This window comes from Empedobacter sp. UBA6305, from assembly GCF_002440405.1.
GTDB lineage: Bacteria > Bacteroidota > Bacteroidia > Flavobacteriales > Weeksellaceae > Empedobacter > Empedobacter falsenii_B.
The window spans coordinates 1-57,439 of the sequence record NZ_DJTP01000025.1; the positions used below are offsets into that span (position 1 = coordinate 1).

Annotated in this window: 49 protein-coding genes, 6 tRNA genes and 2 riboswitches; of the genes, 39 read left to right on the forward strand and 16 right to left on the reverse strand. The window is 31.6% G+C overall.

The window, feature by feature from the left end:
* Positions 1–86 precede the first annotated feature (86 nt).
* Positions 87–1,241, reverse strand: coding sequence for an SPOR domain-containing protein (locus B3M86_RS06460; RefSeq protein WP_114998158.1), 1,155 nt, complete (start codon positions 1,239–1,241; stop codon positions 87–89).
* Between the two features lie 88 nt (positions 1,242–1,329).
* Between B3M86_RS06460 and dprA the strand changes: the two genes are divergently transcribed.
* From dprA to B3M86_RS06480, 4 genes are all read left to right on the forward strand, one after another.
* Positions 1,330–2,427, forward strand: coding sequence for a DNA-processing protein DprA (dprA, locus tag B3M86_RS06465; protein WP_219034050.1), 1,098 nt, complete (start codon positions 1,330–1,332; stop codon positions 2,425–2,427).
* A gap of 58 nt (positions 2,428–2,485) precedes the next feature.
* Positions 2,486–4,789 (forward strand): two-component regulator propeller domain-containing protein, encoded by a 2,304-nt coding sequence (locus B3M86_RS06470; RefSeq protein WP_291075939.1) that lies wholly within the window; start codon positions 2,486–2,488, stop codon positions 4,787–4,789.
* Positions 4,789–5,508 carry a DNA repair protein RecO gene (gene recO, locus B3M86_RS06475; protein WP_291075937.1) on the forward strand — a complete coding sequence of 240 codons (720 nt, stop codon included), beginning with the start codon at positions 4,789–4,791 and terminating at the stop codon, positions 5,506–5,508. The genes B3M86_RS06470 and recO overlap by 1 nt, the downstream gene beginning before the upstream one ends.
* A gap of 83 nt (positions 5,509–5,591) precedes the next feature.
* Entirely contained in the window at positions 5,592–6,743 is a 1,152-nt protein-coding gene (locus tag B3M86_RS06480) for a cystathionine gamma-synthase (protein ID WP_125349970.1), read from the forward strand.
* A 48-nt stretch (positions 6,744–6,791) separates the two neighbouring features.
* On the opposite strand, the gene B3M86_RS06485 is transcribed toward B3M86_RS06480, so the two are convergent.
* Complete coding sequence (locus B3M86_RS06485; protein ID WP_221855494.1) at positions 6,792–7,850, reverse strand: hypothetical protein; 1,059 nt, start codon at positions 7,848–7,850, stop codon at positions 6,792–6,794.
* Positions 7,851–7,974: 124 nt separating this feature from the next.
* Between B3M86_RS06485 and B3M86_RS06490 the strand changes: the two genes are divergently transcribed.
* Complete coding sequence (locus B3M86_RS06490) at positions 7,975–8,568, forward strand: hypothetical protein (RefSeq protein ID WP_219034054.1); 594 nt, start codon at positions 7,975–7,977, stop codon at positions 8,566–8,568.
* A gap of 2 nt (positions 8,569–8,570) precedes the next feature.
* Here B3M86_RS06490 and B3M86_RS06495 read toward each other — a convergent pair whose 3' ends face one another.
* Both B3M86_RS06495 and B3M86_RS06500 read right to left on the reverse strand, forming a co-directional pair.
* On the reverse strand, positions 8,571–9,155 hold the full coding sequence (locus B3M86_RS06495) for a hypothetical protein (protein WP_114998137.1): 585 nt from the start codon (positions 9,153–9,155) through the stop codon (positions 8,571–8,573).
* A gap of 27 nt (positions 9,156–9,182) precedes the next feature.
* Positions 9,183–9,662: a hypothetical protein gene (locus B3M86_RS06500; RefSeq protein WP_114998135.1), complete on the reverse strand. Its 480-nt coding sequence runs from the start codon at positions 9,660–9,662 to the stop codon at positions 9,183–9,185.
* Positions 9,663–9,707: 45 nt separating this feature from the next.
* On the opposite strand from B3M86_RS06500, the gene B3M86_RS06505 reads away from it, so the two are divergent.
* Complete coding sequence (locus B3M86_RS06505; protein WP_291075934.1) at positions 9,708–10,454, forward strand: alpha/beta fold hydrolase; 747 nt, start codon at positions 9,708–9,710, stop codon at positions 10,452–10,454.
* Here B3M86_RS06505 and B3M86_RS06510 read toward each other — a convergent pair.
* Complete coding sequence (locus B3M86_RS06510; protein WP_280049931.1) at positions 10,451–10,891, reverse strand: nucleoside deaminase; 441 nt, start codon at positions 10,889–10,891, stop codon at positions 10,451–10,453. The genes B3M86_RS06505 and B3M86_RS06510 overlap by 4 nt on opposite strands.
* Before the next feature lie 77 nt (positions 10,892–10,968).
* On the opposite strand from B3M86_RS06510, the gene B3M86_RS06515 reads away from it, so the two are divergent.
* Entirely contained in the window at positions 10,969–11,874 is a 906-nt protein-coding gene (locus B3M86_RS06515) for an EamA family transporter (protein ID WP_291075932.1), read from the forward strand.
* Between the two features lie 37 nt (positions 11,875–11,911).
* On the opposite strand, the gene B3M86_RS06520 is transcribed toward B3M86_RS06515, so the two are convergent.
* Together B3M86_RS06520 and B3M86_RS06525 are read right to left on the reverse strand one after the other, a co-directional pair.
* Entirely contained in the window at positions 11,912–12,988 is a 1,077-nt protein-coding gene (locus B3M86_RS06520; RefSeq protein ID WP_291069082.1) for a DUF5074 domain-containing protein, read from the reverse strand.
* A 6-nt stretch (positions 12,989–12,994) separates the two neighbouring features.
* Positions 12,995–14,803 (reverse strand): TonB-dependent receptor plug domain-containing protein, encoded by a 1,809-nt coding sequence (locus tag B3M86_RS06525; RefSeq protein ID WP_291069084.1) that lies wholly within the window; start codon positions 14,801–14,803, stop codon positions 12,995–12,997.
* Between the two features lie 34 nt (positions 14,804–14,837).
* Positions 14,838–14,980: riboswitch (cobalamin riboswitch) on the reverse strand.
* Between the two features lie 174 nt (positions 14,981–15,154).
* Between B3M86_RS06525 and B3M86_RS06530 the strand changes: the two genes are divergently transcribed.
* From B3M86_RS06530 to B3M86_RS06550, 5 genes are all read left to right on the forward strand, one after another.
* Positions 15,155–15,397: a TM2 domain-containing protein gene (locus B3M86_RS06530; protein ID WP_291047924.1), complete on the forward strand. Its 243-nt coding sequence runs from the start codon at positions 15,155–15,157 to the stop codon at positions 15,395–15,397.
* 158 nt (positions 15,398–15,555) lie between these two features.
* Positions 15,556–16,533 carry a pyruvate dehydrogenase complex E1 component subunit beta gene (locus tag B3M86_RS06535; protein WP_114998120.1) on the forward strand — a complete coding sequence of 326 codons (978 nt, stop codon included), beginning with the start codon at positions 15,556–15,558 and terminating at the stop codon, positions 16,531–16,533.
* A 76-nt stretch (positions 16,534–16,609) separates the two neighbouring features.
* Positions 16,610–19,147: a DUF5686 family protein gene (locus tag B3M86_RS06540; RefSeq protein WP_291067882.1), complete on the forward strand. Its 2,538-nt coding sequence runs from the start codon at positions 16,610–16,612 to the stop codon at positions 19,145–19,147.
* Positions 19,148–19,177: 30 nt separating this feature from the next.
* Positions 19,178–19,660, forward strand: coding sequence for an inorganic diphosphatase (locus B3M86_RS06545; RefSeq protein ID WP_038336778.1), 483 nt, complete (start codon positions 19,178–19,180; stop codon positions 19,658–19,660).
* Between the two features lie 125 nt (positions 19,661–19,785).
* Positions 19,786–21,219, forward strand: coding sequence for a M28 family peptidase (locus tag B3M86_RS06550; protein ID WP_260392384.1), 1,434 nt, complete (start codon positions 19,786–19,788; stop codon positions 21,217–21,219).
* Positions 21,220–21,259: 40 nt separating this feature from the next.
* Here the strand turns inward: B3M86_RS06550 and B3M86_RS06555 are convergent, their stop codons facing one another.
* Both B3M86_RS06555 and B3M86_RS06560 read right to left on the reverse strand, forming a co-directional pair.
* On the reverse strand, positions 21,260–22,636 hold the full coding sequence (locus tag B3M86_RS06555) for a tryptophanase (protein ID WP_291067883.1): 1,377 nt from the start codon (positions 22,634–22,636) through the stop codon (positions 21,260–21,262).
* Between the two features lie 119 nt (positions 22,637–22,755).
* Positions 22,756–23,169 (reverse strand): acyl-CoA thioesterase, encoded by a 414-nt coding sequence (locus B3M86_RS06560; RefSeq protein ID WP_114998110.1) that lies wholly within the window; start codon positions 23,167–23,169, stop codon positions 22,756–22,758.
* Between the two features lie 129 nt (positions 23,170–23,298).
* Positions 23,299–23,386: riboswitch (adenosylcobalamin-variant (AdoCbl-variant) riboswitch) on the reverse strand.
* A 126-nt stretch (positions 23,387–23,512) separates the two neighbouring features.
* Between B3M86_RS06560 and B3M86_RS06565 the strand changes: the two genes are divergently transcribed.
* The 5 genes from B3M86_RS06565 to trxA all read left to right on the forward strand — a co-directional run bounded on the left by B3M86_RS06565 (position 23,513) and on the right by trxA (position 26,275).
* Positions 23,513–24,664 carry an LOG family protein gene (locus tag B3M86_RS06565; protein WP_291065162.1) on the forward strand — a complete coding sequence of 384 codons (1,152 nt, stop codon included), beginning with the start codon at positions 23,513–23,515 and terminating at the stop codon, positions 24,662–24,664.
* A gap of 149 nt (positions 24,665–24,813) precedes the next feature.
* Positions 24,814–24,886, forward strand: a tRNA-Met gene (locus B3M86_RS06570).
* Between the two features lie 6 nt (positions 24,887–24,892).
* A tRNA-Met gene (locus B3M86_RS06575) sits at positions 24,893–24,965 on the forward strand.
* A gap of 83 nt (positions 24,966–25,048) precedes the next feature.
* A complete protein-coding gene (locus B3M86_RS06580; protein WP_221855476.1) occupies positions 25,049–25,684 on the forward strand; it encodes a suppressor of fused domain protein in 636 nt (211 codons plus the stop codon).
* 234 nt (positions 25,685–25,918) lie between these two features.
* On the forward strand, positions 25,919–26,275 hold the full coding sequence (gene trxA / locus B3M86_RS06585) for a thioredoxin (RefSeq protein WP_280050632.1): 357 nt from the start codon (positions 25,919–25,921) through the stop codon (positions 26,273–26,275).
* 72 nt (positions 26,276–26,347) lie between these two features.
* On the opposite strand, the gene B3M86_RS06590 is transcribed toward trxA, so the two are convergent.
* On the reverse strand, positions 26,348–27,124 hold the full coding sequence (locus tag B3M86_RS06590; protein WP_291075931.1) for an enoyl-CoA hydratase/isomerase family protein: 777 nt from the start codon (positions 27,122–27,124) through the stop codon (positions 26,348–26,350).
* A gap of 253 nt (positions 27,125–27,377) precedes the next feature.
* On the opposite strand from B3M86_RS06590, the gene B3M86_RS06595 reads away from it, so the two are divergent.
* The 11 genes from B3M86_RS06595 (at position 27,378) to B3M86_RS06645 (ending at position 34,450) form a co-directional block, all read left to right on the forward strand.
* Entirely contained in the window at positions 27,378–28,772 is a 1,395-nt protein-coding gene (locus B3M86_RS06595) for an anthranilate synthase component I family protein (protein ID WP_125349949.1), read from the forward strand.
* 3 nt (positions 28,773–28,775) lie between these two features.
* Entirely contained in the window at positions 28,776–29,339 is a 564-nt protein-coding gene (locus tag B3M86_RS06600) for an anthranilate synthase component II (protein ID WP_125349948.1), read from the forward strand.
* Positions 29,340–29,343: 4 nt separating this feature from the next.
* Positions 29,344–30,330, forward strand: coding sequence for an anthranilate phosphoribosyltransferase (gene trpD / locus B3M86_RS06605; protein WP_125349947.1), 987 nt, complete (start codon positions 29,344–29,346; stop codon positions 30,328–30,330).
* On the forward strand, positions 30,327–31,112 hold the full coding sequence (trpC, locus tag B3M86_RS06610) for an indole-3-glycerol phosphate synthase TrpC (RefSeq protein WP_125349946.1): 786 nt from the start codon (positions 30,327–30,329) through the stop codon (positions 31,110–31,112). Before trpD ends, trpC begins: the two co-directional genes overlap by 4 nt.
* Complete coding sequence (locus B3M86_RS06615; RefSeq protein WP_125349945.1) at positions 31,109–31,780, forward strand: phosphoribosylanthranilate isomerase; 672 nt, start codon at positions 31,109–31,111, stop codon at positions 31,778–31,780. The genes trpC and B3M86_RS06615 overlap by 4 nt, the downstream gene beginning before the upstream one ends.
* A gap of 12 nt (positions 31,781–31,792) precedes the next feature.
* Positions 31,793–32,977 carry a tryptophan synthase subunit beta gene (gene trpB, locus B3M86_RS06620; protein ID WP_125349944.1) on the forward strand — a complete coding sequence of 395 codons (1,185 nt, stop codon included), beginning with the start codon at positions 31,793–31,795 and terminating at the stop codon, positions 32,975–32,977.
* 60 nt (positions 32,978–33,037) lie between these two features.
* A tRNA-Pro gene (locus B3M86_RS06625) sits at positions 33,038–33,112 on the forward strand.
* A gap of 102 nt (positions 33,113–33,214) precedes the next feature.
* Positions 33,215–33,288 (forward strand) — tRNA-Arg (locus tag B3M86_RS06630).
* A gap of 19 nt (positions 33,289–33,307) precedes the next feature.
* Positions 33,308–33,391, forward strand: a tRNA-Ser gene (locus tag B3M86_RS06635).
* Between the two features lie 22 nt (positions 33,392–33,413).
* Positions 33,414–33,488 (forward strand) — tRNA-Pro (locus tag B3M86_RS06640).
* A gap of 47 nt (positions 33,489–33,535) precedes the next feature.
* Positions 33,536–34,450: a hypothetical protein gene (locus B3M86_RS06645; protein ID WP_125349989.1), complete on the forward strand. Its 915-nt coding sequence runs from the start codon at positions 33,536–33,538 to the stop codon at positions 34,448–34,450.
* Between the two features lie 36 nt (positions 34,451–34,486).
* Here B3M86_RS06645 and B3M86_RS06650 read toward each other — a convergent pair whose 3' ends face one another.
* From B3M86_RS06650 to B3M86_RS06660, 3 genes are all read right to left on the reverse strand, one after another.
* On the reverse strand, positions 34,487–35,389 hold the full coding sequence (locus B3M86_RS06650; protein ID WP_125349990.1) for a ketopantoate reductase family protein: 903 nt from the start codon (positions 35,387–35,389) through the stop codon (positions 34,487–34,489).
* A gap of 89 nt (positions 35,390–35,478) precedes the next feature.
* Positions 35,479–35,967 (reverse strand): hypothetical protein, encoded by a 489-nt coding sequence (locus B3M86_RS06655; protein WP_221855472.1) that lies wholly within the window; start codon positions 35,965–35,967, stop codon positions 35,479–35,481.
* On the reverse strand, positions 35,964–36,632 hold the full coding sequence (locus B3M86_RS06660; RefSeq protein ID WP_221855474.1) for a hypothetical protein: 669 nt from the start codon (positions 36,630–36,632) through the stop codon (positions 35,964–35,966). Before B3M86_RS06660 ends, B3M86_RS06655 begins: the two co-directional genes overlap by 4 nt.
* A gap of 181 nt (positions 36,633–36,813) precedes the next feature.
* On the opposite strand from B3M86_RS06660, the gene B3M86_RS06665 reads away from it, so the two are divergent.
* From B3M86_RS06665 to B3M86_RS06700, 8 genes are all read left to right on the forward strand, one after another.
* The gene (locus B3M86_RS06665) at positions 36,814–38,250 is read left to right on the forward strand and encodes an amino acid permease (RefSeq protein WP_371875724.1); all 1,437 of its coding nucleotides are present in this window, start codon (positions 36,814–36,816) and stop codon (positions 38,248–38,250) included.
* 67 nt (positions 38,251–38,317) lie between these two features.
* Complete coding sequence (locus B3M86_RS06670; RefSeq protein WP_125349992.1) at positions 38,318–39,094, forward strand: hypothetical protein; 777 nt, start codon at positions 38,318–38,320, stop codon at positions 39,092–39,094.
* A gap of 13 nt (positions 39,095–39,107) precedes the next feature.
* Positions 39,108–39,812, forward strand: coding sequence for an SDR family oxidoreductase (locus B3M86_RS06675; RefSeq protein ID WP_038330800.1), 705 nt, complete (start codon positions 39,108–39,110; stop codon positions 39,810–39,812).
* 123 nt (positions 39,813–39,935) lie between these two features.
* Entirely contained in the window at positions 39,936–41,030 is a 1,095-nt protein-coding gene (locus B3M86_RS06680) for a glycosyltransferase family 9 protein (RefSeq protein ID WP_291075929.1), read from the forward strand.
* A gap of 81 nt (positions 41,031–41,111) precedes the next feature.
* Positions 41,112–41,825, forward strand: a complete 714-nt coding sequence (locus B3M86_RS06685; RefSeq protein ID WP_291069094.1) for a glycosyltransferase family 2 protein — start codon at positions 41,112–41,114, stop codon at positions 41,823–41,825.
* Positions 41,825–42,460, forward strand: a complete 636-nt coding sequence (locus B3M86_RS06690; protein ID WP_291069096.1) for a lipid-A-disaccharide synthase N-terminal domain-containing protein — start codon at positions 41,825–41,827, stop codon at positions 42,458–42,460. Before B3M86_RS06685 ends, B3M86_RS06690 begins: the two co-directional genes overlap by 1 nt.
* Positions 42,444–44,075: an ArnT family glycosyltransferase gene (locus tag B3M86_RS06695; protein ID WP_291075927.1), complete on the forward strand. Its 1,632-nt coding sequence runs from the start codon at positions 42,444–42,446 to the stop codon at positions 44,073–44,075. Before B3M86_RS06690 ends, B3M86_RS06695 begins: the two co-directional genes overlap by 17 nt.
* 93 nt (positions 44,076–44,168) lie before the next feature.
* Positions 44,169–47,552: a hypothetical protein gene (locus B3M86_RS06700; protein ID WP_291069100.1), complete on the forward strand. Its 3,384-nt coding sequence runs from the start codon at positions 44,169–44,171 to the stop codon at positions 47,550–47,552.
* Between the two features lie 43 nt (positions 47,553–47,595).
* Here the strand turns inward: B3M86_RS06700 and B3M86_RS06705 are convergent, their stop codons facing one another.
* The 3 genes from B3M86_RS06705 to B3M86_RS06715 all read right to left on the reverse strand — a co-directional run bounded on the left by B3M86_RS06705 (position 47,596) and on the right by B3M86_RS06715 (position 54,852).
* A complete protein-coding gene (locus B3M86_RS06705; RefSeq protein WP_291047871.1) occupies positions 47,596–49,959 on the reverse strand; it encodes a TonB-dependent receptor domain-containing protein in 2,364 nt (787 codons plus the stop codon).
* Between the two features lie 129 nt (positions 49,960–50,088).
* Positions 50,089–52,413 carry a hypothetical protein gene (locus B3M86_RS06710; RefSeq protein WP_291075925.1) on the reverse strand — a complete coding sequence of 775 codons (2,325 nt, stop codon included), beginning with the start codon at positions 52,411–52,413 and terminating at the stop codon, positions 50,089–50,091.
* Positions 52,414–52,641: 228 nt separating this feature from the next.
* Positions 52,642–54,852 carry an NADP-dependent isocitrate dehydrogenase gene (locus B3M86_RS06715; protein WP_291069104.1) on the reverse strand — a complete coding sequence of 737 codons (2,211 nt, stop codon included), beginning with the start codon at positions 54,850–54,852 and terminating at the stop codon, positions 52,642–52,644.
* A 309-nt stretch (positions 54,853–55,161) separates the two neighbouring features.
* Between B3M86_RS06715 and B3M86_RS06720 the strand changes: the two genes are divergently transcribed.
* Genes B3M86_RS06720 through deoC form a run of 3 tightly spaced genes read left to right on the forward strand, consistent with a single transcriptional unit; the run spans position 55,162 to position 57,405 of the window.
* Positions 55,162–56,151 carry an endonuclease gene (locus B3M86_RS06720; RefSeq protein WP_291078994.1) on the forward strand — a complete coding sequence of 330 codons (990 nt, stop codon included), beginning with the start codon at positions 55,162–55,164 and terminating at the stop codon, positions 56,149–56,151.
* A 27-nt stretch (positions 56,152–56,178) separates the two neighbouring features.
* Positions 56,179–56,652, forward strand: a complete 474-nt coding sequence (locus tag B3M86_RS06725) for an Lrp/AsnC ligand binding domain-containing protein (protein WP_171623291.1) — start codon at positions 56,179–56,181, stop codon at positions 56,650–56,652.
* Between the two features lie 9 nt (positions 56,653–56,661).
* Positions 56,662–57,405: a deoxyribose-phosphate aldolase gene (deoC, locus tag B3M86_RS06730; RefSeq protein ID WP_180905763.1), complete on the forward strand. Its 744-nt coding sequence runs from the start codon at positions 56,662–56,664 to the stop codon at positions 57,403–57,405.
* The last annotated feature ends 34 nt before the right edge of the window (positions 57,406–57,439 follow it).

The following is a 57,439-nucleotide window of genomic DNA, read 5'->3' on the forward strand; positions in this document are numbered from 1 at the left end:
CAGTTTTTGGTACAGTGTCATTCTAACAAAGAAATAAGCTGCCCAAAAGGCAGCTTATTTCGATTTATTTTGTATTAAAAAATGATTTAATTTTCAGTTCTAACCCAAGTTCCAGGAGACTTTTTATTCACATCATTCATATATTTTTGCGCTTCTTCTATATTATTGAAGCTGCTATATGTAACATAATAATAGCGACCTTTTACATAAGAAATTCCAGCATCTTTGTAACCTTGTTTTTTCAATTCTTCAACCAAACGATCAGCATCTTCTTGACGTTTTAATGAAGCCGCAATTACTTGATATTTTTTATTGCTAGATTTTGCAGTTGTTTTAGTTGCAATTTCTTTTTTGTCCTCAACTTTCTTTTCAGCTGTTTTAGGAGTTTCAACTTTCGTTAATTTTTTCGTTTCTGTTTTTACAACTTCTTTTGTCGAAGGTTTTTCCTTTACAATTGCAGTAATTTCCTTTTCAGTCTCATTCAGTTTCGTTTCTTTTACAACTGTAATTTCAACTTTTTTAGGCGTTTCAATTGTATCTGTTTTCGTTACGGTTTCAGCAATTTGATATTCAACCAAAGAAGGTTCAGCAATGGTTTGTGGCATATTATACACATCGTATTGCACTGTAGGTTTTTCAGTTTTGGTTGCGTCATCTTTACCAATCATTGGTAAAACCAAACCGCTCCATTGCTCCGTTACGAATTCTTGCACGGGTTGCGGTGTATTAAAATATAGGAAGCCACCAACAATAATGGGAATTAATGAGGCTGCGGCTAAAAATTTTGACATGTGTTTGTTAGAGGTTTTAGTTTTAGACGAATCTAAAATGTAATTGGCTTGTAAATTTGAAAGACCGTAAGCGGCGATGAAATAATTTTGAGCATTTTCTGGTTTGAAGTCAATTTTTCCAGCGTCATTAAATTGTAATGATCCGATATTTTGTAAGGTTAAAACTTTTCCATTTTTCAAATGTTCTTGCCAAAAATAAACTTGTTCATTCAAAAATGTTTGCGCATTTTCAAAAGACATTGGCTCATCTTCTACAATTTTATTAACCAAAACACCATCACTTTTTGTTAAAGTTGTATTGAAAGAAAGCTCTTTTCTTGGTGGAATAAATGTGTTTGTTTGCTCGTCAAACGCCACATTAGCAGTGTTTGAGATAAACGCACCAAAGTTTGGAACGATTACACAATCGTGCTGAAATAATAATTGACTAATATGCTCTTCTAACCTCATACTACGAAATTAACATTTTTTTTAGATTTAGCAAAAAATAAATACTTAAAATTATTCTTAGTTGGTTTAATATTAATAATTTAACAAAATGCAAACCGATTTACCATATATTTTAGCACTTTCTTTCCAGAAAGGAATTGGCGATATCACGGCTCGAAAAATTATTCAATTTTTTGGTTCGGCAGCGGCTGCTTGGAATTGTAAACCAAAAGATTTGATGCAAATTTCGGGAATTGGACAGCAAATAAGCAAAGATTTTGGGAATAAAAAATGGTTAGATTTAGCTTTTAACGAAATAGAATATTGTAAAAATAATCAAATCAATATTTTAACTTTTTATGATGAAGCTTATCCACAATTCTTAAAAGAATGTATTGATGCACCTTTAGTGATTTTTTGCAAAGGAAATTTAGAATTTAATCATCTCAGTAATAAAAAGATTTCGATTGTTGGAACACGAAAAATGACCAATTATGGACGAAATTTTATTACTGAATTAATTGAAGGTTTAGCTGATTTTGATGTTACAATTGTGAGTGGATTGGCGTATGGTTGCGATATTGAAGCACATTCAAATGCGCTTAAAAATAATGTTGTAACATGGTCGGTAATGGGAACAAATTTTGAACGAATTTATCCTGTTGCTCACAAAAAAATTGCGATTGAAATTTTACAAAAAGGAGGTTGGATTACGGAGCAACCAAGTTTTAAAATTGCTTCACCTGAAGCTTTTTTACAACGAAATCGGATTATTGCAGGTTTGTCGGATATTACAATTGTGGTAGAGTCTGCTTTTAAAGGAGGAAGTTTGGTGACTGCAAAATTTGCAAATGAATATAATCGCGAAGTATTTGCTTTACCAGGGAAATCAACCGATGTGTTGAGTATTGGGTGTAATTATTTGATAAAATCTCATCAAGCTTATTTGGTCGAAAATTCGAAAGATATTATTGATTATTTTAACTTCAATTCGAAGAAGAAACCAAAACAAATAGATTTGTTTATTGAGTTTTCTGATGATGAAAATTTAATTGTAAATTATCTCAAAACCAATGGAAAACAACATATTGATAAAATGTCTTTTGACTTAAATTTGAAATCCTACGAATTGATGCCAACTTTATTAGATTTAGAATTGAAGCAAATAATTTCTACTCTTCCAGGTAAATTTTATGATTTATTGTAACAAGCAATACAATTTTTAGCAAGTTATTTTGTTATAAATTACAGTATTTTTGTGCATTATGAAGACAAAATTGTTCATTTTCATCACCATGATTTTCACAAGTTTAAACGCTCAAAATGATAAAGTGCGTTGGACTGATCTTTTTTCTTACAATAATGTGAAATTGTTGGAAGAAGTAAATGGTGTGATTTATTGTGGAACTGAAAACGGAATTTTCTTGTTCAATCCTCAAAATCCAACAAGTGATTGGATTAAACTAAATAAAACCAATTTTTTGAACAATGTTGGGGTTTCTGCAATGGCTTATGATATAGATTCGGATTCGTTTTTAGTTGGGTATGAAAATGGAGGTTTAGATTTATTGAAATCTGGAGAATCGACAATGGTTTTGGATATCAAATGGAATGGTTTTTCGGGTGATAAAAAAGTCAATCATATTTTTATAAATGATGGAATTGCGTTTATTTCTGGAGCTTTTGGAATTGTTTCTTTCGACTTAAAAGAGGAAGAATTTAAAGAAACGACACGCACAAATTCTATCAAAATTATAGATCAAATTTTTAATGATGTAATTGTAAATGATGCTTTAGTTTTTAAAAAAATAGAACCACAATCTTCTATACTTTATATTGCAACTTCAAAAGGAATTTTTTTTAGTGAATTATCGGATAAGAAAATAAATAATCCAAATATTAATAAATGGCAATACAAAAATTTGGGACAAAATATTTCGAATATAGAATTATTTGAAAATGAGATTTATTATTCGGTAAACAATGAATTGAAAACTTTAAATGGCTCTTCAGTGGGTTCTTATAATACAATTCTTAATTTAAAATCATCTAATGGACAATTAATTGTTACTCAAAACAATCAAGTTTCTGATTTGAGTGGTGTACATTATTCTAAAAATGATCAAGATGGAAATGTTATAAACTTCAACACAGGAATTTTTATTAACAATATTTATTTTGGAGGATCTGTAAATCATGGAATTATTAATTTATCTAATCATAAAGAATTTTATCCCGATGGACCTTTCAATAATAAAGCTTGGTCTGTAACAACAAAAAATGGAAAAGTCTGGATTGCTCCAGGAGGAATGGGAGATGTTTATAATACTCCAGCTGAAAATGTAGATGGTTTTTCATATTACGATAGTAAAAATTGGAAACATTTTTCTTTCTCAAAAATTAAAGCAAAAGATATAGTACAAGTAGAAGTGAATCCATTAGATGATAATAAATTTGTAGTAGGATCTTATAATTATTATGATAGAGATGTAGATGGACGACGAGATGTGTTAGAGTTTAATTTAGCAGATAACGATGAGCCAAAAATAATTTTACAAAAAAATGATTTTTCTAGTTCAAGAATAGCAGGTCTTAATTACGATCTTTTAGGAAATCTATATGTTGCAGCTTCTTTTCCTGTAGATAAAGCGGCAGGTGCTGGATATCCTGATTCAAAATTTAATTATTATGCAAGAAGAAAGAATGGAAATACTTCTTGGGAAATTATTGGATCTGAAAAAAATATAGCTTCTACTGCTGTAAAACCTATAGCAGGTAGCCAATATACTTTTTTTCCTAATGCACGTTATGGTGGAATCTCTGTTGTGGATAACTCAAATTTTAAAGAGATTGTAAATATAAAAGTTGCAAATGGAGACTTACCAAGTGATGATGTACATACAGTTTCACTTGATAAAAGTGGAAATCTTTGGATCGGAACAGGGCAAGGTTTAGTTGTGTTGTACGGAGCTGATAATGCTGTAAGTTCTAATAATATAATTGCCGAGCCTGTTGTCATTATTCAAGATGGAATTCCGGAAGCGTTGTTAACCGATGTTGGAATTTATGCTATAAAAGTAGATAACGCAAATAATAAATGGATTGCAACAAATGGAGCAGGAGTTTATTATGTTTCGGATAGTGGAGAATCGACGAAATTGCATTTTACGTCTAAAAATTCACCTTTACCTTCGGATGTTGTGTACGATGTTTCGATTGATGAATCGACAGGAAAAGTATATTTTGCAACAGAAAAAGGTGTGGTTTCGTATAATGGAGATGTGTCGACAGAAGCGAATAATTTTAACAATGCAATTGCGTATCCAAATCCTTATCGTCCAGAATATAAAGGGAATGTTACGATAAAAAATCTTCCAAATCGTGCGTTGGTTAAGATTACAGATATTGTTGGAAATTTACTTTTTGAGAAAAAAGCCGAAGGAGGAATTGTAGAATGGAATACAAATAATGCAAAAGGAAAGCCAGTAGCTTCTGGAATTTACTTAGTTTTGATGACAAATGCAGATGGTACAGAAACCAAAACATTGAAAATTGCAGTTGTCCGTTAATGAAAATTTTAGAAACCAAAGCCATTGTACTTTCAAGCTTAAAATATGGTGACACGAGTTTAATTATTCGTTGTTATACACAAGATTTTGGCTTAAAATCATTTATAGCAAAAGGAGTTTTCTCCAAAAAAAAGCGAAATACTTCGTTGTATTTTCCGCTAGCAGAAATAGATTTGAGTTTTCAACCGAAATCAAATGAACAACAATTGGTTTTCTTAAAATCAGCTCAGACGTCGCATTATTATGAATCGTTGCATTTTCATCCCATCAAATCGGCGATTGTTTTTTTCTTAGCTGAAATCCTAAACTTAGTTCTAAAAGAAGAATCAGATAATCCAGAATTATATTTTTACATTGAACATTCGTTAAAAGAATTTGATAAAAAAAAAGATGATTTTGCAGATTTTCATTTGATTTTTTTAATTCAATTATCACATTTTCTTGGTTTTTATCCCAACTTAGAAATTGATGGAAATCTATTCGATTTAGAAAATGGATTTTTCACAAATTCGAATTCATCTATCAATATGTTGAAAGCAGATGAAACTGTTTTGTTCAAAAAATTGTTAGAATTACACTTTTCCGAAGATTCAAAAAATACATTCAACCAATCGCAACGTTCTCTTTTACTCGAAATTCTAGTGAAGTACTATCAAATTCACACCAATAATTTTAAGAAGCCAAAATCATTACAAGTTTTACACGAATTGTTTAGTTAATCTCCCGAAATAAATTCTAACAAATCTTTAAAACAAAGAATAAATAAAACTCCATATATTTGCTATAGTTAAAAGCATTTACAATGAAATTCAATACAAAAGCTATACATGGAGGTCAACAACATGACCCTTCTACAGGAGCCGTAATGACTCCAATTTACCAAACATCAACATTCGCGCAAAGATCACCAGGAGATTACAAAGGATACGAATATTCTCGTGGTGCAAATCCAACAAGAACTGCTTTAGAAAATGCATTAGCATCTATCGAAGGTGGAGTTGCAGGTTTTGCATTTGGTTCTGGTTTGGCAGCAATCGATGGTGTATTAAAATTATTTAAACCAGGTGATGAAATCATCGCGATGGACGATTTATATGGAGGTTCTTACCGTTTGTTTACACGTGTTTATGAAAAATTCGGATTGAAATTCCATTTTGTAGACATGACAAATGTTGAGGCTGTTGTTGCTTTAATTAATGATAATACAAAAATGGTTTGGGTTGAAACACCTACAAATCCATTGATGAAAGTGGTTGATATCAAAGCGGTAAATGATGCTGCAAAAGCAAAAAAATCTGATATTTTAGTCGCTGTTGATAATACATTTGCGTCGCCATATTTACAACGACCAATTGAGTTGGGAGCAGATATTGTGATGCATTCAGCAACAAAATATTTAGGAGGTCACTCAGATTTAGTTGCTGGAGCAATTGTGGTAAACTCTGAACAATTGGCAACAGATGTTCACTTCAATTTATTTGCAACAGGAGGAATTTTAGGACCACAAGATTCTTACTTAGTTTTACGTGGAATCAAAACATTGGCTGTTCGTATGGATCGTCATTGTTCAAATGGAATGAAAATCGCACAATTTTTAGAAGCTCATCCTAAAGTTGCGCATACGTATTATCCAGGTTTAGAAAATCATCCACAACACGAAATTGCGAAAAAGCAAATGAAAGATTTCGGAGGAATGGTAACGTTTACGTTGACTTCTGGGAAAAAAGAAGATGCTTTCAAAATTTTAGAAAACTTAAAAGTCTTCACTTTAGCTGAATCATTAGGAGGAGTTGAATCGTTAGCAAATCATCCAGCTACGATGACACACGCATCTATTCCAGCTGAAAAACGTGCTGAAATTGGTATTACAGATGATCTAATTCGTTTGTCTGTTGGTATCGAAGATATAGATGACTTATTAGAAGATTTAGAACAAGTTTTGAACTTGATTTAATCGATAAATGGAAAATAAAAAAACGGAATCTATAAGATTCCGTTTTTTTTATTGAATTGGAGTTAACGCTTCAGAATTTCGGAGTATTGCAACATATTGAAAATAATCAGTTGTTTTTAAATTTTCTTTTGGTGTAAAGTTTTCTCCAAATAATCTTGACTTTATTTGAATTAAATTTTGAGAAGATTTGTATGGTGAATTTTTCGCATTAAGATTAAAAATTGAAATGGAATTAGACTTTGCAAGTTCTTTAAAATCAAGAATACCTTTTATTAACATCATCGGTCCATCAGCATTTACCCAGTTTATTTTTTCATTTTCTGGAGTAGGAAATTGATCATTTTTAGGTAAATACATTTCACTGTCCAATGTATAACTTACGATGCTTGTTACGTTATATTTATTGTCTAAAAGTCTTTCAGCAAAAGGTTTTTCTTTATCATTCATACTTTTTTGAAGTGTATGAAAAAGACCAAATAATCCATAGAATTTTTCATTTTGTAGATGATTCTTTGAAATGATATGATTAAAATTTTCAATCATTGCAGAATCTCTTGAAATTTTGTTGTTAGAATCATCAAAGTTTGTATCAATACCCAAAACAACGATTTTAGATGAATCATTTAATGTTTTATTGTAATCATACAAGTTGTTCCATTTTTTTAGTAACTCTTGACTTGATTGTTGAGGAATTCTTTTTTTAATAGCTAAAACAACTTCTTTTAATAATTTTTCATTTTTAACATCGGAGCTTAGAAATGTGTTTAATTTTTTAGAATTTAAACTGTCCATTTCGGCAATGTAATAGTTGAATCCAAGATTCTTATTCAAATATTTAAACATAAATTCATCTAATTTTTGATTGTCAGCAAAACCATGAATTTCACCTAATAGAATAACATTTGAAGTGTTGAAGTTATTATCAAAAATCTGAGAATCAAAGTTGCTGTCAATTGTTGTTTTATTATTTTTTAGATAGCCAATATTTGTTTCATTTTTAGAAGCTAAGAAAATTTTATTACTAATAAATAAATACAAAAAAATAAGTGTAATTATTGAAATTAGAGCAATAAAGAAGATTTTTAGGATTTTGATAAGTGTTTTCATGTTGTTAATTTTTATCAAAACTATAGTTAGCAAAAGACTTGTATAAATATATGTTTACGAATTGTTGATTTTTTAGGATGAATTGAGAAAATCATTTACTGAAAATTTTTTCTATTTTTATAAAATGAAGTTTCTAATTCTTTTCTTACTTTCTGTGATGAGTTTTGCTCAAAAGTTGGATACGATTAATCTCAATCAAGTTGAGGTAGTGAATTATTCCAATTACAAACAATTTCGTCCAAAGTTTAAACAAGTGGTTCGATTAACGGATAACACAAGTTTCGGACTTAAAATATTTTCGAATTTATTACTTCCAAATGAGAAAGAAATTGAAATTGTCGCAATTGAAATTTTGTTTGAATCAAAAGTGAAAAAGAAAAATTATTGCAACGAATATTATTATTTCAAACCAATGATTCTAAAATCGATTGAGGATAAACAAAGTTTGATTGAAGAAAAATGGTTTGAAGTGGATAAAGATTATCAAGGAAAATATATTTTTCCGATTCATTTAAAACTTAAACCTTCCGAAGCCAAAAACTATTTTATTGGTTTAGAAACTTCTTACGAAAATCCTTTTTGTCCCGAAGGAAATGGCTATTTTGATTTGATTGTAACAAAAAAATCAGTCGAATATTACAATGAAATTAATGGTGAAATGATTAAACAAGATATTTTGAAAAATCATTCACTTAACTACAAAATCTATTACAAATAGATTTATTTCCACAATAATTTCAATTCAACTTTATATTTCCCAGCGTATGGTTTTGGGGTTGTTGGTTTCTCCGAAATCGAGAATTGATACACGCCACGCGCAGGTAATTCGAAAATGGTTTCTTTGCCAAAAGGACCACCTTTTATAGAATCCGCAGGTCCTTTGATGTGATTAATTCTAATATTCGCTGTAGAATCTTGTGCAGAAATTTTGATCCAAACTTTCTTTGCAGAATCTGCATTAAACGTAAACGTATTGGTTTGTCCCGCTATTTTAGTCGGTTCCGCTTTTGCTTTTGCATAACTTACTTCAAGATTCTCTGTAGTGTTATTAGCGCTTAAAGGAACAATTTTATCTGTATTAGATATAACTTTTTGCTGAGGTTTTATCACAACTTTTTTCTGAGGAGAAGCTGTTTTTACCACTTCTTCTTTCATTACATCTTCTGTTGTTGGTTTATCTTTTTTTACCAAATCCTTGTACGCAGAATCAACTCCAATCTTGCTTGGATAAATGGTTGGTGTAGATTTGTCTTCACAACTATAAAGCGTAATCAATGTAATAAAAGCGATAAAAGTCCATTTCATAACAGAAAAATTCTGTTGTAAAAGTAACTATTTTAACTGCAATTTCAAGGTATATTTTCCTTCAAATGGATCGCCTTGCATCAAACTTTCGCCAATTCGAATTTGATACAAACCTTTTTCGTTTAAATCGTAATTGATTTCTTGTCCAAAAGGACCATCTTTTTCATTATTTGGAGAGATAAGTTGATTAATTCTAATGTTTCCTAGTTTATCTTGAGGAATTATTTGAATAAAAACAGATGAAGAAGAATCATTTCTAAAACTAAATGTTTGTTCTTCTTTTGCTACTTTTTCAATTTCAAATTTACCTTTTCCTTGTATTAATTTCAATTCAGAATTATTCATAATCTTTGGAGAAGCAAAAGCAATTTCCTGAATAGAAGAATCTTTTTTAATTTCTTTTTGTACAGAACCTCCAATTATAAGTGATTTATTTCTTGTAATACAATAAATAAGAATAGCACCAATAGCTATTGTGAGTATTATAATAGGATTATATTTTTTCATTGTTGTAAATTTGTATTTAATTAATTACAAATTCTGAACCAAAATATGTTGTTCTACGAAAGTATTGGAGTTGGGAAACCTATAGTTTTCTTACATGGTTTTTTGGAAAATCATAAAATATGGAATCGTTTACAGAATGATTTATTTCATCACAATCAAATTATTACAATTGATTTACCTGGACATGGAAATTCTGAAAATTTTCAAGAGGTGAATACGATGGAAGAAATGGCAGAAAAAGTGATTGAAGTTCTGGATGAATTAAATCTTGAAAAAGTAGCTTTTGTAGGACATTCGATGGGAGGATATGTGACGTGTGCGTTGGCTGATCTTTTTCCTGAACGAGTAGAAAATATTGTTTTGATTAACTCCTCGACTTTACCAGATGATGAAGCGAAGAAAAATCAACGTTTGAAAGCGTGTGAAACTGCTCGTAAAAATTTCAATGCGTTGGTGAGTTTTAGTATGCCTACTTTATTTGCAGCGCATCATCGAGATCAATTCAAAGATGAGTTGAAATTTGTAAAAGAAATTGCTTTAAAAACTCCAATTGAAGGGGTTTGTGCAGCTTTGAAAGGAATGCGAGAGCGTCCAGATCGTTCGTCGATTTTGTATGATTTCAAAGGTGGAATTTATATTATTGTTGGAATGAATGATGAAACAGTTAATCCTGAATTATTTTTAACTTTAATTCCAGATTTGCCTAACATTCATTTGTACAAATTTGATGGTGGACATATGGCTTTTATAGAAAATTACGACGAAGTTTTATCGATTTTGAAATCAATTTAACGCTTGCGTTGGAAAAATTCTTTCATCAATTGACCACACTCCTCTTCCATAATTCCCGAAACAATTTCAGTTTTTGGATGTAATTCGCCAATTTTTGCTTTAAAACCACGTTTTTCATCCGAAGCACCATAAACTACTTTTGAGATTTGACTCCAATACAACGCTCCGCCGCACATCACACAAGGTTCTAAGGTTACATACAATGTGCAATCTTGTAAATATTTTCCGCTTAAATAATTCGCAGCAGAGGTAATGGCTTGCATTTCAGCATGAGCGGTCACATCAGTCAATGTTTCCGTTAGATTATGTGCTTTCGCGATAATTTTGTTGTTGCAAACAATCACAGCTCCAACTGGAATTTCGTCTCGCTCGAAAGCTGTAATCGCTTCATTAAAGGCGATTCTCATAAAATATTCGTCTGTAAAAAGATTTTCCATTTCTATAAAATTTAAGGCAAAAATAATCATTTCCAAATTGGATATTCGATACATTTGTACAAATTGACGCCTCTTTTATGAATCAATCAAAATATATCATTGCAGCCATTATAACCTACTTTATGTGGGGATTTTTCAGTTTCGGATTGAAACCAATCGCAGGTTATCCTCCTTTGGATATTCTATTTTTTAGATTGTACGTTTCCGTTTTCTTTTTAGTGGTCATTAATGTTGGATTTCGACGCAATAAGATGAAAGCTGATTATGATTTGTTCAAATCATTTGATAAAAAGAAACAGAAAAAATTAGGAAGTTTAATTGTTGGTGGATCGTTGATTTTGATGACGAATTGGTTGATGTTTATTATTGTGATGAATCATATTAGTGTGCAAGCTGCGTCGCTGTCGTACTTGGTTTGTCCAATTATTACTACCGTTTTGGCTTTCATTATTCTGAAAGAACATTTAACCAAAATAAAATGGATTGCAGTTGGTATTAGTCTTTTAGCATGTTTGGTTCTTTCTATAGGTCATTTGATTGACTTGGTTTATAGTTTGATTGTTGCATGTACATTTGCCCTGTATATCATCATTCAGAGGAGCTTGAATGTTTTTGATAGTTTCAATTTGTTGATGACACAATTATTAATTGTAGCCATTCTGATGTTACCATTGGTGTTCATCTTTTCGGGACCAATTCCGACCGAAACAATTTTCTATCAATGTATCATGATGATTGTGGTTTTGTTCACCATTATTCCAATGTTCTTAAACAATTTTGCCTTAAAAGGAATTGACTCTTCAACCGTTGGAATTTTAATTTATTTGAATCCAATTATGAATTTTGTTTTAGCAATTTTCTATTATAAAGAAGCCGTTTCGCCAATGCAAATGATCGGTTATAGTTTGATTTTACTCGCGATTGTAGTGTTCAATTCACAAACCATTTTCAAAATAAAAAGTATAAAAAAATCTGAAGTCTAAACTTCAGATTTTTTTTATTCGTTGATATGAAAAACTATTATTTAATGTAAACTGAGTTTGGAAATAAACCAGTGATAATTGTTTGATATTTAAGACCGCCTTGTGCATTTTGAATAAATAAACGTCCACTAGATTTGTTATCTTTTGAATCTAAAACATAGAAGGTATCACCTTTTACATTAAATCCATATACGTTTTCAGCTCCAGTAATATAATCTGCTTTTGTAGGCAAAGCTGTCGCATTTGTAGCCATAGAGTAAACAGAATTATTAAGGATATAGTATAATTTACTATTTTCTGCAACTAAGAAATTAGGATATTGTCCAGCAGCAAAATTCATTTCTAATTTATCTTCTGAAGTTAAATTATAACGAACTAATTTTCCTTTTGAACTAGTTTCCCATGAAATACCTTGCGAAAGCACAAATAAATTTCCGTTTTGAATTGTTAAATCTGTCGGAACTTCTCCAACATTTATACTTTTCTTATCAGTTGTTTTAAGGTCAATAATTGTAACAGTTTTACCAATTCCCCAACCACCTTTTTGCGCAACATAAAGTTTGTTATTGTCAAGAATCATTTTTTCAGGACCTTCATCTACTTTATATTTTTCTACAAATGTTAAATCGCTGATTTTGTATTTTGCAATAAAATCGTCTGTCGTAATTTTTGGATCTCCCCAGTTTGAAATATATAAAAATTGATCATCAGAAACAATATAACGTGGATTGTTCATGTTTTCTGAAGATGGAATTGTACTAATTTTTTTGAAAGTTGTATTATCTACAATTTCTACTTTATTAGAAACATTAAGAACGATATATGCTTTATTTCCTTTGAAATACATACTTTGCGCCACAGAACCTAATTGAGCTCCAGAATTTGCTTTTTTGAAAACTTCCTGGATAGGATTTGTTGTACTTACATCCTTTGTTGGATCAAAATAAGTAATTTCTGCATTTGAAGAATTGTAATCTCCTTCATTCAAAACAAAAACTCCTTTCGAATAATTTCCATTTTCTGGATCATTGTTTGGTCCATCATCGTCATTTGAACAAGATTGTAAAAATACTCCTGCCAAGGCTATAAGTGCGATTGATTTAAATTTAATCATAGTTTTTTAAAATTTTATTTGTATTTGTATGTTATAATTTGTGCCTGGTTGCCAACGATTTTCTTGCGTTTGATATTCCTGGTTAAACACATTATTCACTCTCATAGAAACGCTATAAAGTCGTGAAATCGTATAATTTAAACCTAAATTCGTTAGCCAAAATCCATCAAGCGTTCTTTCTTCTTCCGAATCGGTAAAAACTTTACTTGTATAAATATTTTGTACAAAAGCAGATAAACGTTTGTAAGTGTATTGTGCGCTCGCCGTCCATTTATGATTTGGCGAATACATCAATTCCTTATTTTTAAATTTATCTTTTGTTTTGGTGTATGCATAAGTTGTTTTGAAAGTAAACGCATTCCATTTGTAATTTCCAATCATTTCAAAACCATAGGTTTCTGCTTTGTTGATGTTCACAGGAACCCAATAAGAACTGTTTTGCGAATTCGGAATCCATTGAATCATATCACTCAACTTATTGTAAAAAATATTGGTTTGAATGTTTAAATTTTTACTGATAAAATCATTTCCTAATTCAAATTGATAAGCTGATTCTGATTTCAAATCTGGATTTCCACCAGTTTTCCAAAACAAATCATTGTACGTTGGATTTCTGAAATTTTTCGAAACATTTCCTCTCAATTGATACGAATGTATTGGACGATAATTAAAACCTAATGAATAAATAAAAGGATTTTGGTACGTATCAGAAAAATCTTGACGAATACTCGCTTCATATTCCAAAACATCTGATAATTTATGCTTTGCGATTAAGGCAAAATTGATAGAATTTTGATCACTTTTGGTCAAATTATTTCCACTTCCTTGATTATAATTAGCTTCCGATAAAAGTGAAAGCTCGAAATTATTAGTCAATTGATGATTCAGATAATATTTTAAAACATAATTATCCACCTGTAAATCGTCCGAATAAGATTTGTGAATATTGTTGAAATAACTGTTTTCTTCTCGGATATATGCCAATTTTAACTGCGATAGCCACTTTTCATTTGGATTGAAATTCCATTCTGTCATCAAACGATAATCCTTATTTTCGTACCCAGAAGGCGTTGAACCAATGTCAACTAAAGGAAATTCGCGCTTCCCAAAATTGATCATTGAATAAAGTTTCAATTCGTTTTCAGGATTAATTTTATAGCCAAAATTTCCATTAATTGTATTGAAATAATATTTTCCGTTCAAATTCTTCTTCATGTGATTCGGAATTTTATAATCATTATCAGATTGATTTCGTTCGTAATCGATTGAAGAACTAAATTTTTCTGTACTATATTTCAATTGATATTTTCCCGACCATGTATCGTAACTTCCGTATCCTAAATTTATTTTTTGCTGTAAACCTTTGTCATACTCAAATTTATTCAACAAATGAATTGTACCGCCGATAGAACCTGTTCCATACGCAATACTTCCGCCTCCTGGTTTCACTAAAATTCCGTCAAACGAATTACTTGCAAATAAATTAAAATCCGTTTGTCCTGTTGTTTGCGAATTGACATTTATTCCGTTCCAAATTACCGCTGTATGCGAAGCTAAAGTTCCACGAAACGAAGGCGAAGAAACCATTCCTCGTCCATTTTCTTTAAAATAAATTGGCGTTTGCGCTTGTAAAACTTGCGTCAGTTGATTAGGATTTTGCTCTAAAATACTATCATTAAGTTTGATAATACTTTGAGATTTGTAATGATTTTTAAGAAAAGCATCGTTCAAAATCAAAGGTTTCAAATTGATGGTATCCGTCTGTGCAAAAGCAATTCCAGCGATAAGATTAAAACAAAGAAAAAGTTTTTTCATATTAAAATCTGTTTTTCCTCCGAAAACATTTTCTATTAATTTGTTAGCAATGGCAGGTTTCCTGACTTATTCTTTTACAAAAAGTATGTTAGAATTTACAGTTGCGGGGACAGTTTTGGAATTGAACCAAATTCCCTTTTAACTCACTCGTTGAGCACCATTTTATGCAAATGTAAAGAAAAGCAATTGATTTTATAAAAAGTAGATTGTTAAATCGTTAACCTTAAATTAAGATCAGATTTATTTTATTTGTACAGTATTCAAAATCATTATATCTAGTGATTTTTAAGAATGATGGACAAATTAAATTTGTAACCAACAAAAACAATTATTATTTAAACTTTAAAAACGATGGAAAACAATCAGCCGTACAAATCAGAGAAAAAAATCATTGCTGGAATTTTAGTAGGATATTTAGGAATTCATAAATTCTATTTAGGATATACAAAAGAAGGAGTTATTCAAATTATTGCCACTTTTGTAACATTTGGATTTGCTGGACTTATTGGATTTATTGAAGGGATTATTTATTTGACTAAATCTGACGAAGAGTTTGATAAAACATATGTAGAAGGTCACAAAGGCTGGTTCTAAAATAGAGATTACATTCTTTTTTAAATATTTTTCGATCCCAAAATAACTTTAGATTATTTTGGGATTTTTTTATTGAATGAATTCGTTTTAAATAATTCGCAAGTTTTTTATTACATTTGCTTTAGGAAAAAATATAATAAAGAACGAAATCGCATAAAATGGCTATAAAAACATTTAGAGAAGTAATCGCAGAGGCAATGAGTGAAGAAATGCGTCGCGATGAATCTATATTTTTAATTGGAGAAGAAGTAGCAGAATACAACGGAGCGTACAAAGCTTCGAAAGGAATGTTAGACGAATTTGGAGCAGAACGTGTAATTGATGCGCCAATCGCAGAGGCTGGTTTTTCTGGAATCGCAATTGGATCTACAATGACGGGATGTCGTCCAATCGTAGAATATATGACATTCAACTTCTCATTAGTGTCTATTGACCAAATTATCAATAACGCTGCAAAAATTTATCAAATGTCAGGAGGACAATTCAACTGTCCAATTGTATTTAGAGGACCTACTGCTTCTGCAGGACAATTAGGTGCAACACACTCACAAGCTTTTGAGAATTGGTATGCAAATGTACCAGGTCTTAAAGTAATTGTTCCTTCAAACCCTTATGATGCAAAAGGTTTATTAAAATCTGCAATTCGTGATAACGATCCAGTAATTTTCATGGAATCTGAACAGATGTATGGAGATAAAATGGAAATGCCAGATGAAGAATACACAATCGAAATTGGTAAAGCAGAAATCAAACGTGAAGGTACAGATGTAACGTTAGTTTCTTTCGGGAAAATCATTAAGCAAGCTTACATTGCTGCTGATGAATTAGCTAAAGAAGGAATTTCTGTAGAAGTAATTGATTTACGTACAGTTCGTCCATTAGATTACGATACAATTTTCAAATCTGTTAAGAAAACAAATCGTTTAGTAGTTTTAGAAGAAGCTTGGCCTTTCGCTTCAGTTGCTTCAGAAATTACGTATATGGTTCAACAAAAAGCATTCGATTATTTAGATGCACCAATCAAACGTATCACAACAAAAGATACATCAGCGCCTTATGCTCCAAACTTGTATGAGACTTGGATTCCTAATGCAAAAGATGTAGTTGAAGCTGTAAAAGCTGTGATGTATAAATAATTAAGATTTATAAACTATATTTGTAAAGTCTAGCATACATTTTGCTAGGCTTTATTTTTTTAACCAAATCTTATTGATGAAAAGTTATATAACATCTTTTTTTATAGTTGTTTTAGCGTCTGTACACGCGCAAGTAAAAATTCAAGGAAAGGTCATCGATTCTGAAACTCAGAAGCCTATTCCTTACGCAGATATTCGTTTACCAGAACTTAAAGTAAGTGCAACATCAAACTCTGATGGTACTTTTTATATCGAATCTAGTTCGAATGCAAATAAAATTGTCGTATCAAAAAATGGATACGAAACTTCTGATTATGTAATCGAAAATAAAATTGATTATAATTTTATTGCTCAATTATTTTTAGCAGAAGATAATACTTCCGAAGAAGATGATGGAACAGTAGATTTACAAACTGCGGTTGTTTCGGCAAAGAAAAAACGTCTTAAAAAGAAAGAAAATCCAGCTTATGCTATTTTGCGTGAAGTATGGAAGCGTAAAAAGAAAAATGGGCTAAAATTAGCGCCACATTACCAATATGATGAATACGAAAAGTTGCAATTTGATATTAGTAATATTGATTCAACTTTTATGAAACGTAAGATTTTTAAAGGAATGGAGTTTGTTTTCGAGAAAGTAGATACTTCTTCTATCAACGGAAAAACATATTTACCAGCTTTCTTGAATGAGTCAATTTACAATATTGCGGGAATTAATAAACCTTCAACAAAAGAGCGTCGAGAATTAATTGCGAATAAAACATCAGGTTTCGAGAAAAATGAAGTGGTAGCTTCTACGGTAAAAAATCTTTTCCGTGATATTGATATTTATGATAATCGTGTCAATATTTTAGACATTAAATTTGTGAGTCCAATTGCTACAGATGGTTTCGCTGTTTATGATTATGAATTGAAAGATACAGTTGATGTAGATGGAATAGAATCTTATCGAATCAAATATTATCCGCGTCGCGAAGGAGAATTGACATTTAAAGGAGAATTATATATCTCGAAAGATGCCTATGCGGTAAAAGAAGTTGTGATGGAGACAACGAAAGAAATGAATGTGAATTTTGTGCGTAATATTTTCATGAATTTAGAATATGATATTCCAAACGATTCTATTTTCTATCCGAAAAAAGAATACGCGATGTTGGATATGTCGTTGTTGAGTAAAAAGGAAAGTGCGAAAGGAATTTTTGCGCATAAAACGGTGAATTATTACAATTACGATTTCGATACAACACATCCCGAAGCTTTTTATTACGAGAAATTAGATCCAGCAAAAGCTGCGCTTAACGAAAAAGATAATCAGTTTTGGGCAGAAAATCGTCCTGAAGCTTTAACAAAAGATCAAGAAGGGATTTACGAAACATTAGAACAATTAAATAAAGTACCAAAATTCAATAATATTGTGAAAGCAATCGAGATTTTTGGTTCTGGATATTACAATGTCGGAAATGCAATTGATATCGGGAATTTATATTCGTCTTTTGGATACAACCAAATCGAAGGTTTCCGTTTGAGAGCTGGAGCTCGTACATATTTTTCGCAAAATGATATGTGGCGTGCGCAAGGTTTCTTGGCATATGGTTTTCGAGATGAAAAATTCAAATATGGAGCAGATTTTCGTTATATGTTCAATAAATATAATCGTTTTCAAGTCGGTATCGGAACAAAACGTGATGTAGAACAATTGGCTGCAACGTTAACGGCTTCTGACGGAATTATGACGCGTAGTTTTGCTTCGTCATCAATCATCAATCAAGGAGATAATACATTTTTGAGTAATAATAATTTGACAAATGTGTATGCATCGATTGAACCTTGGAAAAATGTAACATTTCGTGTTGATGGAAATTATCAATTAATCAAACCAGCAGATGCAGAACATTTCTCGATTGGTTATGAAAAAAATGGTCAGATAAAAGAAACTTTAACAAATTCAAGTGTAAGTGTTTCGGTAATTGCTCGTCCAGGTGCAAAATATTCTCAATATGGAATTGATCGTTACGAAATGACAACACTTGCACCAACGTTGATGTTGCGTTATACAAAAGGATTGAAAGGTGTAATTAATTCAGATTTTGAATATGATAAATTACAATTTTTATATACACAACCAATTTTGATTGGATCTTTTGGTAAATCATTGGTAACTGTAGAAGCAGGAAAAACATTTCAAGGTGTTCCTTTATCATTAATGAGTGCGTTACCTGGAAATGAGAGTTACGGACAAGTTTATGGTACATTTTCACAATTAGATTATTATGAATTTGTAACAGACGAATATGTAACGATGAACTGGGAACATCATTTTAACGGTTGGATTTTGAACAAAGTTCCGTTAATCAAAAAATTAAAATTAAGAGAAGTTGGATTCTTGAGAGCGGCTTACGGAGACATTTCTGAGAAAAGTAAAGCTATTAATCGTTCGACAATAGAATATTTTGCACCAAATCAACAAATCTACTACGAATACGGGTTTGGGATCGAAAACATTGGTTTTGGAAACATTAGACCAATACGTGTTGATTTTAATTGGCGCGGAAATTATAATAATTTGCCAGATGTTCGTAAATTTGGCATCACAATCGGTTTAGATTGGAATTTTTAGAAAATACATAATAAAAAAAAGAATATTACAATGACTTTTGATGCAATCATTGAAATCCCAAGAGGATCTCGCAATAAATATGAAATGGATCACGAAACAGGAAGAATCCGTTTTGATCGTGTTTTATACTCTCCAATGTTCTACCCAGCTGATTACGGTTTCGTAGAAAATACATTAGGATTAGACGGAGATCCAATTGACGTATTAGTTTTCTTAACAGAACCTACTGTTCCTGGATGTGTAATCGAAGTAAAAACAATCGGTGTTCTTAAAATGTCTGATGACAAAGGACAAGATGAAAAATTAATTTGTGTACCAGTTGCTGATCCAACATGGAACCAATTAGAAAACATCACTGATATGAATCCTCATACATTGAAAGAAGTTGAGCACTTTTTCAGAGTGTATAAAGACTTAGAAAATAAGACAACAACAATTGAAGGGTACGGTGATAAAGCAGAAGCAGAACAATTATTGCAAGATGCAAGAGAGCGTTTCGTACCAGCTCATTAAGAAATAATTTATAATTTCATATAAATAGTCCTCATTTTTTGAGGACTATTTTTTTTAAGTAAATTTTTCTTCCATTCTATCAACTATTTCCAAAAACATTTTTAAGTTTATAGAAATACTCACACATGAAATCGAAATTTTTATTAACACTAGGTTTAATCTCTACAATCATGAGTTTATCTGCTCAAACTAATCAACAAGTTTTAGACTTGATTAACAAAGAAGTAAAACAAAATTCTGAAGCTTATCAACAATTAAAAAAAGCAACCGAAACAATCGGACATCGTGCAACAGGAACAGAAAATGGACGAATAGCAGAAGAATATGCAGCAAATTTGTTGCGTTCGTATGGTTATGATGTGTCTTTTCAAGAGTTTACATTTAGCGGATGGAATCGTAGAAGTTTAGATTTAAAAATCAATAATCAACCTATAAAAGCCGTTGCTTTGGCGCATTCGCCAGAAAATGTTAGTCTTTCGGGAGAATTGATTGATTTAGGAAATGGACTTGAAGAAGATTACAAAAAGATTGGTGATAAAGTAAAAGGAAAGATTGTTTTTGCTGCGCTTGGTTTGTTGGATGGAACGCCAAAAGAAATAGAAAATCTACATCGTTCCGAAAAAACAGCTTTAGCAGAAAAGTACGGAGCGAAAGGAATTATCTTGTTTAATCGCCCTGCTGGAGGAATTCTATTGACAGGAACGGCTTCTGTAACGGGAGAAATTATTAAAATTCCTGCAATTAATATTAGTTTAGAAGATGGATTGAAAATTAAAGAAAATCTATCAAAAGGAAAAGAAATTGCTAAAATCGAAATGAAAAATGATGTTGGACAAATGAAAGGTCGCAACATTATTGCAAAGAAAATCGGTTCTAAATTTCCAAACGAAAAAATAGTTCTTGGAGGACATTTAGATAGTTGGGATTTGGCTACAGGAGCGATTGATAATGGTGTTGGAAGCTTTTCTGTGATGGATATTGCGAGAACATATAAGAAGTTAAATCTTCAAAATGATCGAACAATAGAATTTGTTTTATTTATGGGCGAAGAAGTTGGTTTGATAGGTTCTAAATATTACGTCAATCGAGCGCTGAAAGATGGTTCTATCAATCAAATCAAAGCAATGTCGAATATGGATATGACAACAAATCCAAAGTCTTATTATTCGACAATGGAAAGTAATTTACCTATTTTAACTGATTATGCGAATGATGTGCAAAAAGTAATTCCAGATTTTAAATTGAAAACATTTGCGAGTGTAGATTTACATTCAGATCATCAACCGTTTATGTTGCAAGGCGTGCCTATTATTGGGCTTTCGGATAGTCAATTTACAAAAGGAGCGTTAAATTGTTACCACGCGAATTGCGATACATTTGATTATGTAGAAGAAATTGGTTTGAAAAATAATGTGATTTTGGAAACCTATTTGTTGTATCGTTTGAGTAATTTGAAAGAAATTCCTTCAAAACGTTGGAACGAGCAAGAAGTAAAAGAAGCCTTAATCAAAGGAAATTTAGAAACTCCACTTCGTATTTCGGGCGATTGGAGATGGTAATATCAAAAAAATCCTTCAGAATTTCTGAAGGATTTTTTATTTATTTCTTTTTCAATTTTACAGTGAAATGTCTTAAAATTTCAGATTCCCACGAAATTTCATAACCAGAATTAATTTCGTTTCGTCGATCAAAAATATTTTTCAACGCAACCGCGATATAATCCATATGACTTTGGAAATAAGTTCTTCTTGGAATTGCTAAACGCAATAATTCTAATTTTGGATAACGATTTTCACGTGTTTTAGGATCACGATCTGCCAAAATAGTTCCGATTTCTACACCACGAATTCCAGCTTCTTTGTACAATTCGATTCCCAATGTTTGTGCAGGAAATTCTTCGCGCGTTACATTTGGTAAAAACTTTACAGCATCAACAAAAATAGCGTGTCCACCAATTGGTTGCTGAATTGGAATTCCAAACTCAATTAATTTATTCCCTAAATATTCAATTTGTTTGATGCGCGATTGTAAATAAGAATATTCTGTCGATTCTTGTAAACCTTGTGCTAAAGCTGCTAAATCACGTCCAGCTAAACCGCCATAACTTAAATATCCTTCATAGATAATTCCAAAATTCCCACAATTTTTATATAGCTCTTCATTATTCAGTGCAATAAATCCACCAATATTTACCAAACCATCCTTTTTCGCAGACATCGTCATTCCATCTCCGTAAGAAAACATTTCTAAAACAATTTCTTTAATCGTTTTCGTCTTGAATTCTTCTTCTCTTTCTTTGATGAAATAAGCATTTTCCGCAAAACGAGCGCCATCAAAAAAGACTGGAATTCCATATTGATTAGACAATTCACGAACTTGACGAATATTTTCTATTGACACAGGTTGACCACCAGAAGAATTACACGTAACAGTGATTAATGTGAATGGAATTTGTTCTTTTCCGTATTCTTTGTAAACATTTTCTAACTTTTGTAAATCGATATTTCCTTTGAAAGGATGAATCAATTCGCTGTCAAAAGCCTCATCAATAGTACAATCAATCGCGTGTGCTTTTCTAAATTCGATATGACCTTTTGTTGTATCAAAATGCGAATTTCCAGGAACAACATGACCTTCTTTTACAAGAGCTGAAAATAATACATTTTCCGCTGCACGACCTTGATGCGTTGGTAAAAGAAACTCAAATCCAGTAATGGTATTAATGGTTTCTCTCAGTTTTAAGAAAGATTGAGAACCAGCGTAGCTTTCGTCTCCAGTCATCATTGCAGACCACTGTTTATCAGACATTGCTCCAGTTCCAGAATCAGTTAATAAATCAATAAATACTTTGTGGCTTTCTAGGTTAAATAGGTTGTAATCTTTTTCTTCGATCCACTTTTCGCGTTCTTCTCGAGTAGATTGATAAATTTCTTCGACCATTTTTATACGAAATGGTTCGGCAAAAGGTAATTCCATTTTTCTTGTGTTTAATGTAAAACTAAGAAACCTTTAGAATATTATCAATTATTAATTGAAAATCATAAAAAAATCCTCTATCAAAAAGATAAAGGATTAAAAATTTTCTATAGCTCGTGTTAGTCAATAACAGGAACTGGTCGTTTGTTTTCGTTAATTGCAACTAATGTAAACGTTCCAGAAATCGCTTTATCACGTCCGTCACGATACATACTTTCGATAAAAACGTCAATTTGTACATCCAAACTTGAACGTCCTACACGTACCACTTTTCCTACCATTTCTACGATAGTTCCTGCTGGAATTGAGTGTTTAAAATCAATTTTGTCACTACTTACCGTAACAATAGGTTTGCGACAAAAACGAGTTGCTGTCATAAAAGCAATTTCATCCATCAAATACATTACTGACCCTCCAAACATTGTGTTGTGGTGGTTTGTATCTCCTGGAAAAACAGCTTTGAAAATGCGAGTTTCAGAATTGATGATACGTTGTTCGATCAACTCTTCTCTTGGTGTTTTTTCCACTTCCATTATCATAATATTTACACGTTACTTTTCTTCATTATTTTTTGAGTTGATAATGTTTTTTTGTGGTGGTTTGATGATTTCATAGAACATAATTTTTACTTTTTTCGCGAAAGTTTTTGACTAATTATTAACTCAATTAGTGGCATTCTGACTTATCAAAAATATTGATTCACAGTTGCGCGACAGTTCGTGAATTGCACACGATTCCCCAATAAGTTGAGCACGAATTTGATGCAAATATAAATTAGAAAAATGAAAATTAGCAGATTTATTGTGCCGAATTCGTTGGTTTGGAATAATTCGTGTAAATTCATTTTACGAATTTTTAATGAAGTAAGAAAAAAGAATGAAAATAAAACCAATCAAAGATTTAGTTCATAATCTATCAGAATGGAATGAATTAGTTTCTCAAACCAAAGATTTAACCGATAAAGTAGTTCAAGATATTAATTTTTTGCGTCAAGAAATTAATTGGGAAGAATATAATTTATGCAATACATCGTTTTTGGGTTGTAAGTTTAAACAACACGAAGCGATCTATTTAATTGAAAAAGGAGCATTTGTTTATCCAAAATTTGAATCAGTTCCTTATAATCCTTATCGTGGAAAATTATACACTTGGCAAGAGCTGATGGAAGGTTATAATCCAGATAATGACCAAAGTATCGATCTTAAAATCTATAAACATTTTAAAAAACATAAATATAATCCGTCTGTTTCAGAAGCTTTGGCACAACGCTTACATGATTTGTCTATTGATGATGGTTTGCGTCGAATTTTGAAATATGATGATAATGGAATGACGAAGAAAAAAGTGGTTGGCTTTATGGGGGGACATTCTACTGCGCGTAATTCTGAGTTTTATAATGAAACGGCAAAAGCGGCGAAATTAGCAACTGAAAAAGGGTATTTTGTTGTTTCTGGTGGAGGGCCTGGAATTATGGAGGCTGCTAATCTAGGAGCTTATATGGCAAATTATTCGGATGAAGATTTGATGAATGCAATTCATATTTTGGCTGATTTAGACTTTATTGATGAAGATAAAACTGAATATTTGGCGAAGAATTTTATGACGAATGCTAAAAAAGTTTTAGAAATCTATCCAAATGGTGCTGAAAGTTTGGCAATTCCTACGTGGTTTTATGGTCATGAACCAAGTAATTTATTTGCCACGAATATTGCAAAATATTTTTCAAATAGTATCAGAGAAGATATGTTGTTAACAATTAGCTTGTTCGGTTTGGTTTATGCGCCTGGAAGTGCAGGAACAACCCAAGAAATTTTTCAGGAAGCAACTCAAAATCATTACGGAACTTCAGGATATTATAGTCCAATGATTTTTTTGAGCAAGAAAAGATATGTAGAAGATACAGCGATTTATTCGGTTTTGCATCAATTAGCAACAGGAAGACCATATAAAGAGTTATTATTTTTAACAGATAGTGCTGATTTAGCAATTGATTTTATCGAAAATCATCCACCAATCAAAGTTAATTAAGGAATATTTTTAAAATATTTAAAACTGAATAACTTGCTTTAGTGTAGTGTTTTATGTGGTTTTTATTTGTTTTTTGTCCGAATAAAATAAAATAATTTCGAAAAATGTTTGGTATTTTAAATAATGAACGTATATTTGCAGTCCAATAACGCGAGATGGAGCAGTAGGTAGCTCGTCGGGCTCATAACCCGAAGGTCACAGGTTCGAGTCCTGTTCTCGCTACTAAATCGCGAGGTGGAGCAGTAGGTAGCTCGTCGGGCTCATAACCCGAAGGTCATCGGTTCGAGTCCGGTCCTCGCTACTACAAAGAGAGTTTCTAACAAGAAGCTCTCTTTTTTTATGTCTTTAACTGAGAATTAAGATTGGATAAACTATTTTTGCATCATGAATGTAGAAGAATACAAAAAACAATATAAATCAGATCAAGCGGTTGGTGCAATTGCGATCGAAAATCGCTTAAAAGAAGTTTATGGGACTTTAGAGCCTCGTTTTTATTCGCCTCAAGTGATGTCTTTTCAAGGAGGTGATGATCCAATTGATGGAGTTGCGGTCTTTGATGTCAATGGTTATTATCATTTGGTGAGTTACGGAATGTCGCATTTATACTATTCTGAGGAAAGTGTAGGAGCGGATTTTAGTAAGTGGGGATTTGAGTTTTCTTTCCGTGTGAAACCTGTTAAAGATGATAATGGTGAAGATCCTTTTTGGGTGGTTCAATTAATGAATAATTTGGGACGATTCGTGAACGAAACAAAAGTTTGGTTTGATGAATACCAATTTTTACCCTTAGGAGGTCCAATTCGTACAGATTCGCAAACGGACATTGTTGGTTTGGCTTTTATCAAGGATGATGATTTAGATGAAATTGATACGCCGCATGGAAAAGTTACATTTATACAAATGATTGGTTTGAATTCGGAACAATTGAAAAGATTGGAAGATAATTCAACCAAAGAAGAAATAATGTCTGTGATAGCTGAAATAAAGTCAGTTAATCCAAAATTTGTGTGTGAATTATAGTAGAAATTTTTAAAATAAAACATATTTGCGTTAACCTATTTCTTAAATTATGTTAAATGTAAAAAACAGATTGTCAGTATTTTAAGCTTGGTATTTGTTTTGATTATATCTAAATGTTAGTAGCACTAACAGTAGAATAAATTTTTCATAGGTTAGGTTAATAATTAGTAAAGCTAATTATGAAGCACTTCTTCGGAAGTGCTTTTTTAGTATATTTAAGAAGAAAAAATAAAGATGTTTAAAAATTTATTCAACCGAAATAAAAATCAATCAAATAACCAAGAAGAATCAAAAACGATGACTTTCGAAGAAATTATTAATTCAGATAAACCAGTTTTGTTAGATTTTTTTGCAACTTGGTGTGGTCCTTGTCAAATGATGGGGCCAGTATTGCAACAAGTGAAAGAAGAATTGGGAGATGATGTCAAAATCCTAAAAGTGGATGTTGATAAATATCAAGATTTAGCTGCACGATATCAAGTGCAAGGAGTTCCGACTTTTGCTATTTTCAAAAATGGTGAATTATTATGGAAACAAAGTGGAGCACGACCAAAAGAACAATTGGTGGTAGAAATCAAAAAATATATTTAAAAATAGGTTTGCTTTGCAACCAAAGTCGATTAAAAAATCCGCTCATTGAGCGGATTTTTTTGCTTATGTAAATTACTTAAAATTAGGTTTTCTTTTCTCAACAAAAGCAGTTGTTCCTTCTTTGAAATCTTCTTCGTCAAATAAATTTCCGAAACTTTCAATTTCAACTTCAAAACCATTGTCTTTATCTGACGCATTAATTGCTCGAATCGCGTGACGAATCGCTACAGAAGAATTTTTTGAAATTTTAGTCGCAATTTCTTTTGCACGATCAATTAATTCAGCTTGCTCAACAACTTCATTCACTAAACCAATTTCATGCGCGCGTTCAGCTGTAAACATATCTGCTGTCATAATTGCTTGCATTGCACGACCTTTTCCAATTAATTTTGGCAAACGTTGCGTTCCTCCATAACCCGGAATCAAACCTAATGTAACCTCTGGTAATCCTAATTTTGCATTAGTTGATGCTATACGAAAATGAGACGCCATCGCTAATTCTAAACCACCTCCTAAAGCAAAACCATTCACTGCGGCGATTACAGGTTTTTTAGAATTTTCAATTTTATCAAAAACATTTTCTTGTCCTTTTGCAGCTAATTGTTCACCTTGACGACCATCAAAACTTGCAAATTCTTTGATATCAGCACCAGCAACGAAAGATTTTTCACCAGAACCTGTTAAAATAATTACTCGAATAGCGGGATCAGAATCTGCGTCTGTAAAAAAGTTTGAAATATCATCTAATAAATCTTTGTTCAATGCATTTAATGCTTGCGGACGATTTAAGGTAACTAATGCAATTTTATTTTCTACTTCAACAATCAGATTGTTATAATTATATTCCATTTTGTTTGTGTTTTTATTATTCACTCAAAAATATCAATTGTTCACTCAACTAAAAAATTTATCAAAAAATAATTTGTACAATTCAAAATCCTTTCTAAATTTGTCCCAATGAAAACATTATTTACAAATAACTGGTGGTGGAATATCGAACAACAAAACGTTGGTTCGTGAGACCTCTATGCAGTTATATGTAGAAAAGGCTTGTCGTAACCGACAAGCCTTTTTTTGTGCTCTAAACCTAAATATTTAACAAATGAATTTAACTTTTAACATACAGAAAGAAACTGTTTTAGCCGATTTAACAACTCCTGTTCAGCTTTATTTGAAATTGCGAGATATTTATCCGAATGCCTTATTATTAGAGAGTTCTGACTATCATTCTAAGACAGATGCTAACTCTTTTATTTGTCTAAATCCGATCGCAACTTTTAAGGTTACAAACGGAATTGTGAATGAAACGTACGCGAATGGAGAAACAAAAGAATATGCGTTGAATGGTCAAGAATTGACAGAAAAATTCAAAAAATTCACAAGTCAGTTTATGATTCAAAATGGAGAAGATTTACTTGTAAATGGTTTATTTGGATACATTGCGTGGGATGCGATTCCACATTTTGAAACAGTAAAATTTTCAGCAAAAGGAAACGAAGCAACGATTCCAGAATTTTCGTATTCGTTCTATCAAAATATTGTGGTGTTCAATCATTTTCACAATGAAATTCAATTCATCGAATTTCAAAATGATGAAATAGATTCTAAATTTTCTGAAATTAAAAGTGTTGTTCATAACAAATCAATTGTTGAATATCCATTTAATGTAGAAAGTGAAATTCAATCGAATTTAACAGATGATGAATTCAAAGAAATGGTGACAAAATGTAAACAATCTTGTTTCCGTGGAGATGTTTTCCAAATTGTTCCTTCTCGTCAATTCAAACAAAAATTTTCGGGTGACGAATTTAATGTTTACCGCATTTTACGCTCTGTAAATCCTTCGCCCTATTTGTTTTATTTCGATTACGGAAATTATAAAATCTTCGGATCTTCACCAGAAGCGCAAATTATCATTAATAATAATCATGCAGAAATTCATCCTATTGCAGGAACAGTTCGCAGAACTGGAAGTCCAACTTTGGACAAAGAATTGACCGAAAAATTAATTGCTGACCCAAAAGAAAATGAAGAGCATGTGATGTTGGTCGATTTGGCTCGCAATGATTTAAGTCGAAATTCTGCTGATGTAAAAGTCGCACAATACAAAGAAATTCAGTATTTCTCGCATGTGATTCACATGGTTTCAAAAGTAACTGCTCAATTGGATCCAAGCGTAAATACGATGAAAGTTTTTGCAGACTCTTTTCCGGCTGGAACACTTTCTGGCGCACCAAAATTCAAAGCAATGGAATTATTAGACGGTTACGAAAATCAAAATCGTGGCGTTTATGGTGGCGGAATTGGATATTTAGGATTCAACGGTGACATCAACATGGCGATTGCGATTCGTACGTTCGTCAGCAAACAAAATACCTTATATTTTCAGGCTGGTGCTGGAGTTGTTTCCAAATCGGTCGAAGAAAATGAATTACAAGAAGTCAATCATAAATTAGGAGCGCTTCGTCGCTCAATAGAAATCGCTCAAAACCTATAAACTATGAAAATTTTAGTTATCGATAATTACGATTCGTTCACCTATAATTTAGTGCATTCATTAAAGAAATTCGCCGATGATATTACCGTTGTTCGCAATGATGGAATTACTTTGGAAGATGTGAATAATTATGATAAAATATTACTTTCTCCAGGTCCAGGAGTTCCTGATGAAGCCAATTTATTGAAACCAATCATCGAGAAATATGCTTCAACAAAATCTATTTTTGGCGTTTGTTTAGGACAACAAGCAATTGGAGAAGTTTTTGGAGGGAAATTATTAAATACACAAGAAGTTTTTCACGGAGTTGAATCTAAAATTGAAGTAATAAAAGACGAAGTGTTATTCCAAAATTTACCAAAAAAATTAGAAGTTGGACGTTACCATTCTTGGGTAGTTTCAAATGAAGATTTTCCTGAAGAATTAGAAATTACAGCAGTTGGTCCAAAAGGAGAAGTGATGGCTTTACGTCACAAAACGTATGATGTTCGCGGTGTTCAGTTTCATCCAGAATCTATTTTAACACCACTTGGAGATGAGATGATTAAGAATTGGTTAGAAGCTTAAAACGATGAAAAAATTATTAAATTTATTATTCGAAAATTATACTTTGAGCGAAAATGAAGCCTATCAAATTATGGTGGAAATTTCGGAAGAAAAATATTCGGCTGTCGAATTAGCTTCATTTATGACCATTTTTAATATGCGTAACATTACGTTGGAAGAATTAAAAGGATATCGTCGAGCGTTGTTAGATTTATGCATCAAAGTTAATTTACCAAAGCAAGCGATTGATGTTGTAGGAACGGGCGGTGACGGAAAAGACACTTTTAATATTTCGACATTGAGTTGTTTTGTCTTGGCTGGAGCTGGAGAGAAAATTATTAAACAAGGAAATTACGGAACGTCGTCTGTAAGCGGTTCTTCGAATATGTTGGATAATTTTGGTTACGAATTTTCTGTTAATCAAGATAAATTAAAACGTGAGTTCGAAGAAGTTGGAATTACATTTTTACATGCGCCACTCTTTCATCCGGCTTTAGCGAAAGTTGCTCCGATTAGAAAAGGTTTGGCGATAAAAACATTTTTCAATTTAATGGGGCCTTTGGTGAATCCTGTTCAACCAGAATTTCAAAATTTAGGAACATATGATGTCAAAACTGCTCGATTATATCATTATGTGATGCAAAATTCGGGCGTGAAATATTCGATTTCGACTGCGTTGGCTGGTTATGATGAAGTTTCGTTGACATCGCCTACAAAAGTGTTCAATAATTCGGGGGAATTTGTTTTAGAAAGTAAAGATTTTGGTTTAAATATTCTTCAACCTGATGAGATAAAAGGAGGAAAATCAATCGAAGAAAATTCAAAAATATTTTTGAGCGTTTTAGAAGGAAATTCAACTAAAGCACAAAAAGAAGTTGTTTTAGCAAATGCTGCTTTAGCGCTTAAAACAATTTATCCAACCAAAGATTTAATCGAATGTGTAGCAATTGCGAACGAAAGTTTAGACAGTAAAAAAGCATTGAATGTATTCCAAAAATTAATGAAACCATGAAAACGATATTAGACGAAATTGTCGCGCAAAAACGTATTGAAATTTTAGAAAAACAGAAAACTCAATCAATAGAAAGTTTTAGAAATTCAGAAAATTTTTTGCTTCCTGTTAAATCTACAAAAGCTTCAATTTTAGATAAATTAAAATCTGGAATTATTGCAGAATTTAAGCGAAAATCACCATCGAAAGGTTTTATTAACAAAGACGCAAATGTAAAAGAAGTTGTTTCCGGTTACGAAAAGTTTGGTGCTTCTGTCGTTTCTGTTTTAACAGATGAGCAATTTTTTGGCGGAAGTTTTGATGATTTAAAACAAGCAAAAGAAGTGTTGAATATTCCTGTTTTGCGTAAAGATTTTATTGTTGATGAATTTCAAGTGTACGAAACAAAAGCGATTGGTGCAGATTTGATGTTATTAATTGCAGAATGTTTAACAAAAGACGAAGTCTATAATTTAGCTAAAACTGCTAAGGGAATTGGATTAGAAGTTTTATTGGAATTACATTCAGAAGATCAATTAGAAAAGGTAAATGAATTCATTGATTTGATTGGAATTAACAATCGTAATTTGAAAAATTTCGAAGTTGATATTGAAAAATCAAAACAAATCTTGAAACAATTACCAACCGATTTAATTAAAGTTGCGGAAAGTGGAATTTCTGATCCTAAAACAGTAAAAGAATTAAGACAAGCTGGATTTCAGGCATTTTTAATTGGTGAAAATTTTATGAAAGCAGATAATCCATCTCAAGCATTTGAGCAATTTGTAAAAGAATCAAAATGAAACGTTTTCAAGTAAAGGTTTGCGGAAATAATAACATCGAAAATTTTAAAGAAATTGCAGCAATCGAACCCGATTATGTAGGCTTTATTTTCTATCCAAAATCAAAAAGATTTGTAGAAGACGAATCTATTTTTGAAGTTTTTCCGAATGCAGAAAAAGTTGGCGTTTTCGTGAATGAATCAGTCGAGAAAATTCTCGAAAAAGTTGAAGAATATAAATTAGATGTTGTCCAATTACATGGTGATGAAACAGCTGACTTTTGTGAAGAATTAATCAATCAAAAACATCAACGATTATTAACTGATGAAAACTTTTTAGACTTTAAAATTTGGAAAGCCGTTGGCATAAAATCGATTGAAGATTTTCAACAATTAACCACTTATCAACAAGTTATTGATAGTTTTGTTTTCGATACAAAATCAAATAATTACGGAGGAACTGGAAAGAAATTTGATTGGCAATTGTTAACAAATTATCAGTTATCAATACCCTTTTTATTAAGTGGCGGAATAACACTTGAAGATGCATTTATCTTGAAAAATTTTCAGCATCCGAAATGTATTGGATTTGATATCAATAGTGGTTTTGAGTCAGCACCAGGAATAAAAAAAACTGACGAAGTAAAACAGTTTATCGATACAATTGATGGACGAATTGAACAAAATTAAAAAAGAAACAAAATGAAATACGAAGTTGACGAAAGAGGTTTTTATGGTGAATTTGGAGGAGCATTTATCCCAGAGTTATTACATCATAATTGTGAAGAATTATCTGAAGCTTTAGCACAATATATCGATACAGACGAATTCAAAAATGAATTTAATTTGTTATTAAAAGATTACGTTGGTCGACCAAGTCCATTGTATTTTGCACCAAATCTTTCAAAAAGATATAACACCAATATTTTATTAAAGCGTGAAGATTTGAATCATACAGGTGCACATAAAATCAATAATGCGATTGGTCAAGCTCTTTTAGCAAAACGAATGGGTAAAACCAAAATTATTGCCGAAACTGGTGCTGGACAACATGGTGTTGCAACTGCTACTGTTTGTGCGTTGATGGGATTAGAATGTATCGTTTTTATGGGAGAAATTGACATTGCTCGTCAAGCACCAAATGTTGCACGAATGAAAATGTTAGGTGCAGAAGTTATTCCAGCAACCTCAGGAAGTAAAACCTTGAAAGATGCAACAAATGAAGCGATTCGTTATTGGATCAATAATCCTGAAACTTTTTACATCATTGGTTCTGTAGTTGGTCCTCATCCTTATCCAGCAATGGTAACGAAATTCCAAGCGATTATTTCAGAAGAAATTAAAGCACAAATGAAAGAGAAATATGGGAAAGAAAATCCTGATTACGTGATTGCTTGTGTTGGTGGCGGAAGTAATGCTGCGGGAGCTTTTTATCATTTTTTAAATGATGATTCTGTCAAATTAATCGCGGTTGAAGCGGCAGGTTTGGGCGTAGAATCTGGAGAAACTGCTGCTACAACTATCAAAGGAACAGAAGGAATTATTCACGGAAGTCGAACATTATTGATGCAAGATAAAGATGGACAAATTGTTGAACCTTATTCAATTTCGGCTGGATTAGATTATCCTGGCGTTGGTCCTTTACATGCGCATTTGTTCAAAACTGGACGTGCTGAATTCTTAAATGCAACAGATGATGAAGCCTTGGAAGCTGCTTTTATGTTGACAAAAGAGGAAGGAATCATTCCTGCATTAGAATCTTCTCACGCTTTAGCTGCTTTAGAAAAAATTAATTTTAAACCGCAAGACATTGTGATTCTGAATCTTTCAGGAAGAGGAGATAAAGATTTAGAAACATATATGAAAGTTTCCGAAAAATATTCTTAAAAATATTTGGTTAATTTTCAAAAATCACCTTACATTTGCACCCACGATAATGAAATCTATCGGGGTGTAGCGTAGCCCGGTCATCGCGCCTGCTTTGGGAGCAGGAGGTCGCAGGTTCGAATCCTGCCACCCCGACAAAATTTTCATCCGAAAATAGAAAGATTTATCGTAAAAGAATGACCGAATCGGGGTGTANNAATCCTGCCACCCCGACAAAATTCAATGAATTTTTGGATCGGTCCAGTAGCTCAGCTGGATAGAGCAACTGCCTTCTAAGCAGTAGGTCTCAGGTTCGAATCCTGACTGGATCACACGTTTTATTAAAAACCAGGAGAGGTGCCAGAGCGGTAATGGAGCAGATTGCTAATCTGTCATCGGGAAACCGATGCCAGGGTTCGAGTCCCTGTCTCTCCGCATTTTTTTTGAATGACCGAATCGGGGTGTAGCGTAGCCCGGTCATCGCGCCTGCTTTGGGAGCAGGAGGTCGCAGGTTCGAATCCTGCCACCCCGACAAAAACCTTTGTATATTTGCAAAGGTTTTTTTTATACATTTATTTCATGAAATCTATCTTAGGTAATAAAGAATCTTTTGTCTCATACTCTGTCGCTTTTCTATTTATTTTAATCATGATTGGAACAGCAATGATTTATGATGATAAAGAAATTATTTTACCAGAAGTTGCTGCATTATCTGTCGGAATTTTAACGTTTCGAGAAAATAAATGGCTACAACGACCATTTCATATTTTTTTACTTCCATCCATAACTGCTATTTTAGGATTTGGGATTAATTTTTTACCGATTATATTATCATTCAAATTAGCATTGGTATTGGTTGCAATGTTAATTGTCTTGAAAATTTTTAAAAGTCAACTTGCGCCAGCATTAGCTACGGGATTATTACCAATTGTTACAAATACAGAATCTTTTGTATTTCTATATGCGATATTTCTATTTGTCTTTTTACTTTTTCTATCAATAAAAATATTCAAACTAAAACCAACTGAAAATGCGGTTCCAATGATTTATACAAGCCATAACAGATGGTTAATCGGATTATGTGTAGTTTGGTTTACAGCTTGTTATTTTAGCGGTTTTGCACATTTCTCTGCTATTCCACCTATTATCGTAATTTCTTTTGAATCTTTAAATAATCCAACATTAAAATTAACCGTACGTCTAAAACGTATTCTTGTAATGTTCATGGCTACAATGGCTGGTTGTTTAACAATGCATTATCTTGATAATTGGTTAATCATTGGCTTGATCGATTTGATTATCGTAATGTTTATTTTGAAATTAACAGATTTACGCTTACCTCCTGCTTTTGCAATGGTTATTTTACCAATGATTTTACCTTCTGACTCGATAAAATATTTACCTGTTGCAACATTAATCATGAGTATATTTTTTATGCTATCGATTTATATTATTCAGAAAGTTGCTTATCCAAAAGCGATTGATTTCAAATAAAAAAGTCATCCAAAATTGAATGACTTTATGACTATTTTAATATGTTTCTTCGATTGATTTTACCATATTATAAATGAACTCGTTGTAAGGTGTCGGAATATTATATTGTTTTCCTAAACTGATAATTTCGCCTGCAAATTCATCCACTTCCGAATATCGTTTTGCTTCGCGATCTTGTAACATCGAAGTTTTACCAAATTCATCCACAATTTTCATCGTAGATTTCATTCGATCCACTTCTTCTTGACCAATTGCAACTCCATGTGCATTCCCAACTGCAAGAACTTCATTAGAAATCATATCCATTAAAACCTCGAGATGTTGATTGGTACGAAATTGTCCATATGGAAACTCCAACAAAAACGTCAATTGATTTCCGACAACATTTACCAAATATTTCGCCCACTGCGCTTTCTGAATATCATCCGATAATTGATTTGGAATTTCAGCAACATTCATCAATTCATGTAAATCGACTAATTTATCATGATTAATTGAATCCATTTTCCCAAAAATAATTTTTCCTATACTCGAAAACGTCACGCGATTATCAACTTTTACAGCATCCATATATGCAACTGCATTCACCACACGATCCCATCCAAAATGATCTGCCAAAACACGTTCAGAAGAAATTCCGTTCATCAAACTTACAATCATTGTGTTTTCACCAACAAAAGGCTTCATATCTTCTATCGCTTGCTGTAAATGTGAACTTTTAACGACTAAAAATATATAATCTGGATAATTATTCTCCTCGATTTTTGTGACATAATTAAAATCATACGCTTTATCATTCACAAAAATTTGCGATTTTTCGTATCGATTTTTTCGCTCCTCATCTACAATTACACTTACAATTTCTGGATTATATTCATAAAAACTCGCTGCATATTTTGCTCCTAAAGCTCCCAATCCAAGAAAATAAATTGATTTCATTTTTTTGTTATTTAGAAGATAAATTTAAAATAAAATCTACAACATTTACGAATTAAAGTCTTTGAAAAAATTTAATATTTCGGTTATAATTAGTTTTGATAAACTTTTGACAATTCTTTTGGATTGAGATACAAATAATAAATCAAATTACGCAAATCATCAAGGTTTGAGCTAGAATCTACAGCTATTTCATTCTCTTTTTGAAAATTCTTTTTCAATACATCATACAATTGATTTATTTTCTTCCAATTATCTTTTGCAGCAATTTTTTCAACAGATTTATTATTCGCAGATTTCGCTAATTGTGAGGGCATTTTCTGAATCGCTTCAAATAAAACATATAGATTGTTGACATGATTGATATAATTGTATGTTTCATTTACGGCAAAATAATTCAGAAGAGTTTTCTCTTCATCCGAAATTTTCAAGCTTGAAATTAACATCATTTCCTCACCTAACCATTCATAAGCCGACAATCCAATTTGAGAAGCATTTGACGTCACAACCATTCTTGGAATTGGTTCTGCATTTGCAATTTTATTTAAAGTAAATCCTGTTTTTTGATTCAGAATATTCAATCGATTATTTGCAGGAGCAAGACATTCAAAGCATAATCGCAATTGTATCCTAACGCAATAATTTCTTCAAATTCAGAAAAAATATCGGCAGAAGTATCGTTGTTAAAACTCTCAAAATTTTGCAAACAATTATCTTGATATTTTTCTATAAAATCATTCATAGAAGAATAATCTTTTTTATCATCATCCCAAATAAGATTAAAATTATAAGCAAAAATATTCACAAATTGCATCGTTTTACTTTGAGGATTTTCATCAACAAATTTTTGATATACTTCTACTTTAGGAGATTCTATATCGTAATCATCCATCAACGCAATTAAAAATCGTTCATTGATTGGAGTTTTAGTTCCAAATTTCTTTCCAACTGACTTTTTAAATTTCTCTTTATAATCAACAAAATATGATTTTTGATTATCATTCACCACAAAATAAACTTCGAGTTCAGAAAGAAGCCCAACTTTTTTGCCTAATTCTATATTATTATCCAACATATATTTTTCGAAAGTAGAATAATCAATTCCTTTTTCTTTCGTTTTTTCTAAGATCGTTTCATCAGGATAAACTCTCGAACCAAAAGGTAAAGAATATAAAAAAGGTCCATCTGCAAAAAGCTGAACAGAGGTAAATAATGTCAGTAAAAAAGTGAAAAATAATTTTTTCATAAGATTGATTTTTATAAAATTAGGAATTTAGTTGAATACTTTCTTTTATTTTATACGATTTAACATGAATAAAATTTATTATTAAAGCATTTTCTTTATATTAATTCAAACAAGACAATTCTTCAAATTGTTCTTTTAGAAAATAGTTTTTACATATATTTAACAAATTAATACATCACACGTGAGTCAAATAAATAATACTGAAGAAAAAGAATTACAAAGAGGCCTTACTAACCGACATATTCAATTGATTGCTTTAGGTGGCGCGATTGGAACTGGTTTGTTTTTAGGAATTGGACCTGCTGCTGTTTTAGCTGGACCATCTGTTATTTTGGGATATGCAATTGCAGGAATTATAGCCTTTTTTATTATGCGCCAATTAGGAGAAATGGTTGTTAACGAGCCTGTTTCAGGAAGCTTTAGTCATTTTGCATATAAATATTGGGGATCTTTTGCTGGATTTGCTTCTGGTTGGAATTATTGGATTCTTTACGTTTTAGTAAGTATGTCCGAATTGACTGCAATCGGAATTTATGTACAATTTTGGTGGCCAGAAATTCCATTATGGGCGTCGAGTTTGTTCTTTTTTATTGTGATTAACGCATTGAATTTAGGCTCAGTAAAAATGTTTGGTGAAGCTGAATTTTGGTTTTCTATCATCAAAGTAATTGCCATTATTGCTATGATAATCTTCGGAGCTTACTTATTAATAAGCGGAACTGGAGGTGAACAAGCAACAATACAAAATCTTTGGAACAACGGAGGTTTTTTTCCAAAAGGTTGGTTATCTGGTAATAGCGAAGGCGGTTTTAGTGGATTATTCGCCGCAATGGCTCTTATTATGTTTTCTTTTGGAGGTTTAGAATTGATTGGCATCACAGCTGCTGAAGCTAAAAATCCAGAAAAAACAATTCCAAAAGCAACCAATCAAGTAATTTATAGAATTTTAATCTTCTATGTTGGAGCATTAATTATCTTATTTTCGTTAGCTCCTTGGGAAACGATTACGGATAAAAGTAGTCCTTTTGTAATGGTTTTTGAGAATTTGAATCATTTGAAACTAAATATTTTTGGTAACACAATTGATTTTTCAAGATTAATTGCCAATGCACTAAACATTATTGTTTTGACGGCTGCTTTATCAGTTTACAATAGCTCTGTTTACAGTAATAGTAGAATGTTATATGGTTTGGCAGAACAAGGAAATGCGCCTAAATTCTTAAAAAAATTAAACAAAAATCACGTCCCTGTTATGGCGATTTTAGTTTCATCTTTTTTCGCAGCAATTTGTATTTTAATTAATAAAATAATTCCAGAAGATGCATTTCATGTATTGATGTCTTTAGTGGTTTCTTCGTTGGTAATTAACTGGATTATGATTTCGATAACACATCTTAAATACCGAAAACAAAAGAATTTGGAGAATACAAAAACATTATTTCCATCTTTCTTGTATCCTATCAGTAATTATATTTGTCTAATTTTCTTATTTGGAATTTTAGTGATTATGTGGTTTACAGGACTTAAAATTTCAGTAGAATTAATTCCAGTTTGGTTGATCTTCCTTTACATCGCTTATCGAATTGTAAAAGAAAATAAAAAGACTAAGAATTCTTGATAAATTTTAATTTAAAATAGTTCATATAAAAGCTTCAAGATTACTTGAAGCTTTTTAATTTTACATCATGAAAAAAATAGTTGTTGGATTCATTTTGATGATGAGTTCTATTGTGTTTTCACAAGAAATTTATCAAGTTATAGCGCAAGAAGGATTGACAGTTAGAACAAGTCCGAATGGAAAACGAATTGGTAAAATTCCGTATGGATATCCTGTTAAAATTTCAGAAAAAGGTGAAGCGTTTGCAATTAAAGATAATGGGAAAGCAAAAAGTGGAAACTGGGTGAAATTAGATGTTAGCTCGTCTAAATTAATTTTGGATGAAGGAGTTAATGATTCTTCTGCTCAAGGCGATTTGTATGCGTTTAGTGGTTATTTAATCACACAACAAAATTTTGTCAATCAATTCGAAACAGAAATTTCTACGCACCCAGCTTTTAGCGAATTTTATTTAGCAACAGCTTACAAATGCTTCGCAATTAAAGGCGACTTTTTTGGTGACGGTGTGGTGGATTATTTATATAGAATGATTGATACAAAAGGAAATATCCGTTTATTTATTGTGAATAATATGAAAAAAGGAAGTCAAATTTATGGTTTGGGAGGAGCAAAAGATCCGTTCAAAATTACAAATTATGATTTCGGAACGTTGATGATGATTCCAAAAGGAACGCCACTTTATTCGAATTATAAAGATGGAGTGAAACGAAATTTAAATGGAGTTTCTAAAAATGAAATCGTAACTTTAGATTATGATGCGATTTATGTGCATCAAGATAACGCAAAAGAAGGCGGATTTATTTACCGAAAAGATGGTAAATGGAATTGGCTGAACCAAAAATAAAACTAAAATAATTATGCAAAATATAGAAGGTAAAGTAGCTTATATAACGGGGGGAACAAAAGGAATTGGATTAGGAATTGCAAAATCATTGGTAGAAAATGGTTTGAAAGTGGCAATTTCTGGACGAAACATTGATGATGTTGAAAAAGCTCGTCATTATTTAGGAAATCAAAATGTATTGGCTATTCAGTCGGATGTGAGACATTTCGAAGATGAACAAAATGCAATTGAGCAAATTATTTCTGCGTTTGGACGTTTGGATATTGTGATTGCAAATGCTGGTTTAGGAAAATTTGCACCAGTTGATGAACTTTCTTTAGAAGATTGGAATGCGATGATTGATACTAATCTAACAGGAGTTTTTCATACGATAAAAGCGTCTGTTGAAGCACTAAAAGTTTCGAAAGGATATTATATTTCGATTGCTTCTTTGGCGGGAACAAATTTCTTTGCGAATGGAGCGGGTTACAATGCTTCGAAATTTGGCGTTGTCGGTTTTACACAAGCTGCGATGTTAGATTTGAGAAATTATGATATCAAATGTACAACGATTATGCCTGGTTCTGTGACTTCAAACTTTAATGATCATGTGCCAAATTCAGAGGATGGATGGAAAATTCAGCCCGAAGATTTAGGACAAATGGTAGTTGATTTATTGAAAATGAATCCAAATGTTTTGCCAAGTAAAATAGAAGTTCGTCCTACTAAAACAAAATAATTTAAAGATCTCGATAAGAGATCTTTTTTTATGAAAAAAATATTTCGTAATTACCAATAGTTTACATAGTTTCGTGGAAAAATAAGAAATACAATAAAGGTATTTTTTAACGAGCACTTTTTAATGAGTTTTAAAAAATCAGTCAATCATTTTCGTCGTACAATTATGCGTCGATTAACAGGAGGAATAGGTGATGGTAATTTGCCAAAAATAGACAAAGAAAAACCTCTTGAACTTAATAGAGTACTGATAAACAGACCCAATCAGCGTTTAGGAAATATTCTATTGATTACACCTTTGATTCAGGAAATTATCCGATATAATCCTGGTGTTAAAATTGACTTATTTGTAAAAGGAAAGGTCGCTCCGATTATTTTTGAGAACTATCCTCAAGTTGATCAAATTATTGAATTACCTAAAAAACCTTTCAAAGAATTGATTCAATATGCTAAAGTTTGGCTAAAAATCAAGAAAAAGAATTACGATTTAGTGATTAATGTTGATAAAAATTCATCTTCAGGACGACTTTCAACTTCTTTTGCGAATTCTAAGTATAAAATTTTTGGGAATGAATTTGAAATGAATTCGAATCAAGAAATTCATATTCATCAAGCACAATATCCAGTTTATGTGTTTAGAAAATTCTTAGAATTATTTAAAAATAAAGAAGGAAATTTAGATAATCCAACTCTAAATATTCAGTTAACAGAGCAAGAGTCTACAAAAGGAATAGAAATGTTAACTGAATTGATTCAAGATCCTTCAAAGAAAACACTTGCATTTTTTACGTATGCAACTGGTACAAAATGTTATGATGAAAAATGGTGGACAGAATTTTACAATTTATTTTATCCAAAATATTCGCAAGAATATAATTTAATTGAAATTTTACCTGTCGAAAATATTTCGATGCTAAATCATAGATTGCCTACTTATTACAGTAAAGATGTGAGAGAAATTGCAGCTGTGATGAAAAGTTGCGAATTTGTGATTGCAGCCGATTCTGGTATGATGCATTTGAGTTGTGCAGCGCCTACAAAAACAATTGGTTTGTTTAAAGATCAAAGCTTCTTAGAGCGTTATAAACCTTATGGAATAGGAAATGCTGTAGTCTTGATTAATAATGAAGATAAGGGTATTCTTGTTCAAGAAATGGATAAATTATTGGTTAAAAAAAAAACTGTTTTTTATCATCAAACAAAGTTCGTTTCGATTTGATATGAAATAAATTAGCTTCAACAAAAATATTTTAATTTCGTTTGATTATTTCATAGCTTTGTCCTCTGAAATAATTTAAAAATGTCAACAGAGTTTACAATTATCATCCCAATTTATAATGAGGAAGATAACTTGATAAGATTGGAAGAAACAATGAATCAATATCTGTCAAAGTCAATAAAACGGACTGAAATTTTATTGATTAATGATGGTTCTAAAGACAAAAGTTTGGCTCTTATCAAAGAGATTTGTAATAGAAATCAAGCTTTTCATTATATTTCTTTTGACAAAAATTATGGTTTATCTTCAGCTATAAAAGCTGGTTTTGATACAGTGGAATCAAAATGGGTTGGTTATATCGATGCGGATTTACAGACTGATCCAGAAGATTTCAATAAATTATTAGCGTTAGCAGATCAATATGATTTGGTGACTGGAGTTCGTGCAGATCGCAAAGATTCTTTCGTGAAAAACATGTCATCTAAAATTGCCAATTCTATTCGTAGAGCATTTACTAATGACGGAATGGATGATACGGGTTGTCCATTAAAAGTTATAGATGCTGAAAAAGCGAAGAAAATTCCGATGTTCAAAGGATTGCACCGTTTTTTACCAGCTATGATTTTATTACAAAATGGAACGGTTACTCAAGTTCCTGTCAAACATTTTCCTCGTATCGCGGGCGAATCAAAATTCAATTTATGGAACCGTTTATTAGGACCGTTAATGGATTGTTTTGCATTTGTTTGGATGAAGAAAAAATACATCAATTATAAAATTCAAGAAAGAGCATAATGCCAAATTGGGTTATCATCAGTATTGGTTTTCTTGCACAAGCACTTTTTTCGAGTCGTCTTATTTTACAATGGGTTGTTTCTGAAAAGAATAAGAAAGTTCTTACACCAAAATTATTTTGGGAAGTTAGCTTGTTTGCATCTGTTTTGCTATTTTTATATGGTTATTTGCGTCATGATTTTTCGATTATGTTGGGACAAACATTGACGTATTATATCTATATCAGAAATATTCAACTTCAAAATCATTGGAAAGAATTTCCGAAAATAGTACGCATTTTCTTGTATGTTTTTCCTGCATTAATTGTTTTATATGGTTTCAATAACGGAATTTTTGATGTAGATTTATTATTCAAAAACGAAAAAATTCCGATGTGGCTTTTATCTTTAGGAGTCGTATCTCAGGTACTTTTCACATTTCGTTTCGTCTATCAATGGATTTATTCCGAACGAAAACACGAATCGCAATTACCAATGGGATTTTGGGTCATTAGTTTAACAGGATCATTGTTGATTTTAATTTACGCGATTATTCGAAAAGATCCCGTTTTATTTGTTGGTCATTTTATGGGATTTATCGTTTATGCTCGAAATATATTAATCAAACGAAAAGAGAAAAATGGTTCAGTGGATTAAGCAAAATTCAGTTTTATTTTTAATCATCGTAACAATTTTGATGTTGTTTGTTAATCTTGGCGTTTTACAAACCAACATTATGGAGGCTCGAAACATTATTTCGGCGCGAGAAATGGTACACGATGGAAATTGGATTTTTACCACGCTTAACGGTTTGCCTCGTTATGAAAAGCCACCTTTACCAACTTGGATTACAGCTATTTTTGGAAGTGTTTTTGGTTTCGAAAACTTTTTTTGGCTACGCATTCCAGTTGTTCTAATTACCATTTTATTAGTCGTTTGGTTCTATAAAACATTAACGCATTTCGATTTAACAAAACAACAAGTTGTTAATTCTTCATTGGTTTTAATCACTTCATTTTACGTGTTTTTCTCTGGGAGAGATAACAATTGGGATATGTACACGCATAGTTTTGTGATGGGAGCGATATTGTTTTTGGTGAAAGAATTTCAATCATCAAAATTTAATTTATTCAACTTTATTGCTGCATTTTTATTGTTAGCTTGTTCGATAATGAGCAAAGGTCCAGTTTCGTTGTATGCGCTATTTTTACCGTTTTTAATTGCTTATTTTATTTTTTATAGATACAAATTAGGAAGAAATTTAGGAATTACAATTTTAACGATAATATTAGGTTGTGTCGTAGGATTTGCATGGATGATGTATGTGAAATATTTTGATCCAGAACATTTTTTAGCGGCTTCTCAAAAGGAAGTGAACAATTGGCACAGCTATAATACTCGTCCAATTTATTATTATTGGAGTTTCTTTACACAATCTGGTTTATGGACAATTCCGGCTTTGGTAAGTTTGATTTATCCTTATCTAAAAAATAAAGTTGCAAACAAAAAAGCCTATCAATTTGCTTGGTTATGGACAATTTTATCGGTGGTTTTATTATCTGTAATTCCAGAAAAAAAATCAAGATATTTATTACCAGTTTTAATTCCTTTAGCGATGAATATTGGCTTTTATATCGAATATTTACGATTAGAATTCAAAAATTTATCAAATAAAACTGAACGATATTTTACCAATTTTGCGTTTGGTTTATACGGAATAATAGGAATCGCAATTTCAGTTGGTGTTTTTATTTATACAAAAGATCGTTTGTCAGAATTTTTGGTTTGGTCGATTCCTTTTGCTATTGTTGGATTAATTTTAGGAATCTCAATTTTTAAAGGATTAAAGATAAAATCATTCGAACAGATATTTTACTCAACTATTTTATTGATGTGTTCAGTTGTTGCATTTGGATTTCCACTTTCCAAATTAACTTTTTCCGAAGAGTTGTATTCTTCTGCTAAAAATCTGAAAAAATTAGAACAACAAAATCAAATCAAAACATACGAATGGCAAAGTTTTGTTCCTGAAATAGTGTTGGATTATGGGACTTCAATTCCTGCAATTAACTATGGAAAGAAAACTATCTTTCCGAAAGAAGAGAAATTTGGAATGTTAGCAAGTCCGTCAGATTCTACTTTTTTTGCAGATCATTTTAATAATTATTCAATCAAAAAAATTGGTGTGGTCGATTTGAATCATTCTTCAAAAAATCAAAAAAATTATAACGATCGTATCCAAAGAAACTATTATTTGATTCAAAAAAAGTGATTAAATTTCGAGTAAAATTTTTAGCTTAAATTTTCGTTATTCTAATAAAATCTTTTGCAGTTTCGGATTCTATTTTTTCTATGTTTTTGGTTAGTGAACAGTTTTGTTTTTGCTCAACATTTTGGGTGGAAAAATCCTAATTTTAGACAAGATTCTGTTCAACTTTCTGATACGATAAAGCTTCAAAATAAAGGAATTTTATCCGAAAAATTTCAAATTTTAGATTCAACAGGAAATCCAATTTCAAAAGAATTTTATACGATAAATTTTGAACGAAACGAGGTTTATTTCAATTCTTCAATCGCCAAACAAATGGTGAAAATTCAGTATTTTGTTAATCCAAAATTAGCCGAATCTGTTTTTTATGCCAAAAATCCGAATATCATTGTTAATGATGCAAAACCAGTTGATATTTTTCATCAAATAGAACCGAATTCAAAACAAGCGAACAAAGATGTTTTTGATGGTTTGAATAGTAAAGGTTCGATGGTTCGTGGTATTCGTTTTGGGAATAATCAAAGTGCGTCTGTGCAATCTTCGTTGGATTTGGAATTGTCAGGAAAATTATCGGATGATATTACAGTAAATGCGGCGATTGCGGATAATAATGTGCCAATAGAATCGGATGGATACACGCAAAATCTGCAAGAATTTGATAAAGTTTACATCGAATTAGCCAGTAAAAATTCGAAAATTAGAGCTGGACATATTGATATTAATACCAATCAAGAACGAGATTTTTTCAATCCATTTAATCAAAAAGTAACAGGTTTACAATTGTCAACTCAGTTAAAAGGCGAAAAATCGTCGACCAATATTTTTGCTTCTGGAAGCATTACACGAGGTGAATTTATGCGTGTTAATTTTGTTGGACAAGACGGAAATCAAGGTCCTTATAGGCTTTCTGGAAAGAATAATGAATTGTATGTGATTATTATTTCTGGTAGTGAGAAAGTATATATTGATGGTGTTTTGTTGGAGCGTGGCGAGCAAAATGATTATGTAATTAATTACAATACAGGAGAAATTTCTTTCACTTCAAACCGATTGATTACCGCAAATACGCGCATTAATGTGGAGTATTTGTACAATTCTCGAAATTATTCACAAGTTTTACTTTATGGTGGAGCTGAATATGAATCGGAACGATTGAAATTGTCAGGTTTTTTCTTTTCTCAAGGAGATTCGAAGAATAATTCACTTGGAAATGATTTGACAGATGCTGAAAAGCAAATTTTGGCAAATGCAGGGAATGATCCAGATAAAATGTACACCGTTTCTGCAGAGAAAACGACGTATGATTCGAATAAAATCTTGTATCGAAAAGTAAATCAAAATGGATTAGATATCTTTGAATATTCGACAGATCCAAACGATGAATTGTATCAAGTGGCTTTCACGTATGTTGGAGCTAATCAAGGAAATTATCGACAAATAAATGCGAATCAAAATGGGAAAGTCTTTCAATATAACGAAGCAATTGCTGGAGTTTTACGAGGTGATTATGAACCAATAAAGCAATTAATTTCGCTTAAAAAGTTGCAGATTTATACGTTGAATGGACAATATCAATTGAGAGATAATGGAAATGTTGGTTTTAATTTAGGTTTGAGTAATTATGATCAAAATTTATTTTCATCGATTGATGATCAAAACAATTCTGGTTTAGCAACTCGTGTTTATGGTGAAAAAACATTTTCTTTCAAAAATTGGAAAATTACACCTTATGCGGAATGGAATTTTATTAATAAAAATTATAAAAGTGCAGAGCGTTTACGAGCTGTTGAATTTGCACGAGATTTTAATTTGGAACAAGAATTAAGTGGCGTAAATCAGAATTTTATCACAACAAAAATCAATTCATCTTGGAAAGAAAAATTTAATGCACAATATAAATTCGATTATCTTGAAAATACTGGTTTGTACAAAGGTTTGAGAAATCAACTTGATGCAAATTATAAAACTGAAAAAGACGAAATCGTTGCGCAAGCAAATATTTTATCAACAAAAGCAACGCTTCAAAATACCAATTTTGCGCGTTATATGGTAGATGGAAAACGAAAAATTGGAAATAAATTTTGGGTTGGAGCGAGAGTTTGGGGCGAGAATAATGACATGGATGATTTGACAAAAAATCAAAAATCAGATTTAAGTTTTAAATGGAATGAATTTCAGTTGAAAGGAGGTTTTGCAGATTCGCTTGGTCATAAAATCGATTTGACGGTTTATCAACGTCAAGACGATTCGGTTCGTTTAGGGACTTGGCAAAATATTCAACAAAGTAAAGGAGCTATTTTTAATTCAACATTAATACAAAAACAAAATCATCAATTAAATTTAAATTTCCATTATCGACGAGTTAATTATCAATTTTTAGATGCGCCGAACGAAGATTTTATGACAGGAAGCGTAAAATGGTACAAAGCTTTTTTCAATCAAGGTTTACAATTAAATGTAGATTATGAAGTGGGAAGCGGTGTGGAACCGCAGCGTGAATTTCAGTATGTAAAAGTTTCGGATGGAATGGGAATTTACAAATGGACGGATTATAACGGCGATGGAATTGAGCAAATTGACGAGTTTGAAGTGGCAGAATTTATCGACCAAGCAAATTATATTCGCGTGTATACGAATACAATCGAGTATTTGAAAACGAATAAAAATCAATTCAATTTTACGTTGCGTTTTCGTCCAAAACAAGTTTTTAATACCGAAAATGAATTCTGGAATCGTTGGATGTTTCAGCAAAATATCTCGGCAAGTAACTCGTTGCGCAAAGAAGGAACGACGTTAGAATGGAATCCTTTTACGAATTCGGCTCAAATTTTAGGTAAAACAAGAAGTATTCGTTCGTCGATTTTCTTTAATCAAGGAACACAATATAAATGGTCGTCAAATTTTATTTACAATCAACAACAATCCCAAACGTATGTTTACACAGGTTCTGAATACCGTGATTCAGACAGTTATTTGTTGCAAGCGCGTTATAAGATTTTGCAAGATCTAATCGCAAGTTTCGATACTGAATATATGGTGATTAACAGCGATTCTGAATTATTTTTGAGTAGACGATATAAGTTAAATAATCTTCGTTTATCACCAAAAATTACGTATCAAACAGAAAAAAATCTTGTTGCGTCGTTGTTTTATAATTATCAAAATAAGAAGAATGTTTCGGGTGAAGAGCAATTAAATCAGTCGGATTTGGGAACAGAAATTCAATGGAACGGTTCGGATAAAATGAGTTTGTTGGGAAGTTTTAGTTTTATCAACAATAAATTTATCGGAAACCAAGAATCTGTTGTTGGAAATCAAATGATGGAAGGTTTGCGCGCTGGAAATAATTTTGTTTGGCAGTTGCAAATCCAACGGCAAATCACAAGTTTTTTGCAATTGAATATTTCGTATGATGGACGAAAAACCGAAGAAAATAAGCCAATACATACGGGAAGTGTGCAAGTGCAAGCGAGGTTTTAAATAATAAAAGACGATTTTATAAAATCGTCTTTTATTATTATTTTTACATTCTATTTACTTCATCTTGATTTCCAGTTTCGCGATTTTTTACTGATAATTTATTACTTCCGAATTTATAATTCAATCCAATTCTTATGCTTTGAGTATCCCATACATTCGCAAAAGTTTGTACGATTCCATTGTTATTTTGTGATAAATATTCTTGCGCTTTGAAAATATCTGTTGCATTCAAACTCAATTCTAATTTTTTATCTAACATCAAATATTTGAACGAAAGATTGAAACGAGCATAAGGTTTTAGTTTATAATTTTGGAAAGTTTCTCCAAAATTTTGAAAATAAATCAAGTTAATAAACATCGTTTTTTGTTGATTAAGCGTAAAATCATTTGTCGAAAATAATGAACTCGACCAACCTTTGAATCGCTTAGAAGAAATTGCAACATTTGCGCTCGAATAAGAAACTTCAAAAGTAGTAACGCTTGACCACCATTTTGTAGGATTTATCGTCATATTTTGGCTCAAACCAAAGCTATCCGAATCTACAAAATTCATCCAAACAAAAGTATTATGTTTTGTGTTCTCATCAATGATTGAAGCTTGATTGACACCATCTCTCAAACTTGAATAATAAAGTCGAGTATCAAATTTTTTGTAAGTAAAAGTAAGTTCTAAATTGTGTGTAAAAGCTGGTTTCAAAAAAGGATTTCCTTCGTTGTAAACATATTCGTTTTGTATCATTCGAAAAGGATTTAAACTTTCGTAATTTGGACGATTGATACGACGCGAATAATTAATTCCTAAACTTTTACTTTTATCAAAAGTATGCAACAAATAAAATGACGGAAACAGTTTGATATAATCTGTTTTATTCGTTTGATTATTTTCTCTCGAAAAACCTTCTGTTTGTGTTGCTTCTAATCTCAAACCAGCTTGCATCTGCCATTTTTCTCCAAACTTTTTACTTCCGTTCAAATAAATTGCTTCGTTATTTTCTTTGTATTTGAAAAGATTCGACAAATTTTCATCAAATGTATAGTTGTAATTTTCGTCTGCTTTATATGCTTCAACCAAATTATTTGATTTTGATTGCGAAAATTTAGCCCCAAAACTCCAATTGAAATTTGTTAAAGGAAGTTCTACATCAATTTTAGATGAAAAATTCTCAATACGATTGTTTAAATTACTTTTTCCACCAAAAAAAGAATCTTCTATTAACTGATTATTTTTGTAAGAATTGGTTGCATAAGTTCTATTCATAGGAGATGAATAATTGGCGTAATCGGCATCAAATGAAATCTTTTTACCTAATGAATCAAGTGCAAATTCAGAATAAAGATTGACCAAAGATTGATTCGTCTTACCATTTTCGAATGAATTTCCTTTATTTGTTTGATAAACTTCGTTCGTTAAATTCTTGAAAAACATTTCTTGTGGATTTTCTGAATTATATTTCGAATTGTTGAATGAAAATTTAGAACCAATTGTCCATTTATCGGTTAATTTATAATCAACAGAGAATCGTCCTCCTAGATATTTGTTGATATAATCTGTGTAAGAAATGTTGTGTCTGCGCGCATCAGAGAAAAATAATTCGTTGTTCCATGTTCTCAGAAATCTTCTATCTCCAGCATTCAACGAAGTCTGAACTGTCCATTTATCTTTTTGTAAATTGTAAGCTGCATTGTAGCGCTCTGTGTTTCTTTTACTTCGCGTATATGATGCTCCAATAGTGGAATTCCAGCTATTATTTTTTATTTTTTTTGTTACAATATTTATAATTCCACTATTTCCTTCTGCTTCATATTTTGCAGGCGGAGTCGTGATGACTTCAATTTTTGAAATATCAGAAGCGCTAATACTTTCCAAATAATTAATCAAATCCGTTTGTGACATATAAGTTGGTTTGTCATCAATCAAAACCATTACAGAATTTTTTCCAGAAACCGCAATATTATCATTTGTTACATTCAAACCAGGAGTGACGCGCAAAACATCCATTGCAGTTCCGCCAGCCGCTGAAGTAGAATTTTCTACATTGAAAACAAACCGATCGATTTTTCGTTCCATGATTTTCTTTTCTGCTCCAACGACAACTTCTTTCAAGTTTGTAGATGTTTTAATTTCAATCTTTCCTAAATCGATAGAATTATTCAATTGAATATCTTTCTGAAAAACAATTTCTTCAAAATAGTTGATTTCAAATTTGTACGTATTTTTCTTTGCTTCAATAGCGAATTTTCCAAGTTCATCTGTTGTTAAATTGATAATTGTGTCTTGATTAGATAAGGTAATGTCAACATAAGGAAGCGCTTTATTTTGCTCCATAACTTCGCCTGTTAGTGTATAGTTTTGAGCAAATAGAAAACTAGCGCTAAATAAAATGATAAGTTGAATAAATGTTTTCATGTTGAATTAATTTTAAACAAATATTCTCCAAATCGATTCTTTTTGAACTTTAAAATCGACAAACCCTACTATATTATCGACGAATTTGATTAAAACCAAAAACCTCGAGAATCTCTTGAGGTTTTTGATTTAATTTATTTTTCCTTCATAATAAACAGGATTTCCTTTTTCATCGAAACCAATTATAGTTAATTGATAATCTTTTGGTTTATCGTTGTTGAAATATTCTATTTCTGTGTCTTCTCCTGGAGCTGTATACAAATTAGGATTCCAAAATAAAGTACTTCTTATGTCATTCGGAACATCGTTGTAAAGCGATTCGTAATCATCATTGTTAAAATATGGAAGGGATTGATTATAACCACCAATTTGAATTAAATTATTAGGTAACATAGGCGTGTTATCAACTGGCGCATCACTTCCTCGTTTAGAGTAAATTGCAATTGCATTACCAAGTAAACCAGCGCCTTTGAAAATTTTTACCATCGCAATATCTCTAGGATTAATACTAGTTAAATTATCTGAAGTCATTTTCATTTCGTTCCAATAAATTGCAACTTCAGAATTTCTAATTTTTGGAACTCCGTTAGAAACCGTTAATCCTGCAACTCGTCCAGCTAAAAAGTCCATAATATTTGTATAACCTTCTATTGGCTGAGATTCGTTTACGAAATCTATCACAGTTTCGTTTATGTTATTGAACATTCCGCTACTTAATTCATTGTTCAGCTTCTCAGTTTTCGATTTTTTATCCGCTTTTACAACAACTTCTTTCAGACGAATACTTTTATCATTGATGATTTTGATGTTCTGTTTATACGTATTCTGCTTCTCGACTTCTTCTTTATTCGTAATTTCTTCTAATAAATAAGGCGTTGCAGGCAATTTGGATTTATAACTTGTACTTTTATAATTTGGCACAACAGATAAAGTTAAAGTTCCGTTGTTGGCAGATTTTCCATTTTCCGAATTCAAGAAATAATTCATCGCCATTGGCCCATAATAAAACAAATTATTCATCTCGAAGTTTCCTTCATAATCAGTATCAAGCGTTGCAAATTCTTTTCCATTATTCTGCATTTTATAAATAATACTCAACGAAGCATTGCTCAATTCTCTCCCGTTATTATATGCTTTCACTTTGTAGGAAAGATATCTACGATCGTTGTCAATAGTAGGTTTTACGATATTTCCAACCACTAAATCTTCCCAATTAAATCTTTTCCATTTTTCTGTTATTAAAAGCGCATCCAGATTTTCTGAGAATTCATTATTTTTAAAATATTGTGTAGGATGATTAATTTTCGAACTAAAATCTCGCGTCAATAACATTGCAGAAATTAAATTGTCTTCATCATTATTTTTTTGATCTTTGATAACAGCCGAAAAATTAATTTCTTCAGGATATTTTACCTTAATTGTGTTTAATTCTCGTGGATTAGCCGTTGTTTCGAAAGAAATTTCAGGTTTTTTGTACGATTCTTTTGGATTGATAAATATCAAACGATGAGCAACCTGAATATCATTTGCATCAAAAATGGCAATGTTCAAAATACCTTTGTCATTGTCTAAAACCTCTTTTGGAACATAAGTTGAAACCGATTCCACACTTTTTACAATTTGAGAACTCATTACAAGTTCATTATTAATTGTTCCAATAATTTTATGATTCAATAAAGGATTTTCTTGATTGATGCTTTTTAATTGGATCACAATGTCTTTGCTATTTCGAACAACTTTCATCAGAATCCCATCTTTTTTAGCTTCAGGTAAATCAATAATTTGTTGATTTCCTTTTTCGTCATTTAATTGTACTTGATAAGATTTGCCTTCTTCTGCTCTCAACGCAAAAGTCGCAACGTTTTCATCTAGATTATCAAATGTTGTAATTTTATTGGTAGGATTATTTTTCTCGAATACAAAACCATTCCATTTTTTTGGTAAATCTCCGTCCGATTTTAATCTTACAGCAAATTTAGTTGTCTGATTTTGAATAAAATTTCCACCTTCCGCAAAAGCTTTTGCATTCCATTTTAAATTTGGATTATAAATCTTGACTTGATTGATATGTTGAAATTCTTCTGAGAAGAAAGTCATGTACGTTGTGTAGGCTCTTACAAAGTAAATTCCTTCTTCGTTTTCGTTTTTGGTATTCAGTGTTCCGTCACTTTCACCGTTCACAATCGGAACCAATTTTCGGTTGATTAATTTTTTGTCTTTATCGTATAATTCAACAATAAGATTTGTAGAAATTAAGCTTGGTTTGTAGCCATTTAATGTATAAGCTTTGAACCAAATATTATCTCCAGCAATGTAATCTTCCTTATCAAATAATAAATAAACTTTTTCTTGAGCGTAATTTGTATCCAGACTTTTTATAGCCGTTTCCAATTTTGATTGCGCAAAAGTTGTAATCGAGCAAAAGTATAATGCGAGTAAATAAATATATTTCATGCGAGAATGATTAATCTAATAGAATGAATTTGAATTCTTAAAATTATCATTATTTAGATGATTTTCATTCATACTTTTTATTAAAATTTATCATAACTTTTGATTGAATGACGATTTTTCTTCTCGAATAATGTTAATTTTTGTTAATGAATTTAATTAAAAGACTTTAACAAAAAAACCTCGAGAATTTCTCGAGGTTTTAAATTTATAAAGAAATGTTGTGTTGGATTAGATTCCGTCAACAATTGCATTTAATGTTGCAGATGGACGCATTGCAGCAGTTGTTTTAGCAAAATCTGCTTTGTAGTAACCACCAATATCTTGAGGTTTACCTTGCGCTCCGATTAACTCTTCGTTAATTTTTGCTTCGTTTTCTTCCATAGCTTTTGCAACAGGAGCAAATTTAGCAGCTAAATCAGCATCTTTTGTTTGATTTGCTAACGCTTCTGCCCAGTACATAGCTAAATAGAAATGAGAACCACGGTTATCGATAGTTCCTAATTTACGACCTGGAGATTTGTCAGTTGCTAAAAATTTAGCATTTGCTTCATCTAAAGCATCAGCTAAAGTTTGAGCTTTTGCATTTCCTTGTGTTTGAGAAAGGTGCTCTAAAGAAGCTTGTAATGCTAAGAACTCACCTAAAGAATCCCAACGTAAGTAACCTTCTTCTACGAATTGTTCGATGTGTTTTGGAGCAGATCCTCCCGCACCAGTTTCGAATAATCCACCTCCGTTCATTAATGGAACGATAGATAACATTTTAGCAGAAGTTCCTAATTCTAAAATTGGGAATAAATCTGTTAAGTAGTCACGTAAAACGTTACCAGAAACAGAAATAGTATCTTTTCCTTCTCTTGCACGGCTTAAAGTTTCTTTCATCGCGTCTTTAACGTCCATGATACGAATATCTAAACCTGTTGTATCGTGATCAGCTAAGTATTTTTCAACTTTTTTGATGATTTGTTGATCGTGAGCTCTTCCTTTATCTAACCAGAAAATTGCTGGAGTATCAGATAAACGAGATCTGTTAACCGCTAATTTAACCCAGTCTTGAATAGGAGCGTCTTTCGTTTGAGACATTCTGAAAATATCAGAAGTTTCAACTTTTTGCTCTAATAATGTGTTTCCGTTTGCGTCTTCAACTTTGATTGTTCCGTTTGCAGGAGCTTGGAAAGTTTTGTCGTGAGAACCATATTCTTCCGCTTTTTGAGCCATTAATCCAACATTAGGAACAGAACCCATTGTTGTAGGATCTAACGCTCCATTTGCTTTCATATCGTCTACAACAGCTTCGTAGAAACCAGCATAAGAACGGTCAGGGATGATCGCTACAGTATCTTCTTCAGCGCCATCTTTGTTCCACATTTTACCTCCGTTTCTTACCAATGCAGCCATAGAAGCATCAACAATAATATCAGAAGGAACGTGGAAGTTCGTAATTCCTTTATCAGAATTAACCATTGCTACACGTGGTCCGTTTGCTAGATCAGCTTCAATTGCAGCTTTGATTTCTGCTTCTTGAGGTTGACCTTTTATTTTTTCGAATAAATCTGCTAAACCATTGTTTGGATTAATATCTAATGCTTTGAAAGTATCAGCATATTTTACAAAAACATCTTTGAAGAAAGTTTCAACGATTGCTCCAAAAATAACAGGATCAGAAACTTTCATCATTGTTGCTTTTAAGTGAGCAGACAATAATACGTTTTTGTCTTTTGCTTCTTGAATCGCTTCTTGAACAAATGATTTTAAAGAGTTTAAGTTCATTACAGAAGAATCAATTACTTCTCCAGCTTTTAGAGGCGCTGCTGATTTTAATTCTTGAACAGAACCATCTTCTCCGTAAAATTTGATTGTATATTCAGTTGCGTTTTCTAACGTAGTAGAATTTTCAGTACCGTAGAAATCACCAGATTTCATGTAAGCAACTTCTGTTTTGCTATCTGTAGCCCAAGCTCCCATTTTGTGAGGATTTGCTTTTGCATAGTTTTTAACAGCTTTAGGCGCACGACGGTCAGAGTTTCCTTCACGTAAAACTGGGTTTACAGCAGAACCTAAAACTTTTCCGTATCTAGCTTTGATTGCTTTTTCATCTTCATTTTTTGGTTCAGCTGGATAATTTGGTACAGCAAAACCTTTCGCTTGCAATTCTGCAATCGCTTCGTCTAATTGAGGAACAGAAGCCGAAATATTAGGTAACTTAATGATATTTGCTTCCGGAGTAGTCGCCAAAGCTCCTAATTCTGCTAAAGCATCAGGAATTCTTTGTTCTTCTTTTAAGAATTCAGGGAAATTAGCTAAAATACGTCCAGCTAAAGAAATATCTGGAACTTCGATTGTAATATCAGCTGTTTTCGTGAATCCTTGTACGATTGGCAAAAATGAGTGAGTTGCCAACATCGGAGCTTCATCCGTAAGTGTGTAATGAATTTTTGACATTATGTTTTAAATTTTTTTGAGACTATTTTAATAATAGTCAATTAAAAATACATTTTTTCAATTTTGAATGCAGATACTGCAAACTTTGCAAATATACAATATTTAACAGATTAAGTTGACCATAAATCAATCATTTACACTAATTTTAGTATAATTTTTAACATGATTTTTGATAGGTCGTCAAGTTGATAATTTATTGAAACAAAATTGTTCAAGTTGATAATTTTTGACTGTTTTTTTTTTCAACTTCATGTATAATTTCACTTTTGAAAGAGCTGTCTATTTAATTCTTTTAAGAAACCAATTTTTATGAACTTAGTTTCTTTCTTAATTTTGCATAAAACAATTCTTTTGAAACAAAATTTAGCGACAATCGCATTTTATAATGTCGAAAATTTTTATTCTAAATCATCAGACAAATCTTTTTTGCCAAGTAATTTTATCAAATGGAAAGATAATCGTTATGATACAAAGGTGAATAAGATTGCATTTTGCATCTCTAAAATTGGCAAATTAGAAACAAATGAGTTGCCATATTTGGTTGGTTTGGCTGAGGTTGAAAATGAAGAGGTTTTGCAAGATTTGATTCAAAATGATTTTTTGAAAGATGGCGATTATAAAACACTTTTATATGAATCATTAGACGAACGAAAAATAAATGTTGGATTAATTTATCGTCAACAATTTTTTGAAGTTCTAGAAAGCGAACCAATTAGATTTATCTTTAAAGATCAATATGATACAAAATCTTACACACGGGATATTTTGTATGTAAAAGGAAATTTAGTTGGCGAAATTATTCATCTTTTTATTGTTCATTTACCTTCTAAAATTGATAAAGAAGTCAATCAATTAAAACGTCAACATATTTTTAAAACGATTCGAAAAAGAATTAACGATTTGTTAACCGAAAATTATTCGGCAAAAATTGTTGTGATGGGAGATTTTAATGATGCTCCAACAAATTCTGACTTAATTGATGAATTGGATACACGTTCTAAACAAGAAGAGATAAACAGAAACGAATTATTCAATCCAATGGTCAGTCTACAATCCTATAAAAGAGGTTCGATGATCTTTAAAAAACAATGGATGTTATTCGATCAACAGATTTTTTCGAAAGGATTTTTTACTTGTCAATCAAATTTAGAATATATAAAAACAGATATTTTTGATGCTGATTTTTTGAAGAATACAGGCGGAAAATCTACAGGTTCGCCATTCAGAACTTTTCTTGGTAGAAAATATTTCGGTGGATATAGCGATCATTTTCCCGTTTATACCATTTTAAAATATTAAATTTGTAGCAGTATAATTTAAGAATAGGTGAGAATCCACGAAAATGGTCAGGTTGAGATTGACGGAATCGATAAGTTGATTCTGAATGCCTTTATGGACAATGCTAACATGCCTGTTTCGCAATTAGCAAAAGAATTAGGTATATCAAATACGGCAGTTCATCAACGTATCAAGAAATTAGAAGCTTCTGGTGTGATTGATTCAACTAAAGTAATTGTAAATCCAGCAATTTTAGGTTATTCAACGATGTCATTTGTTGGTGTTTTTATGGACAAACCTTCTTCTTATAAATTAGTTGTGAAAGCTTTGGAAGAGATTCCAGAAGTAGTGGAAGCTCATTTTACAACGGGAAATTACGGGATTTTCCTTAAAATTTTGAGTCGTGATAATCTACATTTAATGAATGTGTTGAACAAAAAAATTCAGCAAATTGATGGCGTTACACGTACAGAAACTATAATTTCGTTGGAGCAACCAATAGATAGACAAATAAAACTTTAATATACAAAGATGAATATTAATCAATATTTAGACTCGACGTATCTTAAAACACCTGAACAAGCAGGTATTTCGAATTCTGATACATTAGAGATGGTGCATAAGTTAGCACAAGAAGCTATTGATAATGATATCTATGCGGTAATGATTCGTCCTGATTATGTAAGATCAGTTCGTGAATTATTGGATGAGAAAAAATCGAATGTTGTTTTGGGAACTGTAATTGGTTTTCCTGAAGGGACTTACGATTTGAATGAAAAGTTGAGAGAAGCGCAAAAAGCAATTGCTGATGGAGCCGATGAATTAGATTTTGTAGTAAACTACGAAGCGTTCAAAAAAGGTGATAGTGATAAAGTAAAAGAAGAAGTAGAAGCTGCAACATTAGTCGCATTGCGTGAAGGTAAAGTTGTAAAATGGATTATCGAAACTGCTGCTTTAACAGATGAACAGATTGTTGGTATAACACAATTAATTCGTGATACTGTTTTAGAGAAAGCAGGTGAAGAAAATGCATCAAAAGTTTTTGTAAAATCTTCTACAGGTTTTTATAAAACTGAAAATGGAGAACCAAATGGAGCAAACGAGCATGTTATTAAATTGATGCTTGAAAATTCAGGTTCGCTTCCAGTGAAAGCTTCTGGCGGAGTTCGCACGACAGAAGAAGCTGAAAAAATGATCGCTTTAGGCGTGAAAAGAATTGGAACATCATCTGCTTTAGCGATTGTAAAAGGAGAGCAAGGAGCAAAAGGTTATTAGAAAATTTCTACATTTGTAACGTCCTGAAAAAATG

Excerpts from the sequence above, each read along its gene's own strand:
- B3M86_RS06460 (WP_114998158.1), bottom strand. The coding sequence starts at position 1,241 with ATGAGGTTAGAAGAGCATATTAGTCAATTATTATTTCAGCACGATTGT.
- dprA (WP_219034050.1), top strand. The coding sequence starts at position 1,330 with ATGCAAACCGATTTACCATATATTTTAGCACTTTCTTTCCAGAAAGGA.
- B3M86_RS06470 (WP_291075939.1), top strand. The coding sequence starts at position 2,486 with ATGAAGACAAAATTGTTCATTTTCATCACCATGATTTTCACAAGTTTA.
- recO (WP_291075937.1), top strand. The coding sequence starts at position 4,789 with ATGAAAATTTTAGAAACCAAAGCCATTGTACTTTCAAGCTTAAAATAT.
- B3M86_RS06480 (WP_125349970.1), top strand. The coding sequence starts at position 5,592 with ATGAAATTCAATACAAAAGCTATACATGGAGGTCAACAACATGACCCT.
- B3M86_RS06485 (WP_221855494.1), bottom strand. The coding sequence starts at position 7,850 with ATGAAAACACTTATCAAAATCCTAAAAATCTTCTTTATTGCTCTAATT.
- B3M86_RS06490 (WP_219034054.1), top strand. The coding sequence starts at position 7,975 with ATGAAGTTTCTAATTCTTTTCTTACTTTCTGTGATGAGTTTTGCTCAA.
- B3M86_RS06495 (WP_114998137.1), bottom strand. The coding sequence starts at position 9,155 with ATGAAATGGACTTTTATCGCTTTTATTACATTGATTACGCTTTATAGT.
- B3M86_RS06500 (WP_114998135.1), bottom strand. The coding sequence starts at position 9,662 with ATGAAAAAATATAATCCTATTATAATACTCACAATAGCTATTGGTGCT.
- B3M86_RS06505 (WP_291075934.1), top strand. The coding sequence starts at position 9,708 with ATGTTGTTCTACGAAAGTATTGGAGTTGGGAAACCTATAGTTTTCTTA.
- B3M86_RS06510 (WP_280049931.1), bottom strand. The coding sequence starts at position 10,891 with ATGGAAAATCTTTTTACAGACGAATATTTTATGAGAATCGCCTTTAAT.
- B3M86_RS06515 (WP_291075932.1), top strand. The coding sequence starts at position 10,969 with ATGAATCAATCAAAATATATCATTGCAGCCATTATAACCTACTTTATG.
- B3M86_RS06520 (WP_291069082.1), bottom strand. The coding sequence starts at position 12,988 with ATGATTAAATTTAAATCAATCGCACTTATAGCCTTGGCAGGAGTATTT.
- B3M86_RS06525 (WP_291069084.1), bottom strand. The coding sequence starts at position 14,803 with ATGAAAAAACTTTTTCTTTGTTTTAATCTTATCGCTGGAATTGCTTTT.
- B3M86_RS06530 (WP_291047924.1), top strand. The coding sequence starts at position 15,155 with ATGGAAAACAATCAGCCGTACAAATCAGAGAAAAAAATCATTGCTGGA.
- B3M86_RS06535 (WP_114998120.1), top strand. The coding sequence starts at position 15,556 with ATGGCTATAAAAACATTTAGAGAAGTAATCGCAGAGGCAATGAGTGAA.
- B3M86_RS06540 (WP_291067882.1), top strand. The coding sequence starts at position 16,610 with ATGAAAAGTTATATAACATCTTTTTTTATAGTTGTTTTAGCGTCTGTA.
- B3M86_RS06545 (WP_038336778.1), top strand. The coding sequence starts at position 19,178 with ATGACTTTTGATGCAATCATTGAAATCCCAAGAGGATCTCGCAATAAA.
- B3M86_RS06550 (WP_260392384.1), top strand. The coding sequence starts at position 19,786 with ATGAAATCGAAATTTTTATTAACACTAGGTTTAATCTCTACAATCATG.
- B3M86_RS06555 (WP_291067883.1), bottom strand. The coding sequence starts at position 22,636 with ATGGAATTACCTTTTGCCGAACCATTTCGTATAAAAATGGTCGAAGAA.
- B3M86_RS06560 (WP_114998110.1), bottom strand. The coding sequence starts at position 23,169 with ATGGAAGTGGAAAAAACACCAAGAGAAGAGTTGATCGAACAACGTATC.
- B3M86_RS06565 (WP_291065162.1), top strand. The coding sequence starts at position 23,513 with ATGAAAATAAAACCAATCAAAGATTTAGTTCATAATCTATCAGAATGG.
- B3M86_RS06580 (WP_221855476.1), top strand. The coding sequence starts at position 25,049 with ATGAATGTAGAAGAATACAAAAAACAATATAAATCAGATCAAGCGGTT.
- trxA (WP_280050632.1), top strand. The coding sequence starts at position 25,919 with ATGTTTAAAAATTTATTCAACCGAAATAAAAATCAATCAAATAACCAA.
- B3M86_RS06590 (WP_291075931.1), bottom strand. The coding sequence starts at position 27,124 with ATGGAATATAATTATAACAATCTGATTGTTGAAGTAGAAAATAAAATT.
- B3M86_RS06595 (WP_125349949.1), top strand. The coding sequence starts at position 27,378 with ATGAATTTAACTTTTAACATACAGAAAGAAACTGTTTTAGCCGATTTA.
- B3M86_RS06600 (WP_125349948.1), top strand. The coding sequence starts at position 28,776 with ATGAAAATTTTAGTTATCGATAATTACGATTCGTTCACCTATAATTTA.
- trpD (WP_125349947.1), top strand. The coding sequence starts at position 29,344 with ATGAAAAAATTATTAAATTTATTATTCGAAAATTATACTTTGAGCGAA.
- trpC (WP_125349946.1), top strand. The coding sequence starts at position 30,327 with ATGAAAACGATATTAGACGAAATTGTCGCGCAAAAACGTATTGAAATT.
- B3M86_RS06615 (WP_125349945.1), top strand. The coding sequence starts at position 31,109 with ATGAAACGTTTTCAAGTAAAGGTTTGCGGAAATAATAACATCGAAAAT.
- trpB (WP_125349944.1), top strand. The coding sequence starts at position 31,793 with ATGAAATACGAAGTTGACGAAAGAGGTTTTTATGGTGAATTTGGAGGA.
- B3M86_RS06645 (WP_125349989.1), top strand. The coding sequence starts at position 33,536 with ATGAAATCTATCTTAGGTAATAAAGAATCTTTTGTCTCATACTCTGTC.
- B3M86_RS06650 (WP_125349990.1), bottom strand. The coding sequence starts at position 35,389 with ATGAAATCAATTTATTTTCTTGGATTGGGAGCTTTAGGAGCAAAATAT.
- B3M86_RS06660 (WP_221855474.1), bottom strand. The coding sequence starts at position 36,632 with ATGAAAAAATTATTTTTCACTTTTTTACTGACATTATTTACCTCTGTT.
- B3M86_RS06670 (WP_125349992.1), top strand. The coding sequence starts at position 38,318 with ATGAAAAAAATAGTTGTTGGATTCATTTTGATGATGAGTTCTATTGTG.
- B3M86_RS06675 (WP_038330800.1), top strand. The coding sequence starts at position 39,108 with ATGCAAAATATAGAAGGTAAAGTAGCTTATATAACGGGGGGAACAAAA.
- B3M86_RS06680 (WP_291075929.1), top strand. The coding sequence starts at position 39,936 with ATGAGTTTTAAAAAATCAGTCAATCATTTTCGTCGTACAATTATGCGT.
- B3M86_RS06685 (WP_291069094.1), top strand. The coding sequence starts at position 41,112 with ATGTCAACAGAGTTTACAATTATCATCCCAATTTATAATGAGGAAGAT.
- B3M86_RS06690 (WP_291069096.1), top strand. The coding sequence starts at position 41,825 with ATGCCAAATTGGGTTATCATCAGTATTGGTTTTCTTGCACAAGCACTT.
- B3M86_RS06695 (WP_291075927.1), top strand. The coding sequence starts at position 42,444 with ATGGTTCAGTGGATTAAGCAAAATTCAGTTTTATTTTTAATCATCGTA.
- B3M86_RS06705 (WP_291047871.1), bottom strand. The coding sequence starts at position 49,959 with ATGAAAACATTTATTCAACTTATCATTTTATTTAGCGCTAGTTTTCTA.
- B3M86_RS06710 (WP_291075925.1), bottom strand. The coding sequence starts at position 52,413 with ATGAAATATATTTATTTACTCGCATTATACTTTTGCTCGATTACAACT.
- B3M86_RS06715 (WP_291069104.1), bottom strand. The coding sequence starts at position 54,852 with ATGTCAAAAATTCATTACACACTTACGGATGAAGCTCCGATGTTGGCA.
- B3M86_RS06720 (WP_291078994.1), top strand. The coding sequence starts at position 55,162 with ATGAACTTAGTTTCTTTCTTAATTTTGCATAAAACAATTCTTTTGAAA.
- deoC (WP_180905763.1), top strand. The coding sequence starts at position 56,662 with ATGAATATTAATCAATATTTAGACTCGACGTATCTTAAAACACCTGAA.